48 protein-coding genes and 3 tRNA genes (2 of these 51 cut by a window edge) are annotated in these 57,671 nt (G+C 67.3%); 31 read left to right on the top strand and 20 right to left on the bottom strand.

The features are described from left to right. From AC1DHY_RS14750 to AC1DHY_RS14730, 5 genes are all read left to right on the top strand, one after another. On the top strand, positions 1-328 hold the 3' portion of the coding sequence (locus AC1DHY_RS14750) for a DUF4352 domain-containing protein (RefSeq protein ID WP_476880524.1). It extends 206 nt beyond the left edge of the window; the window shows 328 of its 534 coding nt (coding positions 207-534); its start codon lies beyond the left edge, outside the window; the stop codon is at positions 326-328. Positions 329-398: 70 nt separating this feature from the next. Further along, positions 399-3,182: a DNA methyltransferase gene (locus AC1DHY_RS14745; RefSeq protein WP_476903833.1), complete on the top strand. Its 2,784-nt coding sequence runs from the start codon at positions 399-401 to the stop codon at positions 3,180-3,182. Beyond that, positions 3,182-3,994 (top strand): AbiJ-NTD4 domain-containing protein, encoded by an 813-nt coding sequence (locus AC1DHY_RS14740; protein ID WP_476903832.1) that lies wholly within the window; start codon positions 3,182-3,184, stop codon positions 3,992-3,994. Before AC1DHY_RS14745 ends, AC1DHY_RS14740 begins: the two co-directional genes overlap by 1 nt. Before the next feature lie 89 nt (positions 3,995-4,083). Further along, positions 4,084-4,428 (top strand): hypothetical protein, encoded by a 345-nt coding sequence (locus tag AC1DHY_RS14735; RefSeq protein ID WP_476903831.1) that lies wholly within the window; start codon positions 4,084-4,086, stop codon positions 4,426-4,428. Next, positions 4,425-4,601 (top strand): hypothetical protein, encoded by a 177-nt coding sequence (locus AC1DHY_RS14730; RefSeq protein WP_476903830.1) that lies wholly within the window; start codon positions 4,425-4,427, stop codon positions 4,599-4,601. The genes AC1DHY_RS14735 and AC1DHY_RS14730 overlap by 4 nt, the downstream gene beginning before the upstream one ends. 1,103 nt (positions 4,602-5,704) lie before the next feature. Here AC1DHY_RS14730 and AC1DHY_RS14725 read toward each other — a convergent pair. From AC1DHY_RS14725 to AC1DHY_RS14715, 3 genes are all read right to left on the bottom strand, one after another. Next, a complete protein-coding gene (locus tag AC1DHY_RS14725) occupies positions 5,705-5,899 on the bottom strand; it encodes a hypothetical protein (RefSeq protein ID WP_476903829.1) in 195 nt (64 codons plus the stop codon). A 1,190-nt stretch (positions 5,900-7,089) separates the two neighbouring features. Next, positions 7,090-8,652, bottom strand: coding sequence for a CehA/McbA family metallohydrolase (locus AC1DHY_RS14720; RefSeq protein WP_476879775.1), 1,563 nt, complete (start codon positions 8,650-8,652; stop codon positions 7,090-7,092). A 141-nt stretch (positions 8,653-8,793) separates the two neighbouring features. After that, positions 8,794-9,738, bottom strand: coding sequence for a peptidase (locus AC1DHY_RS14715; protein ID WP_476879774.1), 945 nt, complete (start codon positions 9,736-9,738; stop codon positions 8,794-8,796). Positions 9,739-10,058: 320 nt separating this feature from the next. On the opposite strand from AC1DHY_RS14715, the gene AC1DHY_RS14710 reads away from it, so the two are divergent. After that, complete coding sequence (locus AC1DHY_RS14710; RefSeq protein WP_476879773.1) at positions 10,059-11,390, top strand: MFS transporter; 1,332 nt, start codon at positions 10,059-10,061, stop codon at positions 11,388-11,390. On the opposite strand, the gene AC1DHY_RS14705 is transcribed toward AC1DHY_RS14710, so the two are convergent. Then, on the bottom strand, positions 11,350-11,823 hold the full coding sequence (locus AC1DHY_RS14705) for a DUF2231 domain-containing protein (protein ID WP_476879772.1): 474 nt from the start codon (positions 11,821-11,823) through the stop codon (positions 11,350-11,352). The genes AC1DHY_RS14710 and AC1DHY_RS14705 overlap by 41 nt on opposite strands. 70 nt (positions 11,824-11,893) lie before the next feature. Here AC1DHY_RS14705 and AC1DHY_RS14700 point away from each other — a divergent pair, with 70 nt between their 5' ends. From AC1DHY_RS14700 to AC1DHY_RS14690, 3 genes are all read left to right on the top strand, one after another. After that, the gene (locus AC1DHY_RS14700) at positions 11,894-12,853 is read left to right on the top strand and encodes a hypothetical protein (RefSeq protein WP_476903828.1); all 960 of its coding nucleotides are present in this window, start codon (positions 11,894-11,896) and stop codon (positions 12,851-12,853) included. Between the two features lie 36 nt (positions 12,854-12,889). After that, entirely contained in the window at positions 12,890-13,114 is a 225-nt protein-coding gene (locus tag AC1DHY_RS14695) for a hypothetical protein (RefSeq protein WP_476879770.1), read from the top strand. A gap of 169 nt (positions 13,115-13,283) precedes the next feature. Then, entirely contained in the window at positions 13,284-14,417 is a 1,134-nt protein-coding gene (locus AC1DHY_RS14690) for a TRAP transporter substrate-binding protein (protein ID WP_476903827.1), read from the top strand. A gap of 119 nt (positions 14,418-14,536) precedes the next feature. Here the strand turns inward: AC1DHY_RS14690 and AC1DHY_RS14685 are convergent, their stop codons facing one another. The 7 genes from AC1DHY_RS14685 to AC1DHY_RS14655 all read right to left on the bottom strand — a co-directional run bounded on the left by AC1DHY_RS14685 (position 14,537) and on the right by AC1DHY_RS14655 (position 21,039). Then, positions 14,537-15,382, bottom strand: coding sequence for an aldo/keto reductase (locus AC1DHY_RS14685; protein WP_476903826.1), 846 nt, complete (start codon positions 15,380-15,382; stop codon positions 14,537-14,539). Between the two features lie 95 nt (positions 15,383-15,477). Next, a complete protein-coding gene (locus tag AC1DHY_RS14680; protein ID WP_476880666.1) occupies positions 15,478-15,933 on the bottom strand; it encodes a hypothetical protein in 456 nt (151 codons plus the stop codon). 7 nt (positions 15,934-15,940) lie between these two features. Further along, positions 15,941-16,579 (bottom strand): bacterial proteasome activator family protein, encoded by a 639-nt coding sequence (locus tag AC1DHY_RS14675; protein ID WP_476880667.1) that lies wholly within the window; start codon positions 16,577-16,579, stop codon positions 15,941-15,943. Positions 16,580-16,709: 130 nt separating this feature from the next. Next, positions 16,710-16,901, bottom strand: a complete 192-nt coding sequence (locus AC1DHY_RS14670; protein ID WP_476880314.1) for a YbdD/YjiX family protein — start codon at positions 16,899-16,901, stop codon at positions 16,710-16,712. Between the two features lie 14 nt (positions 16,902-16,915). Then, on the bottom strand, positions 16,916-19,225 hold the full coding sequence (locus tag AC1DHY_RS14665) for a carbon starvation CstA family protein (RefSeq protein WP_476903825.1): 2,310 nt from the start codon (positions 19,223-19,225) through the stop codon (positions 16,916-16,918). Between the two features lie 156 nt (positions 19,226-19,381). Next, positions 19,382-19,915, bottom strand: a complete 534-nt coding sequence (locus AC1DHY_RS14660) for a PadR family transcriptional regulator (protein ID WP_476880316.1) — start codon at positions 19,913-19,915, stop codon at positions 19,382-19,384. 140 nt (positions 19,916-20,055) lie between these two features. Then, positions 20,056-21,039: an NAD(P)H-quinone oxidoreductase gene (locus tag AC1DHY_RS14655; RefSeq protein ID WP_476880317.1), complete on the bottom strand. Its 984-nt coding sequence runs from the start codon at positions 21,037-21,039 to the stop codon at positions 20,056-20,058. 160 nt (positions 21,040-21,199) lie between these two features. On the opposite strand from AC1DHY_RS14655, the gene AC1DHY_RS14650 reads away from it, so the two are divergent. Next, positions 21,200-21,287 (top strand) — tRNA-Ser (locus tag AC1DHY_RS14650). Between the two features lie 142 nt (positions 21,288-21,429). Here the strand turns inward: AC1DHY_RS14650 and AC1DHY_RS14645 are convergent. Then, positions 21,430-22,047 carry a hypothetical protein gene (locus AC1DHY_RS14645; protein WP_476903824.1) on the bottom strand — a complete coding sequence of 206 codons (618 nt, stop codon included), beginning with the start codon at positions 22,045-22,047 and terminating at the stop codon, positions 21,430-21,432. A gap of 229 nt (positions 22,048-22,276) precedes the next feature. Between AC1DHY_RS14645 and AC1DHY_RS14640 the strand changes: the two genes are divergently transcribed. The 6 genes from AC1DHY_RS14640 (at position 22,277) to AC1DHY_RS14615 (ending at position 30,863) form a co-directional block, all read left to right on the top strand. Then, positions 22,277-22,714, top strand: a complete 438-nt coding sequence (locus tag AC1DHY_RS14640) for a helix-turn-helix transcriptional regulator (RefSeq protein WP_476879830.1) — start codon at positions 22,277-22,279, stop codon at positions 22,712-22,714. A 10-nt stretch (positions 22,715-22,724) separates the two neighbouring features. After that, the gene (locus AC1DHY_RS14635) at positions 22,725-23,126 is read left to right on the top strand and encodes a VOC family protein (RefSeq protein WP_476879829.1); all 402 of its coding nucleotides are present in this window, start codon (positions 22,725-22,727) and stop codon (positions 23,124-23,126) included. A gap of 153 nt (positions 23,127-23,279) precedes the next feature. Next, positions 23,280-24,083 (top strand): VOC family protein, encoded by an 804-nt coding sequence (locus AC1DHY_RS14630; RefSeq protein WP_476879828.1) that lies wholly within the window; start codon positions 23,280-23,282, stop codon positions 24,081-24,083. 359 nt (positions 24,084-24,442) lie between these two features. Beyond that, entirely contained in the window at positions 24,443-28,984 is a 4,542-nt protein-coding gene (locus AC1DHY_RS14625) for an ExeM/NucH family extracellular endonuclease (RefSeq protein ID WP_476903823.1), read from the top strand. Positions 28,985-29,199: 215 nt separating this feature from the next. Then, positions 29,200-30,642, top strand: a complete 1,443-nt coding sequence (locus AC1DHY_RS14620; protein ID WP_476903822.1) for a glycosyltransferase family 2 protein — start codon at positions 29,200-29,202, stop codon at positions 30,640-30,642. Further along, positions 30,639-30,863: a hypothetical protein gene (locus AC1DHY_RS14615; protein WP_476879140.1), complete on the top strand. Its 225-nt coding sequence runs from the start codon at positions 30,639-30,641 to the stop codon at positions 30,861-30,863. Before AC1DHY_RS14620 ends, AC1DHY_RS14615 begins: the two co-directional genes overlap by 4 nt. On the opposite strand, the gene AC1DHY_RS14610 is transcribed toward AC1DHY_RS14615, so the two are convergent. Next, positions 30,860-32,827: an FAD/NAD(P)-binding protein gene (locus tag AC1DHY_RS14610; protein WP_476903821.1), complete on the bottom strand. Its 1,968-nt coding sequence runs from the start codon at positions 32,825-32,827 to the stop codon at positions 30,860-30,862. The two genes, AC1DHY_RS14615 and AC1DHY_RS14610, sit on opposite strands and share 4 nt — an antisense overlap. Before the next feature lie 74 nt (positions 32,828-32,901). Between AC1DHY_RS14610 and AC1DHY_RS14605 the strand changes: the two genes are divergently transcribed. The 3 genes from AC1DHY_RS14605 to AC1DHY_RS14595 all read left to right on the top strand — a co-directional run bounded on the left by AC1DHY_RS14605 (position 32,902) and on the right by AC1DHY_RS14595 (position 37,081). Then, positions 32,902-35,133: a prolyl oligopeptidase family serine peptidase gene (locus AC1DHY_RS14605; RefSeq protein ID WP_476879142.1), complete on the top strand. Its 2,232-nt coding sequence runs from the start codon at positions 32,902-32,904 to the stop codon at positions 35,131-35,133. A gap of 82 nt (positions 35,134-35,215) precedes the next feature. Continuing rightward, positions 35,216-35,303 (top strand) — tRNA-Ser (locus AC1DHY_RS14600). Between the two features lie 122 nt (positions 35,304-35,425). Further along, the gene (locus AC1DHY_RS14595) at positions 35,426-37,081 is read left to right on the top strand and encodes a phytoene desaturase family protein (protein ID WP_476903820.1); all 1,656 of its coding nucleotides are present in this window, start codon (positions 35,426-35,428) and stop codon (positions 37,079-37,081) included. Between the two features lie 34 nt (positions 37,082-37,115). Here the strand turns inward: AC1DHY_RS14595 and AC1DHY_RS14590 are convergent, their stop codons facing one another. Continuing rightward, the gene (locus tag AC1DHY_RS14590; protein ID WP_476879144.1) at positions 37,116-39,305 is read right to left on the bottom strand and encodes a RecQ family ATP-dependent DNA helicase; all 2,190 of its coding nucleotides are present in this window, start codon (positions 39,303-39,305) and stop codon (positions 37,116-37,118) included. A gap of 124 nt (positions 39,306-39,429) precedes the next feature. On the opposite strand from AC1DHY_RS14590, the gene AC1DHY_RS14585 reads away from it, so the two are divergent. The 4 genes from AC1DHY_RS14585 to AC1DHY_RS14570 all read left to right on the top strand — a co-directional run bounded on the left by AC1DHY_RS14585 (position 39,430) and on the right by AC1DHY_RS14570 (position 43,214). Further along, on the top strand, positions 39,430-40,848 hold the full coding sequence (locus tag AC1DHY_RS14585) for a phosphomannomutase/phosphoglucomutase (protein WP_476879145.1): 1,419 nt from the start codon (positions 39,430-39,432) through the stop codon (positions 40,846-40,848). A 4-nt stretch (positions 40,849-40,852) separates the two neighbouring features. Further along, entirely contained in the window at positions 40,853-41,362 is a 510-nt protein-coding gene (locus AC1DHY_RS14580; RefSeq protein ID WP_476879146.1) for a hypothetical protein, read from the top strand. A gap of 14 nt (positions 41,363-41,376) precedes the next feature. Beyond that, positions 41,377-41,859, top strand: a complete 483-nt coding sequence (locus AC1DHY_RS14575) for an RrF2 family transcriptional regulator (RefSeq protein ID WP_476879147.1) — start codon at positions 41,377-41,379, stop codon at positions 41,857-41,859. 194 nt (positions 41,860-42,053) lie between these two features. Continuing rightward, positions 42,054-43,214, top strand: coding sequence for a globin domain-containing protein (locus tag AC1DHY_RS14570; protein WP_476879155.1), 1,161 nt, complete (start codon positions 42,054-42,056; stop codon positions 43,212-43,214). Between the two features lie 125 nt (positions 43,215-43,339). On the opposite strand, the gene AC1DHY_RS14565 is transcribed toward AC1DHY_RS14570, so the two are convergent. After that, positions 43,340-45,172 (bottom strand): phosphoenolpyruvate carboxykinase (GTP), encoded by a 1,833-nt coding sequence (locus tag AC1DHY_RS14565; RefSeq protein ID WP_476903819.1) that lies wholly within the window; start codon positions 45,170-45,172, stop codon positions 43,340-43,342. A 277-nt stretch (positions 45,173-45,449) separates the two neighbouring features. Here AC1DHY_RS14565 and AC1DHY_RS14560 point away from each other — a divergent pair. Further along, a tRNA-Arg gene (locus tag AC1DHY_RS14560) sits at positions 45,450-45,523 on the top strand. Between the two features lie 118 nt (positions 45,524-45,641). Here the strand turns inward: AC1DHY_RS14560 and AC1DHY_RS14555 are convergent. Further along, a complete protein-coding gene (locus tag AC1DHY_RS14555) occupies positions 45,642-46,385 on the bottom strand; it encodes a FadR/GntR family transcriptional regulator (protein ID WP_476879148.1) in 744 nt (247 codons plus the stop codon). A gap of 101 nt (positions 46,386-46,486) precedes the next feature. On the opposite strand from AC1DHY_RS14555, the gene AC1DHY_RS14550 reads away from it, so the two are divergent. From AC1DHY_RS14550 to AC1DHY_RS14530, 5 genes are all read left to right on the top strand, one after another. After that, positions 46,487-47,944, top strand: coding sequence for a dihydrolipoyl dehydrogenase family protein (locus tag AC1DHY_RS14550; protein ID WP_476903818.1), 1,458 nt, complete (start codon positions 46,487-46,489; stop codon positions 47,942-47,944). Positions 47,945-48,071: 127 nt separating this feature from the next. Further along, positions 48,072-48,749 (top strand): ABC transporter ATP-binding protein, encoded by a 678-nt coding sequence (locus AC1DHY_RS14545; RefSeq protein ID WP_476879150.1) that lies wholly within the window; start codon positions 48,072-48,074, stop codon positions 48,747-48,749. Further along, on the top strand, positions 48,746-50,782 hold the full coding sequence (locus AC1DHY_RS14540; RefSeq protein WP_476903817.1) for a YhgE/Pip family protein: 2,037 nt from the start codon (positions 48,746-48,748) through the stop codon (positions 50,780-50,782). Before AC1DHY_RS14545 ends, AC1DHY_RS14540 begins: the two co-directional genes overlap by 4 nt. After that, positions 50,779-51,420 (top strand): TetR/AcrR family transcriptional regulator, encoded by a 642-nt coding sequence (locus tag AC1DHY_RS14535; RefSeq protein ID WP_476903816.1) that lies wholly within the window; start codon positions 50,779-50,781, stop codon positions 51,418-51,420. The genes AC1DHY_RS14540 and AC1DHY_RS14535 overlap by 4 nt, the downstream gene beginning before the upstream one ends. A gap of 33 nt (positions 51,421-51,453) precedes the next feature. Next, a complete protein-coding gene (locus AC1DHY_RS14530) occupies positions 51,454-52,218 on the top strand; it encodes a hypothetical protein (RefSeq protein WP_476879153.1) in 765 nt (254 codons plus the stop codon). A 35-nt stretch (positions 52,219-52,253) separates the two neighbouring features. Here the strand turns inward: AC1DHY_RS14530 and AC1DHY_RS14525 are convergent, their stop codons facing one another. From AC1DHY_RS14525 to AC1DHY_RS14510, 4 genes are all read right to left on the bottom strand, one after another. Next, on the bottom strand, positions 52,254-52,820 hold the full coding sequence (locus AC1DHY_RS14525) for a hypothetical protein (protein WP_476903815.1): 567 nt from the start codon (positions 52,818-52,820) through the stop codon (positions 52,254-52,256). Positions 52,821-52,932: 112 nt separating this feature from the next. Further along, positions 52,933-53,460, bottom strand: a complete 528-nt coding sequence (locus AC1DHY_RS14520; protein ID WP_476880557.1) for a SixA phosphatase family protein — start codon at positions 53,458-53,460, stop codon at positions 52,933-52,935. A 250-nt stretch (positions 53,461-53,710) separates the two neighbouring features. Next, complete coding sequence (locus tag AC1DHY_RS14515; protein WP_476903814.1) at positions 53,711-54,580, bottom strand: winged helix-turn-helix domain-containing protein; 870 nt, start codon at positions 54,578-54,580, stop codon at positions 53,711-53,713. A gap of 413 nt (positions 54,581-54,993) precedes the next feature. Then, positions 54,994-55,575 carry a hypothetical protein gene (locus AC1DHY_RS14510; protein WP_476903813.1) on the bottom strand — a complete coding sequence of 194 codons (582 nt, stop codon included), beginning with the start codon at positions 55,573-55,575 and terminating at the stop codon, positions 54,994-54,996. 567 nt (positions 55,576-56,142) lie between these two features. Between AC1DHY_RS14510 and AC1DHY_RS14505 the strand changes: the two genes are divergently transcribed. Both AC1DHY_RS14505 and AC1DHY_RS14500 read left to right on the top strand, forming a co-directional pair. Continuing rightward, entirely contained in the window at positions 56,143-56,883 is a 741-nt protein-coding gene (locus AC1DHY_RS14505) for a response regulator transcription factor (protein WP_476880354.1), read from the top strand. A gap of 21 nt (positions 56,884-56,904) precedes the next feature. Next, positions 56,905-57,671, top strand: the 5' end (the start) of a protein-coding gene (locus AC1DHY_RS14500) for a HAMP domain-containing sensor histidine kinase (protein ID WP_476880353.1). 787 nt of this gene lie beyond the right edge of the window; 767 of the gene's 1,554 nt are visible here — the first part of the coding sequence; the start codon lies at positions 56,905-56,907; the stop codon falls past the right edge of the window.

Here is a 57,671-nt window from a genome sequence, read left to right as displayed (position 1 = left end):
CGGCAAAGGCGAGATACTGCGCGAAAATGCCAAGGGCCACTTTTGCCGAGTGTCCGTGAAGGCACAGAACATCTCCAAAAAGACCGAGCGCTTGGACTTCGACGACTTCACTCTCGTCAAAGATGACACCGAGTACAGCACCGACAGTTGGGTCAACATCAAGGCCAGCGAAGGGGACGACACCTCCGGCTTCCTTGACGATATAAACCCCGGACTGGTCGCCTCCGGAAACATCTTCTTCGATGTGCCCAAGAACGTGACGCCGACGACCGCCAAGGTCGACGAGTCCGCCTGGGACAAGACGCTGACGTTCAACTTGGCCAAGTAGTACCGCCTGCCCAGGACTGTCAGTCCCCCGTGGTTGAATCAGTTGTACTTGCAACATAGATGGGGAACTGATGCACCGCACGCGCACCGAAATTGTCGAGTCTCTTAAAGCTTTCGTGACCAGTTGGTCCGGTTACTCAGGGACGGAGCGTGCTGGAGCGCAGACATTCGTCAACCAGCTTGTGCAGGCTTACACGGGCGTTGAAGACCCCAGGACTCTCGACGCCAGTCACGAGTCGCATCTTCCTTTGGACGAGGGCCAGCGACACGGCTTCATTGACTTCTACTGGCCCGGCGTTGTCCTCGTTGAAATGAAGGGTCCGAAAGAATCGGTGCGACTGGCCGAACACAGGCCGCAGATGCTCCGGTACTGGAAGTATTGCGCCACCGACGACGTTCCGGCTCCCCCGTTCACTGTCCTCTGTTCATTTGACCGTTTCGAGGTATGGGAGCCGGGCAGGTTTCCCAACGCGCCCAGGGACGTGTTCAGCTTGGAGCAGCTGCCGGACTTCGTTGACTCGCTAGCCTTCCTGATGGGCCGCGGCAAAGTTCCGACATACGGCGGACCCGGCCAGAAGATCACCGTCGGTGCCAGCGCCGACATGATTGGCCTGTTCAACCGCTTGTACGAGCGCTTCCACGACCGCGAAGAATATGGACTGAAGGACGATGACCTTCGCCGCTTCATCATCCAGACCACATGGACGCTGTTTGCGGAGGACCTGGGCCTCATCCCCTCTAACCGATTCGCCAACCTGTTGCGGGATCTCTCACTGGATGCACGCGGAGCCAAGCAGCGGATTCCCGGGCGCGAGGTCCAGTCATTCCTCGCTGCAATGAACTCCCGTAATGCAATCGATCGCAGTGAAGGGGTGCTTGACGGACTCCCCTATGTCAACGGTGGTCTGCTTGAATCGGTCCCCTACATACCGCTGAACAGCTTCGACCTCGACCTGCTGGTGCAGGCGTCGAAATACGACTGGCGCTACGTCAACCCCACGATCTTCGGATCGCTTTTTGAGGGGTGTCTGGGTGAGCGTCGCCGTCAGTTCGGAGCGCATTACACCCATGAGCAAGACATCATGCAGATCGTGGAGCCGACGATATTGAAGCCTTGGCGTGAGCGGATCGACGGCACCGAGGACTACAAGAAGCTCGAAGCACTCCTCAAGGAGTTGTGCCAGTTCAAGGTTCTCGACCCCGCGTGTGGTTCGGGCAACTTCCTCTATGTGGCGTACCGAGAAATCCGCCGGCTTGAGCACTACCTCAAAGATCGGATCGACGACCTCAAACATGCCAAGGGCAAACCCGTCTCGATGCACCTTGAGTTCTACCCGATTGAGAACCTGTACGGCATCGAGATTGAACCCTTCGCCGTTCAAATCGCCCGACTCACGATCTGGATGGGCCACGCACAGATGGCCAGAGAGATGAACGTCCAGGGTGACGACCCGCTGCCGCTGCATAACCTCGACACAATCATCGAGGCAGACGCTCTCAAGGCGGACTGGCCCGAGGTTGATGCAATCATCGGCAACCCGCCGTTTATTGGCTACTCACGTATCCGTGAGTCCAACGGTGCGGATTACCTCGAATTCCTTGAATCAGAGTTCCATGCGGGAATCGTCGATCTCTGTGCCTACTGGTTCCGCAAAGCGCAGGACCACATGAGGGACGGCCAGAGGGCCGGGTTGGTTGCGACTAACTCAATCCGACAAAACAAATCCCGCGTAGCGGCTCTCGACTACATCATGGCCAATGGCGCTGTAATTACTGATGCCGTCACAACCCAGGTTTGGCCGGGCGAAGCTAACGTGCATGTTTCGATTGTCAACTGGGTAAAGTCCCCCGACCGGCCGCCGGCCGGAGCTCTTCTCGACAAAGTTCCGGTGGCAGGCATTACCAACTATCTGAAGGAAGGGGCGAGCGCCCGGGCCGCAGTTCCGTTGGCTGCTAACCAAGGAATCGGGTTTGAAGGAAACAAGCCCTCTGGAGGCGGTTTTGTATTGGAAGACGGCGAAGCGCGGTCGCTCCTGTCCCGATCTGACGCGCCCTATGAGCAGGTGGTGAAACGCTACTTCATCAGCAAAGACATCGCGACTGAGCCGACACAGGAGCCGACGAGGTGGATCATCGATTTCGGGATCATGGAACTCGACGACGCCATGGCCTATCCCGCTGCCCTAGACATCGTTCGGGAGCGAGTCAAGCCATTCCGCGACCAGAACAATCGCCCTGCCCGCCGCGATCGATGGTGGAGATTCGGTGAGGTAAGCCTCGGCATGCGTCACGCAATCGAAAAGCTCGACAGGTATTTCGCGGTGGGGAGAGTCGGCAAGCGCCCACTTTTCACTTGGGCCGAGTCTGACTGGTGTTCCGGAGACGCGTTGACCGTCATCGCCAGACAAGACGATTGGAGTTTCGGAGTCCTTTCTTCGAAAATTCACACAGCTTGGGCCTGGGAACAGTGCTCCACTATGAAATCCGACCTCCGTTACACGCCGAAGACTGCCCTGTGGACGTTCCCGTTTCCGTCACCAGAAGATCCGCAGCACGACAAGGTCGAACAAGCTGCCCGCGACATTGTCGAAGAACGCGCCAAGGCGTGTAGCAAGCTCGTCTCACAGGGGAAGAAACAGGCTGGGCTTACCGCCGTGTACAACGCCACGGACGAGGGGGCTTTCACCGAGCTTCGTGCAGCGCATAAGCGCCTCGACGAGGCAGTCTGCAAGTCGTACGGCTGGCCGCCGTCCGTACTGGAGGACCGCGCCGAGATAGTGGAAAGGTTGTACGAGCTAAACGCGAAGATCGCTGCAGACCCAAGCGGCTACGCTCCGTTCGGAGGGAGAGACTGATGCCCCGCTTCTCCGTTCGCAACGGATACATCGAGCCAAGGACCACCGTCCAAATCCACGACCTGGACGACGAGACGCGTGTCCAACTCTGGAATCTTGTCTACATCATGAAGTTGAAGTCATACGACCATTTTGGAAGCGTCGAAATGAGCGATGCGTTCGCGGTGGGCCTTTGGATTGAGTGGAGCGAATCCCTCGAATACCTACAGGGCACCTCCGGGAAAAGCTTCATGGCGACGGTCAAGAATAAGGTAGTCAAGGGCTCAGTCGCCGAAGCGTTCGACCTCCTTGAAGCCTGCATCGACGCGGTGGGCAGCCCGGTGCCCGAATACCTGAACAACGTCTTCACAAAGTTCCTCGTGGGCTACCGCGTGGTCAACGGTGAAATCATCCAAGTGACCGAAACTGCCGAGATTGAAGCGATCGAGACTGCGTTGGACGTGTTGCAGCCATATGGGGGTGCGCGAAAGCATCTGCTCAATGCGCTTTCACTTCTTTCCAATCGGAAAGATCCTCACTACCCCAACGTAGTCAAGGAGTCGATTAGCGCAGTCGAGGCAGTTGCCCGTCACCTGACCCAGGAGAAGACACTAGGAGACGCCCTCAAAAAGTTGGAAGCCAAAGGTGTCCCAACCCAAAGGGCTCTGGTGGATGGCTGGTTGAAGCTCTATGGATACACCAGCGCCGAGGGGGGAATTCGTCACGGGAGCATCGAACACGGCGATGTAGACGAAGCGCTGGCGACCTACTTCCTCGTCACTTGCTCGTCGATGGTCGGGTACCTGATCAAGAAGGCGGGAAGCGAAGCCTAGTTGTCCTTGGGACTGCTGAGCGAAGTCTCTTAGTGTCATCTCGTCGATCCGCCAGGAACGACGAAACGACAAACTAAGGACTGATCAACATGACCGCACGCAAGCCCGCCGCTCGTAAGACCACCGCTCCCGTGAAGCTCTCCGGCGAACTGGTGGAGGTGCCGTCCGAGGCACTCGCCAACGAAGCCGCCGCCGCTGAGTCGATCGCCCAGGACGTTGACGCACCCGCCGACGAAGTCGCTGACGCTATCGCCGAACTTGAAGCCGAAGCGAACGGCACGCGAAAAGCACCTGCGAAGATCACCAAGAAGGCCCCGGCACCGACCGCGCACACCAACTGCACCCACGCCAAGTCAGGCGCTGAAGGCAAGAAGGCCCGGGCTGCCTGCCGCCGCGAAAAGGCCGCCGAAGCTGCAAAGGCTGCCAAAGCATGACCCGCGACCAGATGATCGCCGCCGCCGACTTCGTGTGCGAATCATTCGGCCCCGATGCCGACCTCGAGATCGAAGACGATGGCTCCGCGTTCATCTCTACACCGCATGCGACCCTTGAAGGCTTCTTTGCCTTCGACCACGAAAGCGTTGCCCGCCTGACGCTCGTCCCGTAACTGCAACCCACACCCCCGGCCACGCACCGGGGGTTAGTGGTGGCTGCATCCAACTATGCAATCGTGCATGGAGTTGTGGGTTATGTGCTACGGCTTCTTCGGTACCGGCACCCATATTCTCTTGCCACCCTGAACAGCGGCCCGCTCCATGTCAGTCACGTTCCAAAGTGCCCACAGAAAACGATTTTGGGCTCTGTACCTCAACCTGGGGCCGCTTTCGTCGCCTACTTCCATTCGTCCGTCTGGAAGTAGGTTCAGAGTGATAGGCCGCCCGCACTTCCGGCACTCAATCAGCCCAGCCTCGCCGATACGCAATTTGGCCAGTAGGGGCTTCCCACAATTTGGGCATATCAAGTTTCGAATGCGCTCCGGCGCTTTTTGAGTTCGCTTATGTCCACCAACCTCGGCATCACGGCGGGGTGGCTTCCGAAAATAGAGCCAAATTGTAACGGGGATGATAATGACAGCAGCCAACGCACCAACTATCGCCCAAAACAATGTAGGTTCCACTGTCGATCCTCACGCCGAGTCCACCCTCCCCCAGCCGAGGTAAGGAGATCATACGCCAAGTTGATTACGATCAACACACGCCGATCTGTCTCTGACGCGTCCGCAATGCGCTCTCTGACGATCCAACGATGCCGCTGTGCGTGAATGTGTCACTTCGCCTGTCCACTCGCTTACGCGCTCACTGATGACCGATTGCATTGATGTGCTGACGACGACAACTGCGCGCCGCTCAATCGCTCGACTTCGTCGCGATGACCCGTCCGACCGCTCCCGATGATCGCTCTGACGTGATCTGTGATCGCCCGTGATTGCATCGACGCGTGTTCATGCACGCCCTGCCCACCGTCGTCTGCCGCGTGCTGCTGACCGCGTGTCATGACCCGGCGACGACATGGGGTCGACACCCCCTCCCCTGGGCAGCTAAATCCACCCGGAGCGTTCGGGTGCTCGCATTGTGTACGGGTCTGGGGAAATCAAAAATAGTACGTAAAGTGCCCTGAGGGTGCCCTTTTGAAGGTCTTAGAGCCTTTACCTACGCAGGGGTACGAGAAGTTGAGGGTGGCCCCGACGCGACATCGAGGCCACCCTGCTAGCTACTTCCCTTTACCGGAGCTGTTCTTGCTCGGGTCAACGAACACGTAGCCCTGGCCGGGCTTGCTGGTCGGAGGAAGGGGACGCCCGACGACGGAAGTGATTTCGTGGCCGGTCGAACCCCCGCGGGGGCCAACCTGCTCGTACTGACCCGAACCGGGCGCGGACTGGCCGGGCTTGTAGATATTTGCCGACATGTCGGATTCCTTATCTGCAAACGCGGCAGGCGAAACAACGCTGGACACGCCGGACCATTTAGTCCGACCGTCCGCGCGATGTAGGCTCAGGTGATCTGCCAAGATACCTAGGGCCCCAGTCGCTTGCCTAGCTTTCCAGCTACGTGATGCAGCTGGGGCTCTTGCTTGCCCTCAGAGACTACATGTAGTGCAAGAGTCCCGCGTAGACCCCAAGATGATGTATTACATGTATGTCATTTAACGCACGTTTAATCCACAGCCATGGGCCTTCGAAATGTCCGGATTTCAGCCATTTTCGAGGACGAAATCCACACCCTGTGGAGTACTTAGCCACAATTAACCGCCCCGTGTGTCGCGCACTGGACGGCGTGTCGCTCAGCCGGGAATCTATGTGGGATGGCGAGGAACCCGCTGGCCCCACGCGACCGCATGCCGAGCCGATCGGCCGGGCACATACATTCCACGTAGATTCCACGATGATTCCCGTATGCAAAAATATGGAATCTATGTTGTTGTTGCGGAACCTATGTTGGTTTTTGGAATCTAAGGCGTATTCCTAGGGTCGAGCAAACATCGCGGTCGCATCGTTCATGCTTCACCCGTGGACGTCGAAACCGCTCATTGATTCCACGCTTCACCCATTGATTCCATTCATTCCACGTTTGCGTGCGCACGGAATGCACTGGAATCTACGCAACCACCGCGCTGCAGATCGAGACCTGTGAGTCCGGGACACATGCGCGCAAGCACACCGCCGACCGATCCCGCACCCATCTATGCAATCGGTCCAAGAGACTCGGGCAATAATGGACGACTACGACCTTGGCTCATGAGCACTGCACCTACGGGCGCATCGACGTGAACACATCGTGAACACAATTATCTGTGATCAGCACGATTCTGAAGTGATGACTAGTGACCCAAAAAGCGCGTCAGTACAGTCTTTTCGCAACAGAGTCACTGCTCAGATTCTCCGCTACGTTTCACTCGTAATGAGAAGGTCATCAGTTCGATTCTGATAGGAAGCTCGAAAAAACCCCGCCATTCCTAGGAATGTGCGGGGTTTTGCTTTTGGGGCTCGTCGCTCAGGGCAAAAGACTGCTCCCCGATAGAAGGGCTGATTTCTCAGTTCAACTATCGGGGAGCAGTTCATTTCCCGGAGCCGGTCCCGGCCGTGGTTGGTGAGGCTGCTATTTGGCTCCGAGGAAGATCGGGTTCGTGAGAGCGGCCATCGGCCCGAGCAGCAGAGCCGTTCCCATGGCTGTGCCGTTGCTGGGGGTACCGTCGGCCATCGGGTGGCGGACCTCGACCCGCACATAGGAGGAGAGCTGCGCCGTGGTGACCCAGCTGTGGGAGCCCTGGCCGGAGGCCGGAAGCGTGACCTGCTGGGTCTGCCCCTCATCAGTGATAATCCGCACCACACCGTTCGGGACACCCGTGATGTCCACGCGCACCGTCACCGGCGCGTCTGCGGCGACGTCCAGCCGCTCCCCCACGCCGGCTTTCCGTTTGCCCGAGGTGACGCTGAGATCCAGCGAGATGTCGGCGGATTCGGCGATCCAGCTGCGTCCGTTGCGGATGCCATCCAGCAGCGCGTCGTGGGAGAGCGCCGTGGCGTTGACCACGTTGTGCGGCAACCCGATGACCTGCGGCGCACTGTGGGCGTCACTGTTGCCCATGGCCGGCAGCCAGCGTCCGCCGGTACGCGCAGAGTGGGCGAGCATGGAGTCCCAGGAGTTGATCGCGTACTCGTCATCCGCGGTCCAGGGGCCGGTCCAGACCTCAACGGCGTCGGCGTCGTCGTACCCGAACTTCCAGCGGCAGGCGACGTACGGGCAGAACGGGTGTGCCGGGACTACCAGGCCGCCCGAGGCATGGATGTGCTGCGCTTCCTGTTCGAATCCCTTGTCGCGGGCCCGGTAGCGCCAGTCGATCCAATCCCCCGGTTCGATACCGAGGGCGAGGTAGTGCCCGTTCCGGGTGGTGACTTCCTCCCCCGTGAGGATCAGCAGGCCGTTGCCCGCGAGAGGCCCCCACACCCCGTGCGAGGCGGGGGTGTTGTGGTCGGTGCTGATCATGAAATCGAGTTTCGCGGCCCTTGCACCGGCCGCAACTTCCGCCGGGGTGCGCTTGCCGTCGGAGTAGACGGTGTGCAGGTGGGCGTCCCCGCGGTACCAGGCAGCTCCGCGGCCCGCGACCTGCTTCGGCGGGTACTGGGGACGGAATGGGGCGCCGTCGGGACCGTAGTCGAGGGTGACGTTGACGGTGTAGTCCATGCCCTGCTCGGCCACCTGGTACGGGCCCAGGGCGATGTTCCAAGTCCCCTTGCCGATCGGGCCGGGCAGGTAGCCGGGCGTGGCTTCGGCGGCGCTGATGAAGAATTCGGTGCGGAAGCCGCCGGACCAGCCGCGGAAGCCCTTGCCGGCGATGGCGGTGCCGTTCTCATCGAATACTCCGATGTCGCAGGCGTTGGTCAGCAGCCCCGAGGGCACCGTGGGCTTGCTGTAGGTGTAGGAGACGCTGATCTTGTTGACACCGGCGGGAACCTGCACCGGAAGGTACACGAAGTCGGCGGCTCCGGGGTCCAGATGCCCGGTGAGGGTTTTGGTTTTGCTGGTGCCGGTGTCCGCGGCGGCGAAGCTCATGGGCGCCAAGGTGATGGCTGCGCCGGTCAGTGCAGCAGCGAGGAATCCGCGGCGGCTGGGCGATAAGGGAGCATTATTGGCCTCGTGGGCCTGGCAGGGTGAAGTCACGCCCCCGAGTCTCAGGATGCGGACTTAACGGAAAGCAACGGGTCGACCAACACCGCCTAAACCGCGGCTGGGAAGATGCCGGGACTTATGGAACCTGGGGTCGGGGGCCCGGCCCTGAAGTGACGGCAAGGCCTCTGCCCGTCAGAGCCCGGGCCGGCACTCTCCGCGGCCAAGAATGGACAGTCCCGTCAGGTCGCCGGCCTGGTAGGTGCTCAGGCCGGCGGCATCGGTCGGGTTCATCAGCTGGGTCGGGTCCTGAACATGGTCCAGTCCCACCACATGGGCGAGTTCGTGTTCGATGGTGCCCCGCGCGGGCGCCGGCCCTTCGTGTTCGATGATGGTCTGCAGGCCGGGCCCGTTCAGGGTCAGCTGGCCGCTGACGTACGTGTAGTCCCGGTTGCCCAACCCGACGGAATCGCTGCCGCCCAGGCCGAGGACAGTGTCGCCGTACTCGGGGTTGGTGAAGCGGGGTTCTTCCGCGCTGGTTTCCCACGCGATGAGCACCGGCGCCCACCGGTCACCGTACCGGTCCGGCTGGTAGGATTGCCGGTCCTTCGACGGCGCCTCTGTGGTGGCGCCGTCGTCGATGAACATCAGCCCGGTCGCCCGGGAGACCGCCGCGACGGCCTCTTCGATGAGCTTCGGTCCGGCCGCGGGCGAGTTGGCCGCGCGGGTGACGTAGTGGATCGGCCGGCAAGGGTCGTAGGTCACGGGCTGCCCGCCGTTGCTGGTGTCCATAAAGGCGTAGGCGGTGGACCAGTCGGTCACCCGTGCGGGCGTGCCGAGGGGCACGGCATGCTCCTCCCGGCCCGGCGTCGGGTACGTGGCGAACGGATCGGGCATACCTGCGTCTGCCTGGCTCCGGTTCCGGTTGGGATCCGGCGCGGTGTGGTAGATCAGGCCGCCGGACTCACCGGCGGCGGCGGTGGTGGCGGGGCTGGCGGCGGGGCCGCCCAGGATCGCCGAGGGTTTCAGGTCGCCGTGCAGGTAGAGGCTGAAGCCGGCCGTAAGTACGCCCGTGATCACGACGGCGGCGACCCTCGACAATGTCCCGACGATCAGCGCACCGCGCGGCCGTTTCCGCACGGCCGGTGACGGGTAGGCCTGACCGGTCCCCCAGCCAGGATAATGCGGAACCCCGGGCCGCTCCGGTTTGCTGGCGTGTTCCTCCGGCCGCCACAGCGGACTCTGTGACGGCTCCCCCGGTCCATCCATCCGCAGCTTCTCCCCCGTTGTTCCCGACTCCGGTGTCAGCGTAAGGGAATCCGGGGCTTCACACCATGGTTAGACGCCCACATGCCCGCGGCGGCACTGATTTCCCTGGCAGCGCGCCGGGCGCAGGGTCAGGGGCCGCTCCCGGGCCGGATCTGCTTGTCATTCCGCGCCCGGTCCGCGAATCTTGGGAAATGGACCGGCCTGAGCGCGAGGTACGCCCGGCGGCAGCGCCGTCGGGACGGACCCCGACGCCGGTTCCCGGCAGCAACCGGCCCTGGAGCGCGGTGGTCGGCTTCGGGCTGGTCAGCCTGGCGACCGACCTCGTCTCCGACGGCGCCCGCCCGCTCGCCGGGCCGCTTCTGGCCCAGCTTGGCGCCTCTGCGCTGCTGGTGGGGGTAGTGACCGGCGCAGCCGAGGCCGCGGCCCAGGGGCTGCGCCTGGTCTTTGGGCCGTGGGCGGACCGGACGCGCAAATACTGGACGTTCACGCTGGCCGGATACGCCACGACGGCGGTGTGCGTGCCGCTGCTGGCGCTTGCCCCGGCCGCGGGTGCCGCGGGGCTGGTCCTCGCCTCGGTGCTGATCATCGGGGACAGGGTAGGCAAGGCCGTGCGCAGCCCTGCCAAGACGGTGCTGCTGGCCGCCGCGGCCAAGGGGGTGGGCCGCGGCCGGGGCTTCGCCGTGCACAAGTCCCTGGACCTCGCCGGAGCGGTCGCCGGACCCGTCATCGTCGCCGCGGTGCTGGCCGCGACCGGAGTCCTTCCGGCAGCCTTCGCTGTCCTGGCCGTTCCCGCCGGCGTCGCCGTCGTGCTGCTGCTGGGGTTGCGCCGAAGGGTTGCGGGGGCGGACAGCGCCGGCACAACACCGCTCCCGGCAGGCAGGCCCGCGGCCTTATTCTCCGGCGTATTCCTGCTCTGTGCGGTGTGCGCCTTCTTCTGGAGCGCCGGACTGGTGGCCTTCGGCGCCATCGCCTACCACCTCGGCGCTGACGTGGCTGTTCCCACCCCCGTGGTTCCGTTGCTCTATGCCGCCGCCATGGGCGCGGCGGCGCTGGGGGCGTTGGGGAGCGGCAGCGTCTACGACCGGCTTGGTCCGTCGGTGCTGCTGGTCCTGCCGGTACTCATCGCCGCCATACCCGTGCTGGCCTTCTCCAACGTCCTCGCCCTGGTGCTGGCCGGCGTCGCGGTGTGGGGCGCCGCCACAGGAGTCCAGGACTCAACCGTCAAGGCCCTAGTGGCGGATCTTGTGCCGGAGCCGAGGCAGGGGTCCGCATACGGGGTCTTCGCCGCCTTCGAGGGTGCGGGCGCGCTGGCCGGCGGCGCTCTTTACGGAGCCCTCTACGGTGCGTGGCCGGCCCTGATCGCCGTCGTCGCGGCCCTCCAGATGGCGGCGTTGGGCCTGCTGCTCATGACGGTTCGGCGGTTGCACCGGACGGGAGAGGCCGGCACCGCCGCAGCGGCGGGCGGTGCCGTTGACCCGGTTGTTAGCGTCCCCAGACGGACGCGGCGCCGGAGTGACCGGTGACGATGCTCTGGTAAACGTAGACGGCGCCGGCCACGGCGCCGGCGACCAGCAGAATGATCCGCACCACCCGGTTTGCGCGCAGGCTTCCGAGGAAGGTGAACCGCCGGCCGATTGGCTCGAAGGTCACCACGATCATTGCCGCGACCACCACAAAGAACACCACCGAAATGATCTTCAGCGCGTCGCCCTGCTGGGCGTGGGCCAGTACCGCTGCCGTGGCCGGCCGGGACTTCTCCAGCTGCTCGCCCGCCTGCGCCGTGACAAGGGCCACCGGAACCAGCAGCAGGGACAATACAGCCAGGGGCCAGGCCAGGTACCGGCGCCAGCGCGGCGCGGCCGCGTACACAATGGCAGCGAGGCCGGCCATCGGACCCAACACCACAACGGCGTGGACCAGCAGGATGTGTGCCGGAAGGCCTGCAATTTCAATCACGTGGGATCTCCTACGGTGGACGTGCGCTGCGCGCCCCCGGCATGCAGGCCGGAGCTTCTATGATTCTTGCATGGCAAACCGTGAGCTCGCGGGGATCGCGGCGCGACTCTACGCGCTGCCATTTGACGACTTCGTCGCGGCCCGCAATAACGCGGCCAAAGAACTGCTGGGAACAGCGCCCGCGACGCCCGGGCTGAAGTCCCGCGTGGCGCAAGTACGCGCCATGCCCAAGCCCTCCGTCGGCGCCTGGGCCGTGAACATGCTCGCCCTGCACCGCCCGGACACGGTCCGGGCGCTGATCGAACTGGGCCAGGAAATGCGCGGCGCGCAGGACACCCTTGACGCGGCCGCATTGCGGAACCTGGGCCGGGAGCGGCGCAAACTCCTGGCAACCGCCGTCGACGCAGCACGGGCCGTGACGGTGCAACAGGGCCGGACGATCAGCACTGCCATCGCCGCCGAAGTGGAGCAGACCCTGCGGGCCGCCACGGCCGACGAAGGTGCCGCTGCCGCGGTCCGCAGCGGCCGGCTCCTCCGGTCTCTGTCGGCCGACGGCGTCGACGTCGTTGACCTCGACGGCGCCGTCGCCCTCCCGGACCTGCCGGTGCCCACGCAGCCGGCTTCCGCCGGACGGACGGACGCGCGGACACCTGACCCAGCGGCCACGGATCAGCCGCGGCTGCGCGCAGTCCGCCCGGAACGGCCCGCCCCCACCCCCTCCGTCCGGGAACGGGCCGAGGCAGCCCTGGCGCTGGCCGCCGAAGCCGCGCTGTCCAGCGCCGCTGAGGCGGAGCAGGCCGACGCGGAACTGGCCGAGGCGACGGGCGCCGCAGCCGCCCTCGCCAAGGAAGCCGCGGAACTCAAGGAAAAGCTGGCACGCTCCGAAGACGGGCTGCGGCTGGCACGCAAACGCCTTGAAACAGCCACCACCGCCGCGCAACTGGCGGCCCGCACGGCGGACAAGGACCGCCGTCGCGAGGATCTGGCGCGGGAACGGGTACTGCGGCTCGGCAACACGCCGGGCGGGTGAGCCTTGACTGTCACACCCCGGTTGCAGACTTAAGCCATGGAACAGCATCAGGAATTTGCAGCAGCCCCAGGTGCCGCCGCCACGTCAGCGGCCGTGTATTGGGAGGTCACCTACCTGGACACGGACTGCGGCCGGGTCCGTACCGAAGCTTTCGACGATGCCGCTGATGCCGAGCGGTTCGCCAGCCGCCGCCTCCTCGGCGAGGACGGCTGGGCGATCGTTGACGCCATCCGTCCGATGGAGGGCCGGGCGGCCGCCTAAGGCCGGCGACCGGCTTGCGGGCCCCCGGCTACGGGAGGGGGCACCCTGCCGGACAGCGCGGCCTCTTGTGGGGGCCGGCATCGGTGTCCGCAGGGTGCGGACCGGCCCTTTTGGCTCGGCGGCCGGAGGAGTACTTTCGGAATGAAGGCATTTCCCGAAAGAGGCCACCATGCAGCCACCGCGGCGCCGCAAGCCCCCAGACCGCAGCAGTGCACGGGCCCGCTGGGTTGCAGCGACTGCGGCCGGCGCTCTCCTCTTCGCCGCGGCCGGGTGCGCGCCTGCCAGCAACACCGTCCAGGGAGGGCAGCAGTCGTCCGACGACGCGACGGTCCTGACCCTCGCTACCGCCGGCGGACCCGACGGGCGGTCCGCAGCCCAGATCAACGAATTCGCCCGCCAGGTCAAGGACGTCTCCGGCGGGCGGCTCCGGATTGAGCTGGTGCTGAAGGCAGCGGCCGACGAAGCCGGCGCCTGGGACCAGGCCGTCGCCCAGTCCACCGAGGGCGGCGACTTCGACATGGCGCTCGTTCCTACCAGGACGTGGGAATCCGAGGGGGTGCTGTCCTTCGCGGCACTGTCTGCCCCCTTCCTGCAGGCCTCCGACCAGGCATTGGCGAAGATGGTTGAGCCTGAGATCGCAGGCAGCATGATGGCGGGGCTCAAAACGGTCGGACTCACCGGCCTCGCGCTGCTTCCCGACGGCCCGAGGATGCTCTTTGCCTTCGGAGCTCCGGTGGCCACACCAGCCCAGCTCGCCGGCAAAGTTGTCCGTGCTCCGCGCTCCAGCACCGGCTATGCAACCTTGAAGGCGCTGGGCGCGACTCCGGAAACCCTGGCGGGGCAGCTCTTTACTGACGCCCTCGCCAAGGGCACGGTCCGGGCCGCCGAGTCTTCCTTCACGCGGGCTGCCGCTTTCCCGCGGCCCAGCACCACGGCCGGGAACCTGCCGTTGTACGTGAAGGTCAACTCGCTGGTGATCAACTCCAAGACCTATACCCGGCTGGCCGCCGACGACCGGCGGATCCTGCTCGAGGCGACAGCCAAAACCCGGGCAGCCGTAACCGGCTCCATGATCCACACCGCGGAGGAGGCGGCCGCCTATTGCCAGCACGGGGGCACGGTTGTCACGGCCACGGACAAGCAGGTCGCGGCCTTCGAAGCCGCGGCGGCCCCGGTCTACGCCCAACTGGAGAAGGACGCCACCACGCGGGCACTTATCGCCAGGATCCGGACCCTCTCCGACGCCGCAGGGGGCGCAGCGGACATCGCACCCTGCGGCCCCGGTGCGGGACCCGGCGGGTAGCGGGACCCGGCGGGCCGCCACGGGCCGGCGCACTCAAACGAAAGAGCGGTCCACGACCCACAGGTCGGGAACCGCTCCTCCGGTCGCCCCGGCAAGTGTGCGCCGGGGCAGGAACGTGCTTAGGCGAAGTCGGAAACCGCCGGGTCCGGACCAATGCGTCCGGCGCCCTCGGCAGTCCGGTCCAGGCCGTTGATGGCCTGCACGTCGGTCTCGTCGAGGGTGACGTCCAGGGCGGCGTAGTTCTCGCGGATCCGCGACTCGGTCACGGACTTGGGGATCACAACGTTGCCGATCGCGAGGTGCCAGGCGATGACCACCTGAGCCGGCGTGGCGTTGTGCTTGGCGGCGATCTGGGCGATGACGGGGCTCTCCAGCAGCTCGCCGCCCTGGCCCAGCGGGGACCAGGCCTGCGTAAGGATGCCCTTGGAGGCGTTGAATTCGCGCAGCTCGGCCTGGTTGAAGAACGGGTGCAGTTCGATCTGGTTGATCGCCGGCACAACGCCGGTCTCGTCGATCAGGCGCTGCAGCCCTTCCTTGGTGAAGTTCGAGACGCCGATGGTCTTCACCCGTCCCTGCTTCTGGAGCTCAATGAGCGCCTTCCAGGTGTCCACGTACTTGTCCTGCTTGGGCTGCATCCAGTGGATCAGGTACAGGTCCAGGGTTTCGAGGCCCAGGCGCTCCATGGACTTTTCGAACGCTGCGAGGGTCGACTCGTAGCCCTGGTCGGCGTTCCACAGCTTGGTGGTGATGAACATTTCCTCCGGCTTGAGGCCCGAGCGCTTGATGGAGCGGCCCACACCGTCTTCATTTCCGTAGATCTTGGCGGTGTCGATGTGCCGGAAACCGGCCTCGAACGCCTGGACAACCACCTTTTCGGCGACGTCGTCCTCAACCTGCCACACCCCGTAGCCCAGCTGCGGGATCGTGTTGCCGTCATTGAATGTCAGTTCCGGTGAAGAAGTCATTGGACCATCCTGCCAACCTGCAGGCTGTCAGACCAGTGATTCGGGACTACTAAGCTAGGCGCTTAACGCGGAATAACGCCGCCGGCCGCCGGGAGTCAGCCGTTTCCCCCCGCTTCCGCGAGCCTTCGTTCGGCGTCGTCAATGTGTTCCACCACCGATTCCGCCCGACGGCGGACCGATGCCGCGCCCACGGGCACCGGTCCGACGGCGAGGCGAAGCATCGCGGCTGCTTCCGCCGTCATGGCAAGCGAGTTGCCCGCCGTCGACAGTGAGCGGTGGACGCCGGCGAGGGCACCGGGGATGTCCAGGCCATCACTTGGCGACCGGCGCTGCGCTTCCACGCAGATCTGCCGCACCCGGACGGCCAAAGCCGAGAGCTCGTTGGCGATCTCCACCAGCTCCGCGTAGAGGGCCTCGTCCTCGACCCCCTCAAGGACCTGGTGGTAGCGGTCCAGTCCTCGGACAAACCGGTCGTGGGCGCGGCGCCACAGCCCCTTGCCGAGTTCGGCGTCGTCCCTGCGGCCCTGCCGTGCGGCGCTGAAGAATCCCAACGGTGTCCTAGAGGTACTGGCCCGGACCGTGGTCCGGGTCTACGGGTTTGGCGGGCTGGGAGGGATCGGCCCCGGGCTGCGGCTCGGCGGCGCGCTGTGGCTCGCCGTTTTCCCCGATGATCACTCCGGGAGCGATCATGGTTCCCGGCGGCAGCTGGCGGAGCTGCAGCTGGGCCGCCGCGTGCTCGCGGGCGGCGTGCTGGGCCGCGATGGCCGTCTGGATGCCATGGAACAGGCCCTCGAGCCAGCCGACCAGCTGGGCCTGGGCGATCCGTAGCTCTGCGTCGGACGGGGTTCCGTCCGCGGGAAACGGCAGATGGATCCGTTCCAGTTCCTGCACCAGCTCCGGCGCCAGGCCGTCTTCGAGTTCCTTGATGGAGCGTTCGTGGATTTCCGCGAGGCGGACCCGGGCGGCGTCGTCCAGCGGTGCGGATTTCACTTCGTCCAGCAGCTGTTTCATCATGGTGCCGATCCGCATCACCTTGGCAGGCTGATCCACCAGGTCCTGCAAATGGCTCGCCCGGCTGCGCGGGTCCTGCCGGCCCTGCCCGCTCCCGGCCGGCGCTGCGTCCTGGACCGCAGCGGACGAGGTGACGCCCTCCATCGCGGTTTCATCGGCCGAGTGAGTGTCGATCGGATCGCTCATGGCTTCATACTCTCACGCGCGGCAACGGGGCGCGGGCGTGCATGACTTCCCGTGGCCGCCGGCGCCGGAACAGCGGAAGGCGCCGCCGGGAACGTGGAGTTCCCGGCGGCGCCTTCCGGCCGGCGGCTGATCAACAGCAGCGGCCCTGGGGGTTGCTGTCCTGCCGGTCCGTGCGGTCCCGCCAGAACGCCCGCTCGGCCAGGGGCGGGCCGTCATGGCCGGATGCCTGGTGGTGCTCCAGGTACTTTTTGTAGGCGTCAGCTCCGAAGACGCCACTGAAATAATCAGCAACGCTCCGGAAACCCGCGACGAGAACGTTCATTTTTGCAGCAACCGTCAGTGCCGGGCGGAGTGTTCGAGCCGCTGGTCGGCCGGGAGGTTCTTCCACTCCGCGCCGAGCTCCCGCTCAGCAGCAGTGGGGAAGAGGCCCGCCGGCGCGAAGACGCGGGACGGCTGGGCCGGATCCTCGTACTCCACGTTGGCGATCCCGGCCGAGGCGTTACGGAAAGCTTTCGCCGTCGCGATCAGTGCGGTGATGATGACGATGATGCTCAGCACCACGAAGATCACCGATAGCCAGCCCTGGATCATGGTGTTGCGGACCACGGCTTCCATGGCGGCCTGCGTCTTAGCCGTACCGAAGGAGGTCTTGCCGTCCGCCAGCGCCTTAGCGAAGGCGGCGTTATTGGCGAAGTATCCAACGGCGGGGACCGGCGAGAAGATCTTGTAGAAGCTCGCTGTGATGGTCACGACGGCGGCGAAGGCCAGCGGGAGCGCCACGATCCAGAGGTACTTGAAGGTGCCGCGCTTGGCCACGATCGCGAGCACCACGGACAGGGCGATGGCCGCGAGCAACTGGTTGGCGATGCCGAAGAGCGGGAACAGCGTGTTGATGCCGCCCAGCGGGTCGGTGACGCCCATCAGCAGCACCAGCCCCCATGCGGCCACCATCACCAGCGTGGCGAGCCACGCCCCGGGCCGCCAGGAGTGGTCCTTGAACTTCGGAACGAAGTTGCCGATCGAGTCCTGCAGCATAAAGCGGGCGACACGCGTACCGGCGTCGACCGCCGTCAGAATGAAGAGCGCCTCGAACATGATCGCGAAGTGGTACCAGAACGCCATCATGGCGGTGCCGCCGATGAACTGTTGCATGATGTGGGCGAGGCCGACGGCGAGGGTGGGCGCGCCGCCGGACCGGGAAATGATGCTCTGCTCCCCGACGTCCTTGGCGGTCTGCGCCAGGACATCCGGAGTGATGTTAACGCCGGCCAGGCCGAGGCTGTTGACCCACTGGGCGGCCGTTTCCACGGTTCCGCCGGTCAGTGCCGTGGGGGCGTTCATGGCGAAGTAGATGCCGCGGTCGATCGAGATGGCCGCCACGAGCGCCATGATGGCGACGAAGGATTCCATCAGCATGCCGCCGTAGCCGATCAGGCGCGTCTGGCGTTCCTTCTCGATCAGCTTCGGCGTCGTGCCGGAGGCAATCAGGGCGTGGAAGCCGGAGAGGGCGCCGCAGGCGATGGTCACGAACAGGAACGGGAAGACGGCTCCGGAGAAGACGGGGCCGTTGTCACGGGACGCGAACTCGCTGAAGGCCGGGACAGTGATCTCGGGCCGGACCACGATGATGGCCAGGGCCAGCATCACGATAACGCCGATTTTCATGAAGGTGGAGAGGTAGTCGCGCGGGGCCAGGAGCAGCCAGACGGGCAGGATCGCGGCGATGAAACCGTAGATGATCAGGCCCCAGGCGATGGTGACCTTGTCCAGGTGGAAGAACGCGGCACCCCATTCGGTGCCTGCCACGGCGCCGCCGCCGATGATGGCGGCCATCAGGAGCACGAAGCCGATGAGCGAGACTTCCATAACCTTGCCGGGGCGAAGGTAGCGCAGGTAGACGCCCATAAAGAGGGCGATCGGAATGGTCATGCCGACGGAGAACACACCCCAGGGGCTCTCGCCGAGGGCGTTGACCACAACGAGGGCCAGGATGGCGACGATGATCACCATGATCAGGAGGGTGGCGATAAGTGCTGCGGTGCCGCCGATCACGCCGAGTTCCTCGCGTGCCATCTGGCCGAGCGAACGGCCGCCGCGACGCATGGAGAAGAAGAGGACGAGGTAGTCCTGGACGGCGCCAGCAAGGACGACGCCGATGATGATCCAGATGGTGCCGGGCAGGTAACCCATCTGGGCCGCGATGACCGGGCCCACCAGGGGTCCGGCGCCGGCGATGGCGGCGAAGTGGTGGCCGAACAGGACGTTACGGTCGGTGCGGACATAGTCCTTGCCGTCCGCCTTGTACTCGGCCGGGGTGGCGCGGCGGTCGTTGGGCCTGGTGATGTAGCGTTCGATCACCTTGGAGTAGAACCGGTAGCCGATCAGGTAGGTGCAGACCGAGGCGAACACGAACCAGATGGCGTTGACGGTCTCGCCGCGGACGATCGCGAGCATAAACCAGGCGACTCCGCCCAGCAGCGCGATGGCTACCCAGAGGGCGATTTTGGTGGGGGTCCACTTGCGCTCTTCGGCGTCGCGGACGGAATCGTCGACGGCGGTGGCCGGCAGCCCCGGCACCGGCGTGATGCCGTCGTCGGCGTCGTCGAGTTGCGCGGTGCTTGGCCCGCGGTCTGGCACTGTGCCCATGTCTCCTCCTTGAGAAACCCGTGGCCGATCAGCAGTCGGATCCGCCCATGGCACCCTATCAACGCCGTGATCGGTTGGGCCTGTCACCGCGGCCGCATTGCCATACGGCTCGTTGAGCGGCGCAGGGTCCGCGGTGAACGGCGTCACATGGGGCGCTCAGGCCGGGCCGGCGAGCTGCATCAGGCGGGCCTCGCACAGGTCCAGCCACCGGACCTCAGCCTCGGTCTGGAAGATCAGCGAGTCCAGGACCAGGAGCTTCGCGGTGTCCGCCGGGCGGGGGTGCACGACGCTCTCCCGCCGCGCTTTGGTGTACTCCTGCAGGGCCCGGATCGAGACGGCCCGCTGGGCCTGGATGAGTGCGCCGACGTCGACGCCCGGGAGGGTCAGCGCGAGGGCCAGTTTGATGGCGAGCTCGTTGCGGGGCGGGCTGGTACGGCCCACGGGCGCCCGGAACCAGTCCTGGGCCTCGGCGACGCCGGCGGCGGTGATGCTGTAGACGACGTGGCCCTCGCCGTCCGCGCCGTCTTTTTGCACGAGGCCGTCGCGTTCCAGCCGGTCGAGGGTGGTGTAGACCTGCCCGATGTTGAGGGGCCAGGACGAACCGGTGCGGTCCTCGAATTCGGTCCTGAGCTGATACCCGTAGCGCGGCCGGTCCTGCAGCAGCGCGAGAAGGCTGTGGCGGATAGACATGGTGCTCCCGAGGGTAGCTGGACGATGGTATACACGCGCCCCAAGACGCGTGTATACCCCGTATGGAATCACACTATCGTCGTTTGCCCCGGAGACCCGCATAGATATGCCGGACCGCGCATGCAATTGGTCACATCCTGCTACATGACCAGAAGTACCTTGCCCACGTGCTCACCGGAGTCGAAGTAGCGGTGCGCGGCCTGGACCTGGTCCAACGGGAAAGTCTTCGCGACCAGAGGGTGGATCCGCCCGTCCGCCAGCAAGGGCCAGACGGCGTCACGGACGGCGTTCATTATGACCGTCTTCTCCTCCACTGGCCGGGGCCGAAGTGAAGTCGCAATAATGGCAGCCCGCTTCCGGAGCAGCTGGCCGAGGTCCAGCTCCCCCTTGGTGCCGCCCTGCAGCCCGATCACGACCAGCCGGCCGTAGTCGGCCAGCGCGTCGACGTTCTGGCCGAGATATTTGGCGCCGACGACGTCGAGGATGACGTCCGCGCCTTTCCCGCCGTTCTGTTCGCGAAGGCTGTCCGGGAAGTGCTCCTCGGAGTAGTTGATGGCGATATCGGCACCGAGGAAGGCCTTCGCGGTGCCGACCTTCTCGGCCGAGCCGGCTGTGGTGGCCACGCTGGCGCCCAAGGCTTTGGCGAGCTGGATGGCCATAGTGCCGATGCCGCCGGTGGCCCCGTGGATCAGCACGGTCTCCCCCGCCTGGAGCTGGGCCGTCATGACCAGGTTCGAATAAACAGTGGCCGCGACCTCCGGCAACGACGCAGCGGTGACCAGGTCTACGCCGTCGGGAATCCTCAGCACCTGCCCGGCCGGAACCGCAACCTGGCCCGCATAGCCGCCGCCGGCCAGCAACGCCACCACTTTGTCCCCGACGGAGAACGGCTTGGTAACCCCCGGGCCAAACCCGGCGATCCGCCCGGACACTTCGAGTCCCGGGACCTCGGAGGCACCCGGAGGAGGCGGGTAGAAGCCCATACGCTGCTGCACGTCGGCCCGGTTGAGCCCGGCGGCAACGACGTCGATCAGCACCTCGCCGGGACCGGGCACCGGTGCCGGGACCTCCCGAAGTTCCAGGACCTCCGGACCGCCGGGCTCTGAGATGTAGACAGCCTTCATGGAGAACTCCCGATTCCTTACTGATTTCTTGCGGGCAGGGCGCCCGATGCACGCGGCACAGGCAGCACCCGTTTCCAGAGTAGGGGCCCCAACGGACGGCGTCTGCGAGCGCCGCCGCTTTTTTGTGGCTGCCTACCGGCTATGAAAGACTACTCGTTAGGGAAGGTTGTCCGAGCGGCCGATGGAGCTGGTCTTGAAAACCAGTGTGCGGTAACCCCGTACCAAGAGTTCGAATCTCTTACCTTCCGCGGACGCGCAATGATTTGCGCTGTTGAGGGGCCGGTTGGGGCAATCGCAAGGTTGCTCCGGCCGGCCTTTCCCGTCCCTCCCGGAGCCCGGCTTCCCGTTTCCCGCCGCCCGGTTTCCCGCCTCCCGGAGCGCAGACCACCGTCAGGCGGAGGGCTCCGCGGGTTCGACCAGCTCCACCGCATACGGCTTCGTCGCCGAGCGCCGCAGCGGAGGCCGCAGGCGCACCTGGTAGGGGCCGTCCCGGAAAATGGCGCGGGGATCCATCTGGATCACCAGCAGCGGCTGGTCCCTGCTGATGTCCACCCGCACCACCGTGCCGTCACGGCGCCCGTTGACCAGCAGCGGGGTGGCCGGCTCCACCGCGGTATTCCCGAGCAGTTCCCGGTTGCCTGCCGGAGCCCCGAGATAGAGGATGCCGTGCGCGCGCCCCACGACGGTCAGCGGGATGAGGAGGTTGGGCGTCGAGGCGTCGGGGGCGGGCGCGTCCGGTGCGGAGCCGCGGTGGCGGGATGCTTTCCGGGTTGCCGACGACGCCGCGGCCGCGGACCGGCTGCACTCCGGGCAGCGGGTGCGCTCCCCGACGTCGGCCAGCATCGTCACGAGAAGGCCGCGCGGCGCCGAGGCCCACTTGGCCGCCACTGAACCGCACCACCGGGTGTGGAACTCGTGCCCGTATTTCATGACGTAGACCTGGCCGTGGCCCAGGACCGGCATCCCGTCCCGCCAGGCGGCCGGCGCTACCGGTTTGAGTTCGCCCACGGACCTGGCGCGGCCCCCCGCGGGCTGGCCGGACTTGAGATATTTGCGGAGGAGCGGGTTCGGCGGCCGTTTTGGTCCTGGAATGGCGGGGCCTTCCTTTGCGGAGGGAGCGCGGTCTGCTCCCCGTGGTTACCCCTGTCTAGCTTGCGGGCTTTTCCCCCAAGTTGCCAGCCGGATGGGACACTTTTTCGCCGGTCCGGACACACCAGGTGAGGGTTAGAATTTCGGCATGACACCACAGGAGCTTGCCAACCTGGCCCATGTGCGCCGGGCGCGGGACCTGATCGACCGCCACTACGCGCGCCCGCTGGACGTGCCCACGATGGCGGCCGGGGCGCTGATGTCCCCGGCCCATTTTTCCCGGCAGTTCAAAGCCGCATATGGCGAGACACCCTACAACTACCTCATGACCCGGCGGATCGAGCGTGCCATGGCGCTGTTGCGGGACGGCGCCTCCGTGACCGAGGCGTGCATGGAGGTCGGGTGCACGTCCCTCGGGTCTTTCAGTTCCCGGTTCACCGAGGTGGTGGGGATGACGCCGAGCGCCTACCGCGACCTGGAGCACCGCGCCGCGAAGGCCATGCCGCCCTGCGTCGCCCGGCAACACACACGGCCGCCGCGGAAACCGAGCAGGATCGAAGAAGCGCCGCCACTCCCCCGCGCCTAGCGTGTGAACTATGAACATTTCACTGCAGTACGCACACATCACTGTCAACGACCTCGACGAGTCGCTCGCCTTCTATCGCGACGTTCTCGGGCTGGAGGTACGCAACGACGTCGGCTCCGACGGGCACCGCTGGGTCACCCTGGGCAGCACCAGCCAGCCCGACCTGGAGATCGTGCTTTCGCCCCCGCATGCCGGCCGTTCCCAGGACGACGGCGACGCGCTCCAGCAGCTGCTCACCAAAGGCGTCCTGCCCATCATCGTGTTCCGTACCGACGACCTGGACGCCACCTTCGAGATGGTTCGGGCAGCCGGGGCGGAGGTCCTGCAGGAGCCCATCGTCCAGCCGTGGGGTCCGCGCGACTGCGCGTTCCGGGATCCCTCCGGCAACATGGTCCGCTTCAACCAGGGCTGACCGGCTGCGACCAGCCGCTCCCTGGAGGGGGCATGTCGGCATACCCGTTGAAACGGTCGGACCCCGGGCATAGGGTCGTCCTTGTCTGACCCACCCATCAGTGAGCGGCCGCCGGCGACCCGGCCGGACCGCCCAGAAGCAGGAGAGCCCACCATGCCGAAACCCGACATCACCCCCGGCGCACCGTGCTGGATCGACCTCATGACCTCGGACACCGAGCAGGCGAAGAAGTTCTACGGCGAACTCTTCGGCTGGACCTTCGAAGCCGGCGACGAGGAAAAGTACGGGGGCTACATCATGGCCTCCAAGAACGGTAAGACCGTCGCCGGAGTGATGCAGAAGATGGCGGAGCAGGCCGGCTTCCCGGATATGTGGAGCACCTATCTGCGCGCCGATGACGCGGCCGCGACTGCCGATGCCGTGAAGGCCCACGGCGGCCAGGTTTACATGGAGCCCATGGACGTCCCGGAGCAGGGCAAAATGGCGATGTTCGCCGACGCCACCGGCGCCTCGATCGGGATCTGGGAGCCGCACGAGATGAAGGGCTTCGAACTCGCTGCCGAGCCCGGCGCCCCCGCCTGGCACGAACTCCACACCAAGGATTACCCCGCAGCGGTGAAGTTCTACCAGGACGTGTTCGGCTGGGACACGGACGTTATGAGCGACACCCCGGAGTTCCGGTACACCACTCTGGGCGCCGGAAACGCCGCCAAGGCCGGGATCATGGACGCCTCGGGCTACCTCCCCGCCGAGGTGCCCTCCAACTGGCAGGTGTACTTCGCCGTCCAGGACGCGGATGCGACCTCGGCCCAGGCCGTGTCGCTGGGGGCGACCGTAATCCAGGCCCCCGAGGACACCCCGTTCGGCCGGCTCGCCACGCTGAGCGATCCCACGGGGGCAATGTTCAAGATCGTCGCCGAGACCGCTCCGGAGGGCTCGCGCACCGAAAACGCCTAGGACCCGGCGCTTTCATAAATCCTTTGGAAAAATTGCTGTAAGAAATACCGGCCATCCGCTTCCCAAGCGGCTACTGGCCGGTATTCTTTTGACTGCCCGGGCCGGGGGAAGGCTGGGGCAGTCAGAAGAGCTCTACCAACACCGTCGCTGGGGCCCCCTTGTTGGGCTCCGCAACGGCTGCGAGGCGTTCCGCTGGGGGCCGTCCCGCCGAATGCGCATGCAATCCACCTTGTGTTCATTCACCTCTGTTTTGCTGTGCCGGAATCTGCTTGACCAGGAGCAGACCGGCCGGTCCGCGGGCCTTATCCCGGACATCGCACCCAGCCCTTACCCGGGCACCCTAATGAGAGTTAGAGCGGATGAAAATCACACCTTGGAAAACAGCGCTGGGCACTGCGCTGTCCGCGGGGCTCATCGCAGCGCCGCTGACGGCCGTGCCGGCCGCCGCACTGGAGGCCTCACCGGCAGCCGCCGGAACATCGCCAGTGGTCATCAGCGAGGCGTACCTGAGCGGCGGTAGCGCCGGAGCGGCCTACAAGAACAAGTTCGTCGAGTTGTACAACACCTCGGATGCCCCGGTTACGCTGGACGGCTGGTCCATCCAGTACCGCTCCGCCACCGGCGCCGCAGCCCCCAGCACAACGGCGGCCCTCGCCGGCAGCATCCCCGCCAAGGGGTACTACCTGCTCAAGGGCGGAAGCAACGGCACCGCCGGGCTGGACCTGCCCGCCGCCGACGCCACCGCCGCCGGCTTCAACCCCGCGGGCGCGGGCGGGACAATCGTCCTGGCCAAACAGGCCACAGCCCTGGGTGAGCTTGCCACCGGCTCGGTTGTCGAGCCCGCGAACGTTGCCGACCTCCTCGGCTACGGGACCTCCAACACATTCGAAACCCGGGCCGCAACACCGCCGTCGGGCAATACGGACGTCAAGAGCATGAACCGCAACGGCGGCACGGACAGCAACACCAACGCCGCCGACTTCACGCTCAACGCCACCATCACCCCCAAGGCCGCCAACGGCGTCGCCGATCCCGGACCGGTAGATCCGGGCCCCGGCACACCCCCGGCCGCCAAGACCATCGCCGAAATCCAAGGCACCGGCACGGCCAGCCCGCTCGCCGGAACGGCCGTGACCACTCGCGGCAAGGTGACCGCGGCCTTCCCGACCGGCGGCTTCGCAGGCTTCTACCTCCAGACCCCGGGCACCGGCGGCGACCTGACGCCGGCCAACCACACGTCGTCGGACGCGATCTTCGTCTACGCCCCCTCTGCCGTCGCGTCGGTCCAGATCGGCGACTACGTGGAAGTCACCGGTGACGTCGCCGAGTACTACGGCATGACCCAACTCAATGTCGCCGCCGCGGCCGGGGTCACGAAACTGACTGATGCCGCCCCGGAGGTCAAGCCCACGGGCTTTAGCCTCCCTGCCGACGAGGCTTTCCGCGAATCCCTGGAGGGCATGCTGCTGACGCCGCAGGGCCCCGTCACGGTCGCGGACAACTTCTCCCTGAACCAGTACGGCGAAATCGGACTGGCCGGCGGCACCACCGCGCTGGAGCAGCCCACCGCCGTCGCCCCCTACGGTTCGGCGGACTACACCGCCACGGTTGCGGCCAACGCCGCACGCGGCATCAAGCTCGACGACGGCGCCAGCACCAATTTCCTCAAGGACGCCGCCACCAAGGCCCAGACGCTGCCGTATCTGACCACGGCGGATCACGTCCGGGTGGGCGCGCCGGTGACCTTCAAGACCAACGTGGTGCTCAGCTACGCGAACAACTCCTGGAAGTTCCAGCCGCTGACCCAGCTGACTGCCGAGAACACGGACACCGTCCAGCCGGCCGGCTTCGGCGCGACCCGTGCGGACGCTCCGGCCGCCGTCGGGGGCAACCTCAAGCTGGCCTCGTTTAACGTCCTGAACTACTTCCCGACCACCGGCGACCAGATCCCCGGCTGCACCTTCTACACGGACCGTGCCGGGAACCCGATCACCGTCAAGGGCGGCTGCGACGTCCGTGGCGCGGCCAACGCTGAGAACTTCAAGCGCCAGCAGGACAAGATCGTGGCGGCCATCGCCAAGTCCGGCGCCGACGTCGTCACCCTCATGGAGGTGGAGAACTCGGCCCAGTTCGGCAAGAACCGGGACGATGCCCTGGCCAAGCTGGTGGACGCGCTCAACATCGCCACCCCCGGCATCTGGGACTACGTCCGTACTCCGGCCAACGCTCCCCCGCTGGCTGACGAGGACATGATCCGCACTGCTTTCATCTACAAAAAAGCCGCCGCCGAGCCGGTGGGCGAATCCATCATCCACAACGACACCATCGCATTCGCCAGTGCCCGCAAGCCGCTGGCCCAGGTCTTCAAGCCGGTCGGCGCGGGCGATGACAAGAAGTTCATCGCGATCGCCAACCACTTCAAGTCCAAGGGTTCGGCCGCGACTCCGGACGACACGGACAAGGGCCAGGGCGCCTCGAACCTCGCCCGCACCGCCCAGGCCAAGTCCCTGCTGGCCTTCTCCGACGAACTCCAGAAATCCAAGGGCACCGACAAAGTGTTCCTGATCGGCGACTTCAACTCCTACGCCAAGGAAGACCCCATCAACGTCCTCACGGCCGCGGGGTACGTCAACCAGGACGAAAAGGCCAAGACCGCCGACGGGAACGCCAAGCACTCGTACCTCTTCGGCGGGCTCGTGGGGTCACTGGACCACATCCTCGCCTCGCCGGCCGCCAACGCCGTGGTCACCGGCGCGGATATCTGGAACATCAACTCGGTTGAATCTGTGGCACTGGAATACAGCCGCTACAACAACAACGTCACCAACTACTACGCACCGGACCAGTTCCGTGCCAGCGACCACGATCCCGTGGTGGTGGGCCTGAACCTTCTTCTCACCCCGGCGAGCGTCGAGCTGAACTTCCTGGGCATCAACGACTTCCACGGCCGCATCGACTCAAACACCGTGCAGTTCGCCGGAACGATCGAAAAGCTCCGGGCAGCCGCGGCCCCCGGCGCCACCGCGTTCCTCTCCGCGGGCGACAACATCGGCGCGTCCCTGTTCGCGTCGGCCGTCGCCAAGGACCAGCCGACCATCGACGTGCTGAACGCGCTGGAGCTGCGCACCTCGGCCGTGGGCAACCACGAGTTCGACGGCGGCTGGGCGGACCTGCGTGACCGGGTGGTCGCCGGCGGCAGCAACGCCAAGTTCCCCTACCTCGGCGCCAACGTCTACAAAAAGGGCACCACCGAGCCGGCCCTGCCGGAATACACCGTGCTGGACATGAACGGGATCAAGGTGGCCGTGATCGGCACCGTGACCCAGGAAGTGCCCTCCCTGGTCACCCCGTCCGGGATCGCTGACCTTGAATTCGGTGACGCTGTGGACGCCATCAACCGTGTCGCCGCCAAGATCAAGGCCGGCAAGCTCGCCGACGTGATCATCGTCGAGAACCACGACGGCGCCGGTTCCGGCGCCCCCGAAGGCGCCACCCTGGAGCAGGAAGTCGCCGCCGGCGGCCCCTTTGCCAAGATGGTCCAGAAGGTCACCCCGGATGTCGCCGCGATCTTCAACGGCCACACCCACAAGCAGTACGCGTGGGACGCACCCGTCCTGGATGCCGCCGGACAGCCGACGGGCAAGACCCGTCCGATCGTCCAGACCGGCAACTACGGCGAGTTCATCGGCCAGATCCAGCTCACCGTCGACACCAAGACCATGGCGGTCACCGGTTACAAGGCGGCCAACGTCAAGCGCAGCACAGACCCGGCGGCCGACCTGGTTGCCGCGTACCCCCGGGTGGCCGCAGTGAAGGCCATCGTGGACAAGGCCGTCGCCGACGCAGCCGCGATCGGCAACCAGCCGATCGGCAAGGTCACCGCGGACATCACGACGGCGTTCGGCGGCTCACCGGCCGTCCGCGACGACCGCTCCAGCGAGTCCACCCTGGGCAACCTGGTGGCCGACTCGCTGGTGGACACCCTCAAGGCGCCGGAACTCGGCGGCGCCGAGATCGGCGTCGTCAACCCCGGCGGGCTGCGCAACGAGCTCTACTACGCACCCGACGGCACCATCACCTACGCCGAGGCCAACGCGGTCCTGCCGTTCGTGAACAACCTCTGGACCACGTCGCTGACCGGCGCCCAGTTCAAGACGCTGCTCGAGCAGCAGTGGCAGACCAACCCGGACGGCACGGTCCCCAGCCGCGCCTACCAGCAGCTGGGCCTGTCCAAGAACATCAACTACACCTACGACGCCGCCCGTGCCGCGGGCGACCGGATCACCGCAATCCGCATCAACGGTGCCCTGATTAATCCGGCGAAGTCCTACCGGATCGGGACGTTCAACTTCCTGGCCACCGGCGGCGACAACTTCCGCATCTTCAAGGAAGGCACCGGGACCAAGGATTCCGGGCTCGTGGACCGGGACGCGTGGATCAAGTACCTGCAGGCGCACAACCCCGTCTCGCCGGACTTCGCCCGCCGCTCCGTGGCCGTGGTGAACACCACCGCAGCCGAGGTCAAGGGCGGGGACGCCATCACCCTGGCGGTCTCCAAGCTGGACCTCACCTCGCTGGGCAGCCCGGCCAACGCCTCGCTGCGGGCCGAATTCACGGACGCCGCCGGGACGGTCACCGCGCTGGGCAGCATCCCGGTCACCGCCGGCGCCGCCACGGTGAACGTCAAGGTGCCTGCCGGTGCCGCCGCCGGAACGGGCACCCTGGTGCTCACCGCCGTCGAATCCGGCACCGTGGTGAAGGCCGCCGTGAACGTCGCCGTCAGCACCCCGGTTCCGCCGAAGTGCGCAGCGCCTGTCCCGCCGACCAAGTGGTACGACTTCGCCGGGTGGATCAAGTACACGATCGCCTGGGTGAAGTACCAGAAGTGCCTGCGGGGCTAAGCGCCTAGCCTGCCAGGAATGAGCATGCCCCTCCCCTGGCCGGAGCGGTGGACACAATGCGTAAATGTCCACTGCCCGGCCCGGGGAACGGGCATGCTCATTTTTTGTGCGGCGCGGTGCAGGGCGGGCGCCGCAGGAGGCCGCAGGTCCCGTCACGCACCGTCGCGGTGCCGCTGGGACTGGTGGGACCTGTGGGGGCGTTGATATCATTGCGCATGCGAAAAGGGAGATTTAACCGCGCAGTCGGCATTTTTATCGCCCTGACCGCAGGCGGTGCGGCCGCGCTTTTGTGGTTCTCCGTCGCCGCCGGCGGCCCCGCGCTCAGCGAGTCCCCCGCCCACGGCCTCTTCTTCGGTTTCTGGAGCATCCTCTACAACACGGATGCGCCCGCGCCCCGCATCATCCTGGCCGCCATCGCCATGGCACTGCTCCTGGCCGCTGGCGTCGCCACCGTGGACCGGCGCATCGCCAACCGCTCCCGGCGTTCCGCGAACCCGCTCACCGGCCCGCTCGCGCCGCGCGTGGTGATGGCAGCGACCCGGGGTGAATATGCCGGCCCCATCCGCGTCACCGTGCTGATCCCGGCCCACAACGAGGAAGTATCGCTGCCCCTGACGGTCGCGTCCCTCCTCGCGCAGTCGCGCCGCCCCGACCGCGTCATCGTCGTCGCCGACAACTGCAGGGACGCCACGGTGTCCCTCGCCCGGGAGGCCGGCGTCGAGGTCATCGAATCCGTCGGCAACACGCAGAAGAAGGCCGGCGCGCTCAACCAGGTCCTCAAGGAGTTGCTCCCCGATCTGGGCGACAACGACGTCGTGATGGTCATGGACGCTGATACCCGGCTCGACGACGGTTTCCTCGCCGCCGCGGTGGACCGCTTCACCAACGACCGGGCCCTGATGTCGGTGGGCGGCCTGTTCTACGGCGAGGAAGGCCACGGACTGATCGGCCAGTTCCAGCGCAACGAATACCTGCGCTACAGCCGGGAAATCGGGCGGCGCCGCGGCCGCGTGTTTGTGCTGACCGGGACCGCATCGATGTTCCGCTCACGGGCCCTGCGGACCGTGGCGGAGAGCCGCGGCGTGTCCATTCCCGGGGCGCCGGGCGATGTGTACGACACCGCCGCGCTGACCGAGGACAACGAGCTCACGATCGCGCTGAAGTCGCTGGGCGGGCTCATGATTTCGCCGGCACAGTGCACCGTGGTGACCGAGCTGATGCCCAGCTGGCGGACCCTCTGGTCGCAGCGGCTGCGCTGGCAACGCGGGGCCCTGGAAAACATCGGTGCCTACGGCATCACCCCGCAGACCCTCCGGTACTGGGCCCAGCAGCTGGGGATCGGCTACGGCGTCATCGCGCTGGGGTCCTACCTTTTGCTGATCTTCCTCATGGTCTTCTCCCTGGACACGTGGATCTGGTTCCCGTTCTGGCTGGGACTGGGCGGCCTGTTTATGGTCGAACGCGTCGCCACAGTGTGGCAGGGCGGCTGGCGTGCCCGGCTGCTGGCCGTCACCCTGTTCCCGGAACTGTTCTTCGACATGTTCCTCAACGTCGTCTACCTCAAGGGTGTCGCGGACATCTCGCTCGGCCGGACCGCCAGCTGGAAACACGTCGCACACGTCAAACCACGCGAAGCCATGGGGGCCGAACGCTCATGACCATCACCGCCGTCGTTGTCCCGGCCGGAATCCTGTTCCCCGAAGACCTCCTGCACTCGCAATGGTTCGCCATCCTCGCCACCTTCGTAGCGATCAACACCGTGATGTACGCCGCCCTGGCGCTGGCGAAGATCCTGCCCAAGGTGCACCCGTCCGACTGGATCCGGAACCGGAACGAACGCTCGGAAACCCGCAGCATCCACCCCGACGCCGCGAACTAGGGCGCGTCCGGACGCAGGATGTCCCGGGCGATCTCGTCAGCATCGTGGAGGGTGCGCTGGCCGCTGGGATAGACCGGCCCGTCCTGCTGACGGGCCTCGGCGGCGATGGCCGTGCCCCACTGCGCCGCGGAAAGCTGCAGGCCCAGCACATACACACCCTCGGAGACCGAGCCGTTCGCGCCGACCGGCCGGTACGGGTGCGGGACAACATCCAGCCCGGAACTCTGCACAGGAATGCCCTCGACGCTCATCATCAGCCGCGGACGCACCACACCGTCCGCTAGGAGCTGCTCCAGGAGGGGTGAGGCGTTGACAGCCACGCGGTTGGCCGGCGCCAGGGCCTCCACCAGCACGGAGGCTTCGACGGTTGCACCGCCGCTATCCGCGGCCACCCAGGGCGAGGCGGCGGTGAAGGTCCGGTTTTTCCGGTCGACGTCGAACTTGGGGTCGGGGCCCACAAAGCTGACCACCCCGGCACGGACCAGGGCCGCGAGCTGCTCGGCGCGGAGGGCGGGCGGGCCGCTGGCGAGCCCTTCGACAAACGACTCGAACCAGCCGCGCAGCCCGGCGACCCACGACTCGTCGGTGATCCCGCCGTCGGCCACGGCCGTTTTCAGGACCGCCCGGCCATGGTGCAGGGCACCGATCGCCATCTTCACGGGGTCGTCCTCGCCGAGCGCGGAGCGGCGGGCGTCGTCGAGCAGGTAGTCGACGACGGCGGCGTCGAGGTCCGCCCGCGCGGGGAAGCTCCGGCCGGCCAGCGGTGCGGCCAGGCCCAGCAGATCCAGGCGGTGGGCCGGGTCCACGTGCGCGCCGATCACCTCAGCGGCGGCATCCTCCCATTTGACGGTGGAGTGGGCGTGCGGGTGCAGGGCCTCCTCCAGACCGGCGAGGAATCCTGCCGGATCCGCGCCCACAGCGTCCGGACGGGACCGCGCCAGGGTGGAGTAGTAGGCCCAGATAACGTCCCGGTGCAGCAGGGGCCAGAGGTCGTGGTCGAAGGCGGGGAGGATGCCTGCGGCAGTGAACCGGGCGAGCGCCTCCTCGGTGAAGTACCGCAATGACACCGTCGACGGGTAGTACCCGGCGAGGGTCGCCTTCGCCCGGTAGGGGGTCCCGCGGCGTGACGCGGCGATGATGAACGGTTCGCGCCCGGACGGCAGGTATTCCAGGCCTTCACCGTCCGGCGACGGGAGGAACTTACCGCCGCGGCCCTCGGTCAGCTGGCCCATCACGTCGAAGAAGTTCAGGCCCATGCCGCGCACCAGCACCGGCTGGACGGCGGGGATCACTGACCAGTCGACGTCGGCCGGCGCGGCCGGAGGCAGGTACGTGAGTCCCAGGTCCTGTGCCGCCGACTGCAGCTCACGCTGCTCCGGGCTGAGCCTGGATTCCAGGTGCCCGAGCGCCAGCACCACGGACCCGACGTTCAGCGCGGTACCGTCCGCGAGCCCGACGTCGAACCCGGCGTCCGGACGCGTCCGCGCCCGCCGGACCGACGTCGCGGTGGTCTGGTGGAAGTCAACGCTCACCCCGGCGGGCAGCACCGCCAGAAGATCCTCCACGGTGGAGTGCAGATACCGGCCATAGAGGGCGCGGCTGGGGAAGTTAGCGGAATCCAGCCCGGCCAGCTCGGTGCGCTCCTCGGCGGTGAGCCCCGGATGCGGGTCCCGCCGCTGCCGGTGGCGCCACTGGTCAAAGGTGCACCCCGCCAGCGGCCTTGCCAGCTCGGGGTTTTCGGGCACCACCGTGGGGTAGAAGGATTGTGTGTTCATTAGGTAGAGCCTGGACTGGCCCGGCTGCCAGACATGGCCCGGCCCGGCAGGATAAGGGTCGATCACGTCGATGTGCAGGGTGGATTCCGGGGTGGCCGGCTCCCAGTTGGCGAGCAGCCGCTCCAGCACGCTGGTGCCCCGGGGTCCGGCGCCGATCAGTGCCGTCCGGATGCTTTGCGATGTGCCCACGGCATCCAGAGTATCCGCATCCGGGCCGCCGCCTTGACTTGCCTGCCCGGCGCTGGTGTTGCTTGGATGGGCCCATGACCACCTCTTCAGCTGAGTACCCCACCGCGTCCGGCGAGCTCTCCGGGGCCTCCTCCGGCACCGCTCCCGAACCCGTCGACGAGAACATCTGGCTGGAGGAGATCTACGGCGAACAGCCATTGGCCTGGGTCCGTGAGCAAAATGCCCGCACCGAGGAACTTCTGGAGGACGCCGAGTACGGCGAGCTCGAAGGCCGGATCCTCGAGGTCCTAGACTCCACCGACCGGATCGCCATGGTGGGCAAACACGGCCAGTGGTACTACAACTTCTGGAAGGACCGCGGGAACCCGAAGGGCCTGTGGCGCCGGACCGACTGGGACAGCTACCGGGCCGGGTCCCCCGAATGGGAGGTGCTCCTGGACGTGGACGCGCTCGCCGCGGCGGAGGGCGAGGAGTGGGTCTTCCACGGCGCCAGCTTCCTCCGTCCCGCGGAGGGGCAGCCGCACCGGCGTGCCCTGCTGGCGCTGTCTCCCGACGGCGGCGATGCGAACCGCTACCGCGAGTTCGACGTCGAGACCCGCAGCTTTGTTGACCCGGCGGAGGGCGGCTTTGACCTGCCGACGGCGAAGGGCAACGCCTCATGGCTGGACGCTGACACCCTGCTGGTCGCGAGCACCGCCGCGGGACTGCCGCGGACCAGCTCCTCATACGCCCGGACCGGGGTGCGGCTGCGCCGCGGCGAGTCGCTGGCCTCCGCCGAACGGCTCTTCGAGATCCCTGAGGACCACATGATGGCCCTCCTGGCGCACGATTCGACCCCTGGTTTCGAACGCACCTTCGCCGTGGACTGGATCAGCTTCTTCGAAAAGCGCACCTCGGTATTGCGCGACGGCGAATGGCTGGACATCGACGTGCCCAACGACGTCAACCTCAGTTCGCACCGGGAGTGGCTGCTCTTCCGGCCCCAGTCCGACTGGGACGTTGACGGCACCACCTACCCGGCCGGTTCGCTGCTCGCGGCCGGCTTCGAGGATTTCCTGGCCGGCAGCCGGGAACTGTCCGTGCTGTTCACTCCGGATGAGCACACCTCGCTGCAATCCTGGAGCTGGACGCGGGACTTCCTGCTGCTGAACCTGCTCCGGGACGTCTCTTCCGAGATCCGGGTACTGGACCCGGAGCGGCCCGGCTCCGACGTCGCGTGGGCATCCACCGTGCTGGACGCCTGCCCGCCGCTGCATGATGTCAACGCCTACGCCGTGGACGACGAGGACGACGCCGACGACGCCGGCAGCGGGGCAGGTAACGACTTCTGGCTGGTCGCCACCGGATTCGCGACGCCGAGCACCCTGACCCGCGGCACGCTCACCCGTGCGGGCGTGGACGGGGTGGTCAGCTCGCACGAGGTGGTCCGGACCTCGCCGTCGTTCTTCGACGAGGACGCCTACGAGGTGCAGCAGCACTTTGCCGTGTCGCAGGACGGCACCCGGGTGCCCTATTTCCAGATTGCCGCCAAAGACCTGGTGCTCGATGGGCAAAACCCGACGCAGCTCTCCGGCTATGGCGGATTCGAGATCTCCCGGACGCCGGCGTACAGCGGCGCCGTCGGCCGGGCCTGGCTGGAACGCCGCACGAAGGAGTCGGCGGCCGCCGAGGGCGCCGCGCCGCACAGCCGGGGCGGCGTCTACGTCGTGGCGAACATCCGCGGCGGCGGCGAGTACGGCCCGTCGTGGCACCGCGCCGCGCTGCAGGAGAAGCGGCACCGCGCCTACGAGGACTTCGCCGCCGTCGCGCAGGACCTGATAGCCCGCGGCGTAACGTCCCGCCAGCGCCTCGGCTGCGTCGGCGGCTCCAACGGCGGGCTGCTGGTGGGGAACATGCTCACGCAGTACCCGGAACTCTTCGGGGCCGTCTCGTGCGGGGTGCCGCTGCTGGACATGCGCCGGTACAGCAAGCTCTCCGCCGGGTACTCGTGGATTGCCGAATACGGCGACCCCGATGTGCCCGAACAGTGGGAGTTCATCCGGACCTTCTCGCCCTACCACCTGCTCCGCGACGGGGTGGAGTACCCGGAAACGTTCATCTGGACGGCCACCTCGGATGACCGGGTGGGTCCGGTGCAGGCCCGCAAGATGGCGGCCCGCATGCAGGCCATGGGCATCCCCAACGTCTGGTTCCACGAGGCGCTCGAGGGCGGCCACGCGGGAGCCTCAGACAACCGCCAGGCCGCGGCCCTGCAGAGCCGCAGCCAGCATTTCCTGTGGCGAGCCCTCGCCGGCAGCGCCGCCTGAGCCCGGGGACCGACGCGCCCGCCGACCGTTTTGCACTGCATGGCCCCTTCTGCGTATCCTTGGTTGGCTAGTAATAGCAATTGGAGACGTGCCAGAGCGGCCGAATGGGCTTCACTGCTAATGAAGTGTGGGGCACAACTCCACCGGGGGTTCAAATCCCCCCGTCTCCGCGTTTGGCCCCGGTCCTGGACCGGGGCCTTTTGCGTTCCCGGGTTTCTCGCGTTGCCGGGGTCCGCTGCGTTTTCGGCCGGGCCTGGGCCGCGGCGGCGGGGCCGGATGGCAGGATGGGCCCATGTCGACCAACCACGCGTTTGACGCGATCATCCTCGGCGGCGGCCACAACGGCCTCGCCGCGGCAGCGTACCTGTCCCGGGCCGGACGGAACGTCCTGCTGCTGGAAAAACTGGACCAGCCCGGCGGCGCTGCCGTATCTGCCCAGGCGTTCGACGGCGTTGAGGCCCGGCTCTCGCGCTACTCCTACCTGGTGAGCCTGTTGCCCCGGCAGGTCATCGACGACCTCGGCCTGCAGATCACCCTGGCGAGGCGGCGGTACTCCTCCTACACCCCGGATCCCGGCAACCCCGGCCGGGCACTGCTCATCGACAACGAGGACGCCGCGTCCACCGCCGCCTCGTTCGCCGCCGTCGGCGCGTCCGCGGATGAGTTCAAGGCCTTCAACGATTTCTACGCGGGCTGCGGAAAGCTCACGCGGGCACTCTGGCCCACCATGACCGCCCCGCTGCCCACCCGCTCCGAGGCCCGGGACCTCGCCGTCCGTGCCGGAGCCGCCGAGGCGTGGGAGAACATGATCGAAAAGCCGGTGGGCCACGGCATCAGCCGGGCGCTCGGGCACGACCTGGTCCGCGGCGTTGTGCTCACCGACGCCCTCATTGGCACCTTCTCCCGGGCCGACGACGCCGACCTGCAGCAGAACATCTGTTTCCTCTACCACCTGATCGGCGGCGGCACCGGCGACTGGGACGTTCCCGTGGGCGGGATGGGCGCGGTGTCCGGAGAGCTGGAACGCGCCGCCCGGGAGGCGGGAACCACCATCCTGACGGCGGCCGAGGTCACCGCCGTCCGGCCGGGCGGTGTTGTTGATTACCGGCACGGCGGGCAACTTCACTCCGTCTCTGCCCCGTGGGTCCTGTCCAACGTGGCCCCGGTGGTCCTGGACCGGCTGCGCACCGCGGGCCGGGCCGGGGCGGGCGCGGAGGCTCCCGGGAAGGACCCCGCCGCGGTCCCGCAACCGGCGTGGAACCCGAATCATCTCCGCGAGGGGGCGCAGGTCAAGGTCAACCTGCTGCTCAAGCGGCTGCCCCGGCTGCTGGACGGCTCGGTCAGCCCCGAAGCGGCGTTCGGCGGCACCTTCCATATCAACGAGACGTGGTCCCAGCTGGATGCGGCGTACCTCAGTGTCGCGGCGGGAACAATCCCGGAGCCACTGCCGTGTGAGATCTACTGCCATTCACTGACCGACCCGAGCATCCTCGCCCCCGAGCTGCAGGCGGCCGGCGTGCAGACGCTCACGGTGTTCGGACTGCACGTTCCGGACCGGCTCATTACCGAGCAGAACAACGACGAGCGCCGGGCTGAGCTGGAGGCCGCCGTCCTCCGGTCGCTCAACAGTGTTCTCGCCGAGCCGGTGGAGGACCTGCTGCTGACCGGTCCGGACGGCAGGAAGTGCATCGAAACCAAGACCACACTGGACATCGAGCGCGCCGTAGGGATGCCCCGGGGCAACATCTTCCACGGCGGCCTCGACTGGCCCTTCCTCGAGGACGACGCGCCGCTGGACACGCCCGCGCAGCGCTGGGGAGTGGCCACGGACGACCCGCAGATCCTGTTGTGCGGCTCCGGCGCCCGCCGTGGCGGGGCTGTCAGTGCCATCGGCGGGCACAACGCCGCCATGGCTGTCCTGGAGTCGGACCCCACGGTCGGCGCCTAGGGGCACGGTCGGCCCGCGCCCGGCGGGCCGGCGCCTAGCCTGCCTGGCCGAGGACCAGCGGGAGCACCGCCCCGGCCCCCGCTTGCCGGAGCGCACGCCCGGCGACGGTGACGGTCCAGCGGCTGTCCACGAGATCGTCCACCAGCATGACGCTCTGGCCCCGGATCCCCTCCAGGGCGGCGGCGAGTTCGGGTCCGACCACCAGCCGTTCCCAGACCCCCGCGAGCCGGTAGGCGCTGTTTCCGCCGCGGCCGCCTGTGGGTCCGCCGTGGGCCAGCTGCAGCTGACCTAGGTACGGGATCCGTCCGATCTCGGAGATCCCCCGGGCCAGCGACTCCACCAGCTCCGGTTTCCCGCGGGACGGAATGCTCACGATCGCGGCCGGGCGGCCGGCGCCGCTCCAGCCCGGGGTCCGTGCGTCACCGGTGCCCCACTCGCGCAGGACCTGCACGCAGGCGCGCAGCATCCCCGGGTCCACGGCCCGGTCCGGAGCGCCCGCGGCGAAGGTCTCCCGCAGCGCCCCGCCCCAGCCAAGGTCGGTCAGGCGGGCCAGGACACGTCCATTGGCCAGGCTTTCCTCCGGCTTGATCTTGCCTTTCACATTCACGCCCAGGCGGTCCATGCCACTGGGCCACTGCAGCCGCGGTTCCAGCAGCATCCCGGCCCGGCTCAGTGTGGCGCCTGCCGCCTCTGTGGCGTCGGCGGCGATGTCGGCCGGGAACCATCGGCCCGCGCAGTTGTCGCAGCGTCCGCAGGCCGCGGCGGTTTCGTCGTCGAGGACGGAGGTGATGTATTCCATCCGGCACCCCGCCGTGTCCTGGTAGATCACCATCGAGTCCTGCTCGTCGACCCGGGCCTCGGCGATCCGGCTGTAGCGCTCGGCGTCGTAGGTCCAGGGCCGGCCGGTGGAACGCCACCCGCCGCCGACGCGTTCGACTGCCCCGTCCACGGCCAGGACCTTCAGCAGCAGTTCCAGCGGCGTCCGGCGCAGGTCCACGCGGGCCTCCAGCGCCACCGTGGACACCGCGGTGCCCGCCTCGGCGAGGGCGGTCAGGACGGCGGCCGCTTTTTCCTCAGAGGGCATGGAAGCGGTGGCGAAGTACTGCCAGATGTCCCGGTCTTCGGCGCCGGGCAGGAGCAGGACGTCGGCGTTTGCGGCGCCACGGCCGGCCCGGCCGACCTGCTGGTAGTAGGCCACCGGGGACGACGGCGCTCCGAGGTGCACCACGAACCCAAGGTCCGGCTTGTCAAAGCCCATGCCGAGGGCGGAGGTGGCGACCAGGGCCTTGACCTCATTGTCCTTGAGCAGCTGCTCGGCCCGCTCGCGGTCCGCGGGGTCCGTCCGGCCCGTGTAGGCCAGGACGTTGTGACCGGCCTCGGCCAGGAGCCTGGCGGTGTCTTCGGCCGCTGACACCGTGAGCGTATAGATGATGCCGCTGCCCGGCAGGTCCGTCAGGTGCGTCAGGAGCCAGCCCAGCCGTTGCCTCGAGTCCGGCAGCCGCAACACGCCCAGGCGCAGCGATTCCCGGCCCAGGGCGCCACGGATCGTCAGCACGCCGTCGCCGAGCTGTTCCTCGATGTCATGGACCACCCTGGAGTTGGCGGTGGCGGTGGTGGCCAGGACCGGGACGCTGTCCGGCAGCTGGGTGATCAGGTCCGCGATCCTGCGGTAGTCGGGACGGAAGTCGTGGCCCCAGTCGGAGATGCAGTGTGCCTCGTCAATGACCAGCAGCCCGGTGCGGCGGACCAGCTCCGGCAGCTGGTTTTCGCGGAACGAGGGGTTGGTGAGCCGCTCCGGGGACACAAGGAGCACGTCCACCTCGTCGGCCGCGAGCTGTTCGCGGACGGTGTCCCAGTCGAGCTGGTTCGCCGAGTTGATGGCCACGGCCCGGACCCCGGCGCGCGCAGCGGCGGCCACCTGGTCGCGCATCAGGGCCAGCAGCGGGGACACAATCAGGGTGGGCCCGGCGCCGCGGCGGCGCAGCAAGAGGGAGGCGACGAAGTACACGGCGGACTTGCCCCAGCCGGTGCGTTGCACCACCAGGGCCCGGCGGCCGCCGTCGACAAGGGCCTCGATGGCTTCGAACTGGCCGTCGTGGAACTCGGCGTCGGGGTGTCCGACGAGTTCCCGCAGCACCGCCTGGGCCTGTTCCCGCGTCCCGGTACCCCCGGCGGAGGCGGGGTGGGCGGCGGAAAGGACTGCAGCGTTCTGGTTATTGGCCATTGCTTCAGTATCCCAGCCACCGCCGACAGCCACGAAGCCGGCGGCGGCCTATGTGGACAGTCCGTGTCCACATAGCAAGCCACTTCCGGGCGGCCGGGGCGCGGACCCCCGTAAGATAGAAGCCGTGACTAGCGACCAGACGAAGACTTTTGACCTCTCGGCTTCCTTCAAGGCCTATGACGTGCGCGGCATTGTGGGCGAATCCATCACCGCGGAAATCGTCGAAGCCGTGGGGGCTGCCTTCGTGGACGTCCTGGACCTCGCGGGCGAGACCGTGCTGGTCGGCGGCGACATGCGCCCCTCCTCCCCGGAGTTCAGCCGGGCCTTCGCCAACGGCGCGGCCACCCGCGGCGCCAACGTCCAGCTGCTCGACCTGATCTCCACCGATGAGCTCTACTACGCCTGCGGAGCACTGAACGCGGCCGGCGCCACGTTCACCGCCAGCCACAACCCGGCAGCGTACAACGGCATCAAGATGGCCAAGGCCGGCGCCGTCCCGATCTCCTCCGAGACCGGCCTGAAGGAAATCCAGGCTTTGGCCGAGGACTACCTCAACGCCGGCACCATCCCCGCCAAGGGCCCGCGCGGCCTGATCAGCGTCCGCGACGTGCTCAAGGACTACTCCGAGTACCTGCGCAGCCTCGTGGACCTGAGCGGCTCCCGTCCGCTCAAAGTGGTGGTGGACGCCGGCAACGGCATGGCCGGCATGACCACCCCGGCCGTCCTGGGCGACACCCTGCTGCCGAAGCTGCCGCTCGAAATTGTCCCGCTCTACTTCGAGCTCGACGGCTCCTTCCCGAACCACCCCGCCAACCCGCTGGAACCGGAGAACCTGCGTGACCTGCAGGCCGCCGTCGTCGATCACGGCGCGGACATCGGCCTGGCGTTCGACGGCGACGCCGACCGCTGCTTCGTGATCGACGAAAAGGGCGAGCCGGTCTCCCCCTCGGCCGTCACCGGCATGGTCGCCCGCCGGGAGATCGCCCGCGCCAAGGCCAACGGCGAGGAAACGCCGACAATCATCCACAACCTCCTCACCTCCCGGGCCGTGCCCGAGCTGGTTGAAAATGACGGCGGCCGGGCGTTCCGCACCCGCGTGGGACACTCCTTTATCAAGGCCGTTATGGCAGCCGAGGGCGCGATCTTCGGCGGGGAGCACTCCGCCCACTTCTACTTCCGCGATTTCTGGAATGCGGACACCGGCATGCTGGCCGCCATGCACGTCCTGGCCGCCCTCGGCGAGCAGGACGGCCCGCTGTCCGAGCTCGGCCGCGAGTACGAGCCCTACCGGTCCTCCGGCGAAATCAACTCGGAGATCGAGGACAAGGCAGGCGCCGTGGAACGTGTCCGCGTCGACTTCCACGACGAGGACGTTGAGGTGGACTACCTCGACGGCAGCACGTTCATCGCCGCCGACGGCAGCTACTGGTTCAACCTGCGCCCGTCCAACACCGAGCCCTTCCTGCGCCTGAACGTCGAGGCCACCGACCAGGCAACCATGGAACGGGTCCGCGACCGGGTCCTGGCCCTGGTCCGGGGCTGAGGCAGTGACCGACGCGGCGAAAGCCCAGGAAACCGTCCTGCAGCCGGCCGATCCCGCGGAGGACTCATGGCGGGGTTCGGTGCCCGATGCCAGCGCCACTGACCTGGAGAACCTGCTCGGCACCGGTGTGGGCGCCGCCCAGGAACAGCTGGAGCGCAATGGCGGCTTCCTCCCGTTCGCCCTGGTTGTGGAGAACGACGGCGAGGTCCGCCTTGTCGCCGTCACCCCGGCGGATGCGGAGCCCGGCACCGAGGCCGACTTTGACGCCGACGGCATGATCAGTGATCTCACCGAGCTGCTCCGGCAGCACCGGGACGAGTTCCGCGCCGCTGCGATCGTCTGCGACATCACCCTCCTGGAAGAGGATTCGGACGCCATCCACGTGGCCGCCGAGCACCAGGACGGATCCGTGTTCGCGGCCGTGCTGCCCTACAGCGCCAATCCGGAGTCCCGCGAGCTGGAATTCGGCGATCTGGCCGCAGACGCCAACGAACCCGCCGTTTGGGTGGACTAGACCAGGCCCGTGCCATGAAGATCAACGCCTTTGCCGACGTGAGCCTGCGCGCCATGATGGTGCTCGCGGCGGCGCCGGACGGCGGACTGCTCACCACCCAGAGCATCTCGGATGCCGTCGGCACCCCGTACAACCACGTCAGCAAGGCCATGGCCAGGCTGCGGGAGCTGGGCCTGATCGACGTCGAACGCGGCCGTAACGGCGGCTCCCGGCTCAGTGGCGCCGGCCGTACCGCGACGGTTGGACAGTTGCTGCGGGCGCTGGACACCCGGACGGATCCCGCAGACTGCGCGGGCGCCGGCGGCACCTGCCCGCTGATCAACGAGTGCCGGCTGCGCGGCGCCCTGGGCCGCGCCCGCGAGGCCTTTTACCGTGAGCTTGACGACATTGTGGTGGCCTCCCTGCCCACTGAGAGGCAGATGAACCCCGTCTTCCAGGCCATCGGCCTGCGCCCCGGACTCCGGCCGGACCCCCAACCCGGCCTGTACCCGGGCTGACCGGGCCGCGCCTCCCGCGCCGGCGCCACCCGAGGCCCCCGTACCCGGCCTCCGGCACCCTCCGCAACCCAACAGCGTCAATTTGCAACCTTTTTCTACGGCGTGTAGAACTGAGGCATAAATACACGCATTTCAAATGCGGGTATTTCGGAACGTCCGGTTGAAGACACCGGGCCACTATCTCAGGAGTCAGCATGCTCTCGGACAAGTCCTTCCCCGTCATCGAGGCCACCCTGCCGCTGGTCGGTTCCCGGATCGGCGAGATCACCCCCAAGTTTTACGCCCGGCTCTTCGGCGCGCACCCCGAACTGCTGGATGGACTGTTCAGCCGCTCCAACCAGCGCTCGGGCAACCAGCAGCAGGCCCTGGCCGGGAGCATCGCCGCTTTCGCCAGCCACCTCGTGAGCAACCCCGGCACCCTCCCCGAGACCGTACTGTCCCGTATCGCCCACCGCCACGCCTCGCTGGGCATCACCGAGCCGCAGTACCAGGTGGTCTACGAGCACCTCTTCGCGGCCATCGCCGAGGACCTTGCCGAAGTCATCACCCCCGAGATCGCCAAGGCCTGGACCGAGGTCTACTGGCTGATGGCCGACGCGCTGATCAAGCTGGAGAAGGGCCTCTACGCGGCGCAGGCCAACGGCAAGATGTGGACCCCCTGGCGGGTTGCCGCCAAGACCCCCGCCGGCACCGGCTCCATGACGTTCGTGCTGGACCCGGCGGACGACACCCCCATCACCCCGGCATTGCCCGGCCAGTACGTCAGCGTCAAGGTCACGCTGCCGGACGGCCTGCGCCAGGTCCGGCAGTACTCGCTCTCCGGCGACGCCGGCACCAGCCGCAGCTTCACCACCAAGCTCGACGACGGCGGCGAGGTCTCCCCCGTGCTGCACAACAATGTGGAGGTGGGCGACATCATCGAGATCTCCAACCCCTACGGCGAAATCACCCTCAAGGACGGCGACGGCCCGGTGGTCCTGGCCTCGGCCGGCATCGGCTGCACCCCGTCGGCGTCGATCCTGCGCTCCCTCGCCGAGGCCGGCTCGGACCGCCAGGTGCTGGTCCTGCACGCCGAAAGCACCCTGGACAGCTGGGCCCTGCGCTCCCAGATGACGGACGACGTCGAGCGCCTCGACGGCGCCGAACTGCAGCTGTGGCTTGAGCAGCCCGTGACCGGGACCAAGGAGGGCTTTATGTCCCTGCGCGACGTGGACCTGCCGGCCAACGCCTCCCTGTACCTGTGCGGACCGCTTCCTTTTATGAAGAACATCCGCAACGAAGCCATCAATGCCGGCATCCCCGCCACCCGGATCCACTACGAGGTCTTCGGGCCGGACATCTGGCTCGCCAACTAAGTCCCCCCGCCTCCCTAACTTCGCTCCGCTCAGCCAGGGAACCCTCGGCGGCGGAGGCCCCTGTTGGGAACGACGGCGGCCCCGCACCTGCGATAGGTGCGGGGCCGCCGTCGTTGGTCATCCTGCTAGTGCGCGGACATCCGCTCCTTGAGGGAACCGAGCTCGGCGCGCAGCGCGTCCGGCAGCGAGTCGCCGAACTTCGCGTACCACTCCTCGATCGAGGCGAGCTCGGCGTCCCATTCCTCGCGGTCGACGCGGACGGCGTCTTCCACGTGGGCGTGGGTCAGGTCCAGGCCGGTCAGATCCAGGGCGTGGCCGGTCGGGACGAAGCCGATCGGCGTCTCGACCGCGTCGGCCTTGCCTTCAATGCGCTCGATGGCCCACTTCAGCACCCGGGAGTTGTCCCCGAAGCCCGGCCAGGCGAAGCCGCCGTCGGCCGTGCGGCGGAACCAGTTGACCAGGAAGATGTGCGGCAGACGCTCCGGGTTGGCCTTGCCGGAGACACTGATCCAGTGCTTCAGGTAGTCGCCGGCGTCGTAGCCGATGAAGGGCAGCATGGCCATCGGGTCGCGCCGGAGCACGCCCACCTGGCCGGCCGCGGCAGCGGTGGTTTCCGAGGACAGCGTCGAACCCATAAAGATGCCGTTGGTCCAGTTGCGGGCCTGGGTCACCAGCGGCACGGTGGTCTTGCGGCGGCCGCCGAACAGGATCGCGGAGACCTCAACGCCTTCGGGGCTGTAGTACTCCTCGGCGAGCATGTCGACCTGCGAGATCGGCGTGCAGAAACGGGAGTTCGGGTGCGCGGCGGGCTTGTCCGACGCCGGCGTCCAGTCGTTGCCCTGCCAGTCGGTCAGGTGCGCCGGGACTTCGTCCGTCATGCCTTCCCACCACACACCGCCGTCGTCGGTGAGAGCCACGTTGGTGAAGATGCTGTGGCCCTTGGCGATGGCGCGCATGGCGTTGGGGTTGGTGCCCCAGCCGGTGCCCGGAGCGACGCCGAAAAGGCCGGCCTCGGGGTTGGTGGCGCGCAGTTCGCCTTCCTTGCCGATCCGCATCCAGGTGATGTCATCGCCGAGGGTCTCGACGTTCCAGCCTTCGATGGTGGGGTCCAGCAGGGCGAGGTTGGTCTTGCCGCAGGCCGACGGAAAGGCCGCGGAGACGTAGTAGTTCTTCTTCTCCGGCGAGGTCAGCTTCAGGATGAGCATGTGCTCGGCCAGCCAGCCCTCGTCGCGGGCCATCACGGAGGCGATACGCAGCGCGAAGCACTTCTTGCCCAGGAGGGCGTTGCCGCCGTAGCCGGAACCGAAGGACCAGATGGACCGCTCTTCCGGGAAGTGCACGATCCACTTGTCCGGGTTGCAGGGCCAGGCGACGTCCGCCTGTCCCGGGGCCAGCGGGGCACCCAGGGAGTGCAGGGCCGGGACGAAGAAGGCGTTGGTTGCCGTGATCTTGTCCAAGACCTCGGTGCCGATGGTGGCCATGATGCGCATGGAGGCAACCACGTAGGCGCTGTCGGTGATCTCGACGCCGAACTTGGGGTCCTCGGCGTCGAGGTGGCCCATCACGAACGGGATGACGTACATGGTGCGTCCGCGCATGGAGCCGCTGAACAGGCCGCGCAGCTTTTCCTTCATCTCCGACGGGTCCATCCAGTTGTTCGTGAAGCCCGCGTCCCGCTTGTTTTCGGAGCAGATGAAGGTCTGCTCTTCAACGCGGGCGACGTCGGCCGGGTCGGAGAACGCTGCAAAGGAGTGCGGGAAGAGCTTCTCGTTCAGCCGGGTCAGGGTGCCGGCGGCCACGAGCTCGTCAGTGAGCCGCGTGTTCTCCTCTTCCGAACCATCAACCCAGTGGATCTGGTCCGGCTGGGTCAGTTCAGCAACCTCTTCAACCCATGCCAGCAGCCCGGCATGTGTGGTGGGTGCTTTCTCAAGCAGCGGCAGTCGCGCCAGATCGCCCATTACGGTTCCCTTCCTCGGGTTCAGTGGTGTGTCCTAAATGTAGGGCTCGCGGCGGATTCATTTTTGGGCCCAAATACGGGTTGACTCCGGGAGCGCGGAGCAAAAACCGCAGAAAGTCAAGGTTTTCCCTGGGGAATCGTCGCCATTTTTGTGACGAAGGTCACGTAGACCGGTCTAGTCAGGCAGATTACATGCCTCACGATTTGGCACTCCGGGCCCACCTCGCGTAAAGTAATTCGAGGTTCGGGGAGCGAGAAGTTCCCGAAGATCCGAGAATGCGCCCATAGCTCAGCTGGATAGAGCGTCTGTCTACGGAACAGAAGGTCAGGGGTTCGAATCCCTTTGGGCGCACAGAGTAAAAAGATCCGCACCGGTCCGCCGGTGCGGATCTTTTTGTTTTCCCGTCCGGTTTCCCGGCCGGTTTAGGGGGCGCGTTGTGTTCCCCGCCTGGTTCCCCGGGCCGCCTGCCCTAGTCCTCCGCCGCCGCCTCAACCCTGCGGCGGATCGTCCCGAAGTGGCTGCCCAGCAGTTCGGCGGCCAGGTCCGCGTCCCCCGCGGCCACTGCCTGGTACAGCTGCCGGTAGCGCACAGCATCGCCGGGCCGGTCGACGCCGGCCACGGACCGCTCCAGCTCGATCCTGCGGCCGACGGTCCGGAACGCGCCCAGCAGGCCCTGCAGCTGCGCGTTACCCAGTGGCTCGAACAGCAGGTGGTGGAAGTCGGCTGCGGCCTCGACGAAGGGCTCGCCGGAACGTGCCAGCTCTTCGATCCTCAGCACGGCCGCCTCCAGCCCCGCCAGCTGGCCCGGCTGCAGGGCCGCTATCGCCGTGCCGACCAGTCCGGACTCCAGCAGCCGCCGGGCATCAATGAGTTCCAGGGCTTCCCGCGCCTGGTGCCGCAGGGAGAGGCGCGCCCGGAACAGCAGCCCTTCCACCAGGGCATCGAAGTTGCTCGCGGCCACGAACGTACCGAAGCCGTGGCGGATCTCGATGACACCCACGGCCTGGAGCACTTTGAGCGCCTCCCGCAAGGTGTTTCGGCCGACGCCCAGGACGCCGGTCAGCTCGTTCTCGGTGGGCAGCGGGTCACCCGGTTCCAGTTCCCGTTCGAGAATCAGTTCGATGATGCCGGACTGCAGGGCACGCAGCCGTTCCTGCGCACCCCGGCGGCGGGGCGGCACCGCGCCGGCGCCACTCATTGCGGCTGCACACATCAGTGGACTCCTCCCCCGGGTGACCCTCAGGGTAGCGGACGTCCCACCTCCTGCACAGGGCCCCGCCCCGGGTACAGTCCCGGCGGGGTTAGGCTGTTGCCATGACGGCACACCTAGAGCGTGAATTCGATGTCATTGTGATCGGAGCGGGCGCGGTGGGCGAGAACGTGGCCCAGCGCGTGGTGAAGGGCGGACTGAGCGCCGTCCTGGTGGAAGCGGAACTGGTGGGCGGCGAGTGCTCCTACTGGGCCTGCATGCCCTCGAAGGCCCTGCTGCGGCCCGGCACCGCGCTCCACGGCGCCCAGACCGTCCCCGGCGCCGAAGAGGCAGTGACCCGCGTGCTCGATGCCGAGGCGGTGCTGAAACGGCGGGACTACTTCACCTCCAACTGGCAGGACGACAGCCAGGTCAAGTGGGTCGAGGACACCGGCATCGAGCTCCTGCGCGGCCACGGCTGGCTCACCGGCACCCGCCGCGTGGAAGTCGCCGGCCTGGACGGCAACAACTACGCACTCACCGCGCACCACGCCGTCGTACTGGCCACCGGCTCGCGCCCCAGCATTCCGTCCATCGAAGGGCTCGAGGACGCCGACTTCTGGACGACACGGGAGGCCACTTCGGCCCGGGAAATCCCCGACCGTCTCGGGGTACTCGGCGGCGGTGTAGCCGGGACCGAACTCGCCCAGGCCTTCGCCCGGCTCGGCTCGGCCGTGACGGTCGTGGCCCGCGGCGGCCTCCTCGGGACCTTTCCGGCTCCCGCGGCGGAGCTGGTCCAGGCCGGGCTGCGGGCCGACGGCGTCGAGCTCCACCTCCACGCCGGAACCGAGAGTGTCCACGAGGATGAGGACGGAGCCCTGACCCTGACCCTGGCGGGCGGCGGCACCGTCACCGTGGACAAGCTCCTGGTCGCCACCGGCAGGCACCCGGCGCTCGAGGGCCTTGGTCTGGAGAGCGTGGGGCTGGGCGACGGCGGGGAGGCCACCCGGCGGCTGAGCACGGATGCGAGCGGACTCGTCCTGGGCGCGGAGGGCAATAACGACGCCCCCTGGCTGTACGCCGTCGGCGACGCCGCAGGCAAGGTCCTGCTGACCCATCAGGGCAAATACGAGGCGCGGGCCAGCGGCGACGCGATTGCCGCCCGGGCCAAGGGAACCCTCTCTGGCGAGCCTGGCGCCTGGAGTCCGTACGCCCACACGGCCGACGACCACGCTGTTCCCAACGTCGTCTTCACCGACCCCGAGCTGGCGTCGGTGGGCCGCAGCCTGGAGCAGGCACAAAAGGACGGCTACCGCGCCACCTCCGTGCAGCTGCCCATCCAGGTGGCGGGGTCGTCGCTGCATTCCGAGCATTACAAGGGCTGGGCCCAGCTGGTGGTGGACGAGGACCGCAAGGTGCTGCTCGGCGCAACCTTCGCCGGGCCCGACGTGGCCGAGCTCCTCCACGCCGCGACGATCGCCGTCGTGGGCGAAGTTCCCCTCAGCCGGCTGTGGCATGCTGTCCCCTCCTACCCCACCATCAGCGAGGTATGGCTGCGGCTCCTGGAGGAATACGGCCTCTAGGCGACGCCCCCACAAGGGCCCCGGAGCCCGGCTCCGGGGCCCTTCTGTGTCCCGTTGCTCCCATCTATTTGAACTGACCGGTCAGTTTAGTTAGCCTTGGAGAAGATCATCCTTCGAAAGGCATCCCTTGCTCCGCGTACAACAGCTTCACGTGAAGGGCCGGCGTGACCCCCTGGTTCCGACCACCTCGTTGCAGGTCGGCCGGGGTGAACTCCTGCTTGTCACCGGCCAGCGCCAGGACCAGCGCACCGCACTCGCCCTGACCCTCAGCGGACGGATGAAGCCCTCCGGCGGGACCGTCCAGTGGGACGGCGCCGGACGCATCAAGCAGTTGCGGCAGGCGAGCGCGGTCGTCGACGCTCCCGGCGTCAGCGAACCGGAACCGCACCTGAGCGTGCGCGACCTGGTGACCGAGGACCTCGCCCTCATCCCCCGCCGTTACCGCGGCGCCCTGCTGAGCACACCCTGGCTCAAGGTCAACCGCTTTGAGGACATCGCTGGAAGCTGGGCCGAGGAGCTGCCCGCGCACCGCCGCCTGGAACTGCTGACGGCCCTGGCCCTGGCGAATCCCCACACCGACCTGCTGGTGGTCGACTCTCCGGACCGCCACAGTGGGGATCCGGCCGATTGGCTTCCGCTGCTCCAGGAACTGGCGCACGACGGCGGGCGGCCGCTGGCCGTCGTCGCCACGGTCGGCAGCATCCCGACGGGGTGGACCGGTCCGGCCGAAGAGATTGGCAATGCCGTCCCGGCACCCGAGCCCGAGGACGCACCCCTGGAGACCGAAACCGAGGAGGCCCGATGACCGTGCTGCGGCTGGCCCGTTCCGAACTTAAGCGCATGACCGGCGGCCTGCTGCCGAAGCTGACCATCCTGGCCCTGACGCTGGTGCCCCTGCTCTATGGCGCGGTGTACCTCTACGCGAACTGGGATCCCTACGGCAAGCTCAACCAGATCGATGCCGCCCTGGTGGTCGAGGACTCCGGTGCCAGCGCAGCGGACGGCACACGGCTTGAGGCCGGCCGGAAGGTTGCTGAGAGCCTGGTGGAGGGCCACGTCTTCAACTGGAAGACCGTTTCCAGCTCCGAGGATGCCGACCGGGGCGTGAGCAGCGGCGAGTACGCGTTTGCGCTCAAGATCCCCAAGGATTTCTCCGCCAACCTCGTCTCGCCGGGAAGTTTCGACGCCGCGAACCAGGCCATGCTGAACGTCACCACCAATGACGCCAACAACTACCTTCTGGGCACCATCGTGGACAAGCTCACCACCGCCGTGCACGCGTCCGTCGCGAAGGAGGTGGGTGAAGAGACCGCCAACCAGCTGCTGACGGGCTTTGGCACGATCCATACCCAGATGCTCAAGGCTGCCGACGGGGCCGGGAAACTCTCCGAGGGCGTCGCCAAACTACGCGACGGGGCAGTCAGCCTGCACTCCGGGACCGGCGCACTCAGCAGCGGTGCCAACGAGCTCTACGCCGGACAAACCAAGCTGCGGGACGGCGCCAACCAGCTCAATGCCGGTGCCGGCCAGCTCAGCGCCGGTCTGGGGCAGCTCAAGGACAAGACGTCGACGCTGCCCGCCGATTCGCAGCGGCTCGCCGACGGCGCCGCCCAGGTGGCGGCCGGCAACGCGGCCCTGAACACGAAGGTCCAGGACGCCGTCGTACAGCTCGGCGCCGCGGACCGGGGCCTTCGGGACCGGGTGGTCCAGTCCAACAACCGGCTGATCGCCGCCGGCGTGATCACTCCGGAGCAGGCGGCCAAGATCCTGGCCGACTTCGACACCGCTGCCGCGTCCGACCCGGCAGCGCAGGCCAAGTCCAAGGTCCAGGCCGATGCGGCCCAGATCCAGCAGCTGGCCGACGGGTCCGCGGCCGTCAGTGCCGGGGCGGCCAAACTTGCCGCCTCCACACCGGCCCTGACCGGTGCCATCTCCCAGGCATCGGCCGGCGCCGACCAGCTGTCGGCAGGTTCAGCCGCGCTGGCCGCCGGGGAGCAGACCGCCGTTGACGGCAACGCCAAGCTTGCTGACGGTGCCAGGACGCTCGACGCCGGGGCCGGCCGGCTTGCCGACGGCGCCCGGAGCGCCGCCGATGGCGCCGCGACCCTGGCCACGGAACTGGACAAGGGCGCCGGAAAGGTCCCGCACCCCAACGACGGCCAGAAGGGCCGCCTCGCCAAGGTGATGGCCGACCCCGTCGCGGTCAGCAACGTCTCGCAGGCCAAGGCAGGCTCTTACGGCGCCGGGCTGGCACCGTTCTTCCTCACCCTGGCCCTGTGGATCGGCGTGTTTATGCTGGTCCAGGCCATGCGCCCGGTCACCCAGCGTGCCCTGGCCTCCAACGCTCCGACCTGGAAGATCGCCGTCGGCGGCTGGCTGCCCTTCCTCGCCGTCGCGGCGGTCCAGGCCAGCCTGCTGACCCTGGTGGTGGACGTGGGGCTGGGCCTGAACCCCGCCCACCCCGTGCTGATGTGGGTCCTGATGCTGGCGGCCGCCATGGCCTTCAGCGCCATCATCCAGGGTGTAGTGGCCCTGCTCGGCTCGCCCGGCAAGCTGGTGGTGCTGATCCTGCTGGTCCTGCAACTGGTCTCGTCCGGCGGCACCTTCCCCTGGCAGACCACCCCGGAACCGCTGCACGTGGTGCACCAGATCCTGCCGATGGGTTATGTGGTCAACGGCATGCGCCACCTGATCTACGGCGCCGACCTGGCCGGCGTCGCACCCACCATGCTGGGCCTGGTTGGCTACACTTTGCTGGGACTGGCGATGTCCGCCGTCGCCGTCCGGAAACACAAGTTCTGGACGCTCAAGACCCTGAAGCCGGAGATCTCCGTATGAGCACCCAGCCCCGCGAGGCAGCGGCGTCCGACGGCGACGGCGCCAAAAAGCTCCGCCCCGGCCGTACCAACGCGACCAAGCAGAAGCTGTTCGAGGCCTCGATGGAACTGATCGGCGAACGCGGCGCCGCCGGTGTGACAGTGGATGAAATCGCCGCGGCCGCCGGAGTCTCAAAGGGCACGGTCTACTACAACTTCGGCAGCAAGTCCGATCTGATCGCGCAGCTGCTGCGGCACGGCGTGGACATCCTGATGGCCCGGCTGCTGAGCGTCAAGGACGAGTCGGCGGACCCGCTGCTGGCGATGGAGGAAATGATCGGCCAGGCCATGGACTTTATGGCCGAGTACCCGTCCTTTGCCCGGCTCTGGGTCAGCGAGAACTGGCGGACACCGAGCGAATGGCAGGACACCTTCAGCGAACTCCGCGGCCGGCTCCTTGGTGTGATCGGCGCCGCGATCGAGGCCGTGGCGGCCCGCTACCCTGTGGATCCCGGGGTGTCGCGCGGCAGCCTGGAGACCGCGATCTTCGGGGCGTGTTTTGTGGTGGGGCTGGACCGTCAGACCTACAATCCGGAGCGCACCAGGGCGCAGAGCGTTGCCGCCATCATGGCGAGCATGCGTGGCTACGTGGTGAAGTAGCCCTGCTCGGGGATGATTGGTCACATGCGCCACATGGGTAAAAGCGGGAAGACCGCCATCGGAGCCTCACTGGCAGCCCTGGCCCTGCTGGTGCTCGCCGGCGCCACCCTGAACGAAACCGTGGGACTGTGGTTCCTGGCCGCGTCAGCGATCGCCTACGTGGCGTGTGTGGCCGAGGTCCTGGTCCGGCGGCGGCACAAGACGCTCCTGGCCAGCGGGGTCGGCAGCATTCTCTTCATCGCCTTCGGCATTGCCTTCCTGCGCCAATGGGGACTGGCCTTCAACCCGGATCCGAATGCGCTGTCCACCAACGTTGATTCCGACCACCCGGACCTGTACTTCTACCTCTCCGCGGCCTCCGGCGCCGCGACCCTGCTGTTGCTCCTCGCCGGTACCGTCCTACCGGGCCGGGGTGCGGCACCACGGGGCCACGCCACCCGCCGTCCTGCCGCCGGCGGACGAGCGCCCGCATCACGCAGGCCCGCCGCCCGGACCGCCGCCAGGACCACAGCACCGCGTTCGGGGGCGGCCCGGCCAGCTGCGCCGCGTACCTCGCCAGCGCAGCGCACCTCCACGGCGCAGCGCACCCCGGCCCAACGAAGTCCGGCGCCGCGAACCGGAGCCCCGCGCACCCCTGCGCGGGCATCCTCAACCGTCAAGCGGCCCGCGGCCCCGACGTCGTCCGCTGCGGCCAAGCCCGCCGTGAAGCGGCCCGCCACACCGTCGTCGCCAGCCACACCCAAACCCCCAGCAAAGAGCCCCGCCAAACCGGCCGGCAAAGCCCCGTCCCGCCGTTAGCTCGCGGGGGCCCGTTAGCTCACGGGGCCCGTTCGCTAGAGGTTGCGCGGCCGGTCGCCGTGCGGGTCCCCGGGGTCGTGCGCCGGGGCCGTACCGCCGGGAAATCCTTCGGTTCCGCCAGATTCAGCCCGGCGTTCGCGCTCACCGCGGTCCCGGCGCAGCTCTTCGTGCGGCTGGCCGTTGGCGGCTTCCGCGTCGCGGGTCCGGGTGTCGTACTCCCCGGCGGCGCGGGTCTCATCGGCGCCACGGGTTTCATCGGCGCCAGGTTCGGTTGCGACGTCGGGATCGACCTCGTCGGCCCGGCGGAGCTGCTCTTCGGCGCCCATCCGGGCTGTTTCGGCTTCCTGCTGGGTGCCGCGGGCCTGCAGGCGCAGCCGTTCGGCCTCGACCTCGGCTGCCTTCGCGTCGGCTTCGGCGCGGGCTGCCTTGGCTTCGTGGTCCCTGGCGGCCAGCTGGTCGGCCTCGGCCCTTTCACGCATTTCTGCGGCCCGGTTCCGGTCCGCGTCGGTCTTGCGCTTGCGGCTGAAATAGATTGCCACCGCAACGATCGCGAGCACCACAACGATGCCGATAATGATCCCTACGAGCTGTCCTGAATCCACGGTGATTCACCTTTTCCTTCGGTAGCTAAGTAACACCGGCAGTAAAAGCAATTACAGCATTAGTAAACAACACAAACGGGTCGCTGGCCATGGAATAGCCCGCCCTTGGGCGCTACTTCGCGCGCGGAACCGTGAAGTGGGTCAGCCGCGCGTCCTGGCCGTCCAGCTCGGCCCAGGACTTTTCGGTTTCCAGGACAGTCAGGCCGCTGGTGGGGTAGCGGGTGGCGGCGTCCATGTAGGCGTCATGGTTCGAATCGCGGGACGCCAGATGCATGGCGAGGTCCTGCACGCCGGGCATGTGGGAAATCACCATAAGGGTGGTCACGGTATCCGGGACATGGTTGATGACTGCCAGCATGTGCAGGGCCGAGGCTCCGTAGAGGCCGTCCTCGAGTTTCGGGGTCGGCGCCTTGTCCCCCAGTTCGCTGCACACCCAGGTGCAGGTCTGGCGGGTGCGGAGGGCGCTGGAGCACAGGATGAAGTCGGGGACGACGCCGTGCTTCAGGAGCCAGCGTCCGGCCAGCGGCGCTTCCCGGTGTCCGCGCTCTTCCAGCGGCCGGTCGTGATCCGCGACGCCGCCCGGCCAGTCCGCTTTGGCGTGCCGCATGAGCACCAGCTGTTTGATGTGATGCGCGCTCATGGCTCAATCCTAGTGCGGCCAGCCGCCGCGATTCCCCCGTTCCCCCGCCCACCCCAGCCGCGGAGGCCCAAACCCCACAAGGCCGTACCCGCGCAGAGAGGCAGTGCCTTTTGCGAGGGCGCTGAAGCGCAGCGGCACATCCCGAAAGCGCCGTTGTTGCGCGAGGAACGAGGGCAGGCGCCGAGGGATCGTGCCGCGAAAGCGAAAAGCGCCCGCCCCGAGAGGGGACGGGCGCTTCGCACAAGCCAGCCTAGATGGAGTATTCCGGAGCGGCCCAGACTACAACTTCGGGGTGCTCGTAGAACCGGTAGCCCTGGCCGCGCACGGTCCGGACGGTGTTGGCCAGGCGGCCGAGCTTGGAGCGCAGGCGCCGGATGTGCACGTCGATGGTGCGCTCGTTGGGAACCTCTTCGGCGTTCCGCCACAGGCCCTCAAGCAGTTCATCGCGGCCGACGGTGCGGGTGCCGTTCTCGACGAGGTAGTTCAGGAGCTCGAATTCCTTGAAGGTAAGGTTCAGCGATTCGCCGTCGAGCGCCACTTCACGGCGGGCAAGGTCAATAAGCACGCCGGACGGGCGCGGATCCTGGGGCTGCTGCAGCCGCGCGTTCTCGGCGCGCTGGCGGGCCCCCGCCGTCGGATCGCCGAAGGTGGACCGGACGACGTCGAGCGCGGACCCCGGGGCGGACGCCGGGGCGACGGCGACGGCGGCGTAGCTCTCGGCACCGGAGACCAGGGACTGGGCGTAGGCGCGGATTTCCTGGGCGAGCTTGGCGATGGAAGTGCCGGCAGCCGCCGCGGTCTCCTCGTCAATGCCCATGTAGAGCACAAATCCGCGGGCCACGTTGTCGTTCGGCACGGGACGGACCGGGCCGCCTGCGCCCGGGGCGATCACCGGGGTGGGAGCCGTGGCCGGAGCAGACTCGGCCGCGGGGACGGCGCGGAGCTGGCCGTAGGAATTCGGGTTGTAGCCCTGCGCGGCATAGCCCGGGGCGGGAAAGCTGTTGCCGGATGCGGCAGGGCCAAAGCTGGGACGGCCGCCGAAACCCTGGCGGAGGCCCGCCTGGCCGGCCTTATTGGCGTTACGGACGGAGATGTGGACGTATCCGGATGCAACTGACATGGAATGCTTACCTCAATGTGAATGGCCGTCATCGCGGCTCGAATGCTGATTTCCCCGCAATGAAAACTGGGGAGGGGCGCCCGACGCTGGGCTGGGGGCGAATGCCTATAAACGTTCTGGGGTGTAGAAGTTAGGCGTGCATTCGACAACAGCGCATCTCAGTACCAGCTGGTGCGCTGATCCCGGAAGCTGCGGCTGCAGGTGCTGTTGAGTTCTTGTTCACAATTGAAGTGTGCAACGTAACAATGAGAACTAGCAAGTAACAATGGACTGCCAAGTCCGCATTGTGAGACAAAAAGGGCGATTGTAGCGCAAATCACAATTCTGGCGAGCCCATAAAAAGTCAGCATACTTGCGATACAGGCGCGGTTTGGCCGGTATGTACCATTGGTACCGGGGGCCACGGGCCCGGATCAGTTGGTCTGGCCGGTGGCGGTCGCCTGCACCAGCTGCACGGACGACGCCGCGTATCCGGAACCGGACTTGGCGGCCACGATCCGCACCGTTGCCCCGGCGACGATGTCGGAGACACTCAGCTGGGTTCCTGTGCCACCGGCCTGCTGGCGCCGTTGTTGCATATTGCTCACCACCACGTCGCTGCCCAGGGAATAGCTGCGCGTGAAACCGTCGCTGCTCTTGATGGTGACCGACGTCGAGCTGACCTCGCTGACGGTTCCCAGCTGCTCGGCCCGGGTGGTGTAGGTGCTGCCTTCAAGCACCACATATTCGGCGTGCACGGCCGCGTTCAGCCCGCCCATGCCGCCGGCGGAGAAATCGCCGGGACCGCCCTGGCCCGGCATGCCGCCTCCCCCAAAGCCGCCCTGCGCTCCGCCTTGTATGCCCTGCATCCCCTGGCCGGAACCCTGGCCGCCCAGGCCGGGTCCGCCCGCCGCACCGGCAGCGGTTCCGCTGGCAGCGGCCGAACTCGAGGTCAGGGCGTAGACCCCCACTCCGGCTCCGGCTGCGAGGACCACGGCCGCCCCCGCGACAGCCACGCCACGCTTGACGGTCCACTGCTTGCCGGCCGGGGCGTGTGCGGCGGGTCCTGCCGGTGCACCCCACCCGGGAGCGGGGGCTTGGGCCGCGGTGGCCGGGCCACCCCAACCCGGCTGGGGCGGGGCACCCCACCCCGGGGCCTGGGCCGGGTCGGGATGCGGGCCTTGGAAAACCGGCTCCCCCGTTGCGTACCCCCGTGTTGCGTGATCCCCGGTTGCGTAATCCTGTGTTGCGTAGGGAGTGGTCACGGGTGCCGGTGCGGCCTGGGGCGGGGTGTCGGAGCCGTGCTCGAGGCTGTGCTGGGAACTGTGTCCGGAGTGGTGTTCGGGGACGGGCCGGGGTCCGGTTCCGGGGTGCTGACCGCTCATGGTGTTACTCCTGTCAGGGTGCTTGATCATGTCCACCCCAGAGTGCTGAGCGATCCTGTGCCGGGGCTGTGCGGTCCGAAGGCCACGCCTGTGACCTTTCGCCGCTGCGCGGGGCATCCAGATCGGTAGTCTGGGATTCACAGGTGCCGCACAGGGTTCCTAAAGCCGCCCCCTAACGGCAGATCGGAGAGTCGTTCCATGGCCACTTCGCACTCCACCACCAACAACCTTCCCCAGCTCACGCACCCGGACGGCTCGCCGATCCGCGCGCTGGTGGTGGACGACGAGCCCAGCCTCTCCGAGCTCATGAGCATGGGCCTGCGGATGGCGGGCTGGTCCGTGGCCGTCGCCGGTGACGGGCCGACGGCGGTCAAACTGGCCAAGGACTTCCGGCCCGATGTCCTGGTGCTGGACGTGATGCTGCCGGGGTTCGACGGCGTCGAACTCCTCAGCCGCATCCGGGCCTTCGCACCGGAAGTTCCCGCACTGTTCCTGACGGCAAAGGATGCGGTGCAGGACCGTATCACCGGCCTCGCGGCGGGCGGCGACGACTACGTCACCAAGCCGTTCAGCATGGAAGAGGTACTCCTGCGGCTGCACCGGCTGGTGCAGCGCTCCGGGGTGGCGGCCATGGACACCGCCGAGCTGGTCGTGGGCGATCTGGTGCTCAATGTCGATACCCGCGACGTCACCCGGGCCGGCGAGGAACTGCACCTGACCGCAACCCAGTTTGATCTGCTGCGCTACCTCATGGAAAACCCCAAACGGGTCATCAGCAAGGCCCAGATCCTGGACCGCGTCTGGGACTACGATTTCGGCGGCCAGGCGAACATTGTCGAGCTCTACATCTCCTACCTGCGCAAGAAAATCGACGCCAACCACGCACCCATGATCCACACCGTGCGCGGCGCCGGCTACGTCCTGAAACCGGCGGACTGATCCGTGCCTACCCTTTCCGGCGTGACGCCAACGCCCGGCCGCGACTGGCGGAACCCGTCCACCTGGCATTTGCGCACCCGCCTGGTCCTGGTGGCCATGGCGTTGCTGGTGGCGATCTGCGGGGCCGTAGGCGTGGTCAGCTACGCCTCCATGGACGTGTTCCTGACCCGGCAGCTCGATACCCAGCTGGCCCAGGCCTCCCACCGCGCCAGCGAGTTCGGCCGGCCGGTCCCGGACGACTCCGGCCGCCGGCCCGACCCGCTGGAGGCGCGCGGCCAGGGCATCGGGACGCTGAACGCCCGGATCGCCAACGGCACGGTCAGCAACCCGGGGTTTTTGGCCGGGGACGCCACCCGCAAGAGCCTCTCCCCCGATGACAATGCGGTCCTCCTGGCACTAACCCCGGACGGCATCCCGGTGGAACGAAGCCTGTCGGCAGGCGCCTACCGGCTCACGGCCGTCCGCGCCCCTTACGGGGACATCATTGTCACCGGACTGCCGCTGGAGGAAAAACAAAACACCCTGGCCTCGCTGGTCTGGACCCTCGCCATTGTGTCCGCCGGCGGCCTCGTGCTGATCGGCCTGGCCGGCACCGCCATCATCCGGCGCACCATGAAGCCGCTCGAGCAGCTCTCCGAGGTGGCCACTAAAGTCTCCCGCCTGCCTCTGGACGCCGGCGAGGTGGCGCTGGGGGTACGCGTCCCGGCGTCGGCCGCCCATCCGGGAACGGAAGTGGGCAGCGTGGGGCACGCGCTGAACCAGATGCTGGACAACGTCTCCAACGCCCT

Source organism: Arthrobacter sp. 05L44 (assembly GCF_056397605.1).
This window is presented reverse-complemented; position numbering and strand designations above follow the sequence as displayed.

Coding starts and splice junctions, on each gene's coding strand:
- AC1DHY_RS14745 (WP_476903833.1), top strand. CDS start 399: ATGCACCGCACGCGCACCGAAATTGTCGAGTCTCTTAAAGCTTTCGTG.
- AC1DHY_RS14740 (WP_476903832.1), top strand. CDS start 3,182: ATGCCCCGCTTCTCCGTTCGCAACGGATACATCGAGCCAAGGACCACC.
- AC1DHY_RS14735 (WP_476903831.1), top strand. CDS start 4,084: ATGACCGCACGCAAGCCCGCCGCTCGTAAGACCACCGCTCCCGTGAAG.
- AC1DHY_RS14730 (WP_476903830.1), top strand. CDS start 4,425: ATGACCCGCGACCAGATGATCGCCGCCGCCGACTTCGTGTGCGAATCA.
- AC1DHY_RS14725 (WP_476903829.1), bottom strand. CDS start 5,899: ATGTCGGCAAATATCTACAAGCCCGGCCAGTCCGCGCCCGGTTCGGGT.
- AC1DHY_RS14710 (WP_476879773.1), top strand. CDS start 10,059: ATGGACCGGCCTGAGCGCGAGGTACGCCCGGCGGCAGCGCCGTCGGGA.
- AC1DHY_RS14700 (WP_476903828.1), top strand. CDS start 11,894: ATGGCAAACCGTGAGCTCGCGGGGATCGCGGCGCGACTCTACGCGCTG.
- AC1DHY_RS14695 (WP_476879770.1), top strand. CDS start 12,890: ATGGAACAGCATCAGGAATTTGCAGCAGCCCCAGGTGCCGCCGCCACG.
- AC1DHY_RS14690 (WP_476903827.1), top strand. CDS start 13,284: ATGCAGCCACCGCGGCGCCGCAAGCCCCCAGACCGCAGCAGTGCACGG.
- AC1DHY_RS14685 (WP_476903826.1), bottom strand. CDS start 15,382: ATGACTTCTTCACCGGAACTGACATTCAATGACGGCAACACGATCCCG.
- AC1DHY_RS14675 (WP_476880667.1), bottom strand. CDS start 16,579: ATGAGCGATCCGATCGACACTCACTCGGCCGATGAAACCGCGATGGAG.
- AC1DHY_RS14670 (WP_476880314.1), bottom strand. CDS start 16,901: ATGAACGTTCTCGTCGCGGGTTTCCGGAGCGTTGCTGATTATTTCAGT.
- AC1DHY_RS14665 (WP_476903825.1), bottom strand. CDS start 19,225: ATGGGCACAGTGCCAGACCGCGGGCCAAGCACCGCGCAACTCGACGAC.
- AC1DHY_RS14660 (WP_476880316.1), bottom strand. CDS start 19,915: ATGTCTATCCGCCACAGCCTTCTCGCGCTGCTGCAGGACCGGCCGCGC.
- AC1DHY_RS14655 (WP_476880317.1), bottom strand. CDS start 21,039: ATGAAGGCTGTCTACATCTCAGAGCCCGGCGGTCCGGAGGTCCTGGAA.
- AC1DHY_RS14640 (WP_476879830.1), top strand. CDS start 22,277: ATGACACCACAGGAGCTTGCCAACCTGGCCCATGTGCGCCGGGCGCGG.
- AC1DHY_RS14635 (WP_476879829.1), top strand. CDS start 22,725: ATGAACATTTCACTGCAGTACGCACACATCACTGTCAACGACCTCGAC.
- AC1DHY_RS14630 (WP_476879828.1), top strand. CDS start 23,280: ATGCCGAAACCCGACATCACCCCCGGCGCACCGTGCTGGATCGACCTC.
- AC1DHY_RS14625 (WP_476903823.1), top strand. CDS start 24,443: ATGAAAATCACACCTTGGAAAACAGCGCTGGGCACTGCGCTGTCCGCG.
- AC1DHY_RS14620 (WP_476903822.1), top strand. CDS start 29,200: ATGCGAAAAGGGAGATTTAACCGCGCAGTCGGCATTTTTATCGCCCTG.
- AC1DHY_RS14615 (WP_476879140.1), top strand. CDS start 30,639: ATGACCATCACCGCCGTCGTTGTCCCGGCCGGAATCCTGTTCCCCGAA.
- AC1DHY_RS14605 (WP_476879142.1), top strand. CDS start 32,902: ATGACCACCTCTTCAGCTGAGTACCCCACCGCGTCCGGCGAGCTCTCC.
- AC1DHY_RS14595 (WP_476903820.1), top strand. CDS start 35,426: ATGTCGACCAACCACGCGTTTGACGCGATCATCCTCGGCGGCGGCCAC.
- AC1DHY_RS14590 (WP_476879144.1), bottom strand. CDS start 39,305: ATGGCCAATAACCAGAACGCTGCAGTCCTTTCCGCCGCCCACCCCGCC.
- AC1DHY_RS14575 (WP_476879147.1), top strand. CDS start 41,377: ATGAAGATCAACGCCTTTGCCGACGTGAGCCTGCGCGCCATGATGGTG.
- AC1DHY_RS14570 (WP_476879155.1), top strand. CDS start 42,054: ATGCTCTCGGACAAGTCCTTCCCCGTCATCGAGGCCACCCTGCCGCTG.
- AC1DHY_RS14565 (WP_476903819.1), bottom strand. CDS start 45,172: ATGGGCGATCTGGCGCGACTGCCGCTGCTTGAGAAAGCACCCACCACA.
- AC1DHY_RS14555 (WP_476879148.1), bottom strand. CDS start 46,385: ATGTGTGCAGCCGCAATGAGTGGCGCCGGCGCGGTGCCGCCCCGCCGC.
- AC1DHY_RS14550 (WP_476903818.1), top strand. CDS start 46,487: ATGACGGCACACCTAGAGCGTGAATTCGATGTCATTGTGATCGGAGCG.
- AC1DHY_RS14540 (WP_476903817.1), top strand. CDS start 48,746: ATGACCGTGCTGCGGCTGGCCCGTTCCGAACTTAAGCGCATGACCGGC.
- AC1DHY_RS14535 (WP_476903816.1), top strand. CDS start 50,779: ATGAGCACCCAGCCCCGCGAGGCAGCGGCGTCCGACGGCGACGGCGCC.
- AC1DHY_RS14530 (WP_476879153.1), top strand. CDS start 51,454: ATGGGTAAAAGCGGGAAGACCGCCATCGGAGCCTCACTGGCAGCCCTG.
- AC1DHY_RS14520 (WP_476880557.1), bottom strand. CDS start 53,460: ATGAGCGCGCATCACATCAAACAGCTGGTGCTCATGCGGCACGCCAAA.
- AC1DHY_RS14515 (WP_476903814.1), bottom strand. CDS start 54,580: ATGTCAGTTGCATCCGGATACGTCCACATCTCCGTCCGTAACGCCAAT.
- AC1DHY_RS14505 (WP_476880354.1), top strand. CDS start 56,143: ATGGCCACTTCGCACTCCACCACCAACAACCTTCCCCAGCTCACGCAC.